At 62.7% G+C, this 56279-nt stretch carries 55 protein-coding genes and 2 pseudogenes (1 of these 57 running past the window's edge); 21 read left to right on the top strand and 36 right to left on the bottom strand.

Annotated features, from left to right (window positions below; genetic code table 11):
• The 10 genes from PQR42_RS03450 to PQR42_RS03405 all read right to left on the bottom strand — a co-directional run.
• A protein-coding gene (locus PQR42_RS03450; RefSeq protein WP_408493566.1) for an alpha-amylase family glycosyl hydrolase crosses the window boundary here: on the bottom strand, window positions 1-863 show its 5' portion. Its footprint begins 616 nt before the window's first position; only the first 863 of its 1479 coding nucleotides appear in the window; it begins with the start codon at window positions 861-863; its stop codon lies off the left edge, out of view.
• Between the two features lie 10 nt (window positions 864-873).
• Window positions 874-3612: an MGH1-like glycoside hydrolase domain-containing protein gene (locus PQR42_RS03445; RefSeq protein WP_408382479.1), complete on the bottom strand. Its 2739-nt coding sequence runs from the start codon at window positions 3610-3612 to the stop codon at window positions 874-876.
• Between the two features lie 94 nt (window positions 3613-3706).
• Window positions 3707-4819: an AI-2E family transporter YdiK gene (gene ydiK / locus PQR42_RS03440; protein WP_408204849.1), complete on the bottom strand. Its 1113-nt coding sequence runs from the start codon at window positions 4817-4819 to the stop codon at window positions 3707-3709.
• Window positions 4820-5129: 310 nt separating this feature from the next.
• A complete protein-coding gene (locus PQR42_RS03435; protein ID WP_408382477.1) occupies window positions 5130-5492 on the bottom strand; it encodes a DUF4387 domain-containing protein in 363 nt (120 codons plus the stop codon).
• Between the two features lie 4 nt (window positions 5493-5496).
• On the bottom strand, window positions 5497-6855 hold the full coding sequence (locus PQR42_RS03430; protein WP_408382475.1) for an acyclic terpene utilization AtuA family protein: 1359 nt from the start codon (window positions 6853-6855) through the stop codon (window positions 5497-5499).
• Between the two features lie 39 nt (window positions 6856-6894).
• A complete protein-coding gene (locus PQR42_RS03425; RefSeq protein WP_408382473.1) occupies window positions 6895-7710 on the bottom strand; it encodes an N-acyl homoserine lactonase family protein in 816 nt (271 codons plus the stop codon).
• Window positions 7711-9096 carry an MFS transporter gene (locus PQR42_RS03420; RefSeq protein ID WP_408382471.1) on the bottom strand — a complete coding sequence of 462 codons (1386 nt, stop codon included), beginning with the start codon at window positions 9094-9096 and terminating at the stop codon, window positions 7711-7713.
• Between the two features lie 68 nt (window positions 9097-9164).
• Complete coding sequence (locus tag PQR42_RS03415; RefSeq protein ID WP_408382469.1) at window positions 9165-10166, bottom strand: LysR family transcriptional regulator; 1002 nt, start codon at window positions 10164-10166, stop codon at window positions 9165-9167.
• Complete coding sequence (locus PQR42_RS03410) at window positions 10159-10983, bottom strand: HpcH/HpaI aldolase/citrate lyase family protein (protein ID WP_408382468.1); 825 nt, start codon at window positions 10981-10983, stop codon at window positions 10159-10161. The genes PQR42_RS03415 and PQR42_RS03410 overlap by 8 nt, the downstream gene beginning before the upstream one ends.
• Before the next feature lie 30 nt (window positions 10984-11013).
• Window positions 11014-12204, bottom strand: coding sequence for a CaiB/BaiF CoA transferase family protein (locus tag PQR42_RS03405; RefSeq protein WP_408382467.1), 1191 nt, complete (start codon window positions 12202-12204; stop codon window positions 11014-11016).
• Window positions 12205-12536: 332 nt separating this feature from the next.
• On the opposite strand from PQR42_RS03405, the gene PQR42_RS03400 reads away from it, so the two are divergent.
• Complete coding sequence (locus PQR42_RS03400; protein WP_408382465.1) at window positions 12537-13310, top strand: carboxymuconolactone decarboxylase family protein; 774 nt, start codon at window positions 12537-12539, stop codon at window positions 13308-13310.
• 72 nt (window positions 13311-13382) lie between these two features.
• Complete coding sequence (locus PQR42_RS03395) at window positions 13383-14669, top strand: MFS transporter (protein ID WP_408382463.1); 1287 nt, start codon at window positions 13383-13385, stop codon at window positions 14667-14669.
• 90 nt (window positions 14670-14759) lie between these two features.
• On the opposite strand, the gene PQR42_RS03390 is transcribed toward PQR42_RS03395, so the two are convergent.
• The 15 genes from PQR42_RS03390 to PQR42_RS03320 form a co-directional block, all read right to left on the bottom strand.
• The gene (locus PQR42_RS03390) at window positions 14760-15428 is read right to left on the bottom strand and encodes a GntR family transcriptional regulator (protein WP_408204846.1); all 669 of its coding nucleotides are present in this window, start codon (window positions 15426-15428) and stop codon (window positions 14760-14762) included.
• Window positions 15429-15537: 109 nt separating this feature from the next.
• Window positions 15538-16260, bottom strand: coding sequence for a 2,3-bisphosphoglycerate-dependent phosphoglycerate mutase (locus tag PQR42_RS03385; RefSeq protein WP_408382461.1), 723 nt, complete (start codon window positions 16258-16260; stop codon window positions 15538-15540).
• A gap of 221 nt (window positions 16261-16481) precedes the next feature.
• Entirely contained in the window at window positions 16482-17270 is a 789-nt protein-coding gene (locus PQR42_RS03380; RefSeq protein ID WP_408382459.1) for a carboxymuconolactone decarboxylase family protein, read from the bottom strand.
• A 96-nt stretch (window positions 17271-17366) separates the two neighbouring features.
• Complete coding sequence (locus PQR42_RS03375; protein WP_132378303.1) at window positions 17367-17759, bottom strand: cupin domain-containing protein; 393 nt, start codon at window positions 17757-17759, stop codon at window positions 17367-17369.
• Window positions 17756-18670, bottom strand: a complete 915-nt coding sequence (locus tag PQR42_RS03370; protein WP_408382458.1) for an NAD(P)-dependent oxidoreductase — start codon at window positions 18668-18670, stop codon at window positions 17756-17758. The genes PQR42_RS03375 and PQR42_RS03370 overlap by 4 nt, the downstream gene beginning before the upstream one ends.
• A gap of 24 nt (window positions 18671-18694) precedes the next feature.
• On the bottom strand, window positions 18695-20044 hold the full coding sequence (locus PQR42_RS03365) for an MFS transporter (RefSeq protein ID WP_408175247.1): 1350 nt from the start codon (window positions 20042-20044) through the stop codon (window positions 18695-18697).
• A 91-nt stretch (window positions 20045-20135) separates the two neighbouring features.
• Window positions 20136-20531 (bottom strand): carboxymuconolactone decarboxylase family protein, encoded by a 396-nt coding sequence (locus PQR42_RS03360; RefSeq protein ID WP_408383009.1) that lies wholly within the window; start codon window positions 20529-20531, stop codon window positions 20136-20138.
• 156 nt (window positions 20532-20687) lie between these two features.
• Window positions 20688-22118, bottom strand: a complete 1431-nt coding sequence (locus PQR42_RS03355) for an aldehyde dehydrogenase family protein (RefSeq protein WP_408382456.1) — start codon at window positions 22116-22118, stop codon at window positions 20688-20690.
• 34 nt (window positions 22119-22152) lie between these two features.
• Window positions 22153-23052 (bottom strand): NAD(P)-dependent oxidoreductase, encoded by a 900-nt coding sequence (locus PQR42_RS03350; protein WP_408382454.1) that lies wholly within the window; start codon window positions 23050-23052, stop codon window positions 22153-22155.
• 12 nt (window positions 23053-23064) lie between these two features.
• Window positions 23065-23391: an NIPSNAP family protein gene (locus tag PQR42_RS03345; protein WP_132378314.1), complete on the bottom strand. Its 327-nt coding sequence runs from the start codon at window positions 23389-23391 to the stop codon at window positions 23065-23067.
• Window positions 23392-23460: 69 nt separating this feature from the next.
• Window positions 23461-24372, bottom strand: coding sequence for an NAD(P)-dependent oxidoreductase (locus PQR42_RS03340; RefSeq protein ID WP_408382452.1), 912 nt, complete (start codon window positions 24370-24372; stop codon window positions 23461-23463).
• A 64-nt stretch (window positions 24373-24436) separates the two neighbouring features.
• Complete coding sequence (locus PQR42_RS03335; protein WP_408382450.1) at window positions 24437-25852, bottom strand: MmgE/PrpD family protein; 1416 nt, start codon at window positions 25850-25852, stop codon at window positions 24437-24439.
• Between the two features lie 55 nt (window positions 25853-25907).
• Window positions 25908-27323, bottom strand: a complete 1416-nt coding sequence (locus PQR42_RS03330; RefSeq protein WP_408382449.1) for an MFS transporter — start codon at window positions 27321-27323, stop codon at window positions 25908-25910.
• 221 nt (window positions 27324-27544) lie between these two features.
• Complete coding sequence (locus tag PQR42_RS03325; protein WP_408382447.1) at window positions 27545-28324, bottom strand: SDR family NAD(P)-dependent oxidoreductase; 780 nt, start codon at window positions 28322-28324, stop codon at window positions 27545-27547.
• Window positions 28325-28559: 235 nt separating this feature from the next.
• Complete coding sequence (locus tag PQR42_RS03320) at window positions 28560-29678, bottom strand: LacI family DNA-binding transcriptional regulator (RefSeq protein ID WP_408382445.1); 1119 nt, start codon at window positions 29676-29678, stop codon at window positions 28560-28562.
• Between the two features lie 183 nt (window positions 29679-29861).
• Between PQR42_RS03320 and PQR42_RS03315 the strand changes: the two genes are divergently transcribed.
• The 3 genes from PQR42_RS03315 to PQR42_RS03305 all read left to right on the top strand — a co-directional run bounded on the left by PQR42_RS03315 (window position 29862) and on the right by PQR42_RS03305 (window position 32313).
• The gene (locus PQR42_RS03315) at window positions 29862-30662 is read left to right on the top strand and encodes an N-acyl homoserine lactonase family protein (protein WP_408204833.1); all 801 of its coding nucleotides are present in this window, start codon (window positions 29862-29864) and stop codon (window positions 30660-30662) included.
• 435 nt (window positions 30663-31097) lie between these two features.
• On the top strand, window positions 31098-31547 hold the full coding sequence (locus PQR42_RS03310; protein WP_408204832.1) for a DUF2501 domain-containing protein: 450 nt from the start codon (window positions 31098-31100) through the stop codon (window positions 31545-31547).
• A gap of 511 nt (window positions 31548-32058) precedes the next feature.
• A complete protein-coding gene (locus PQR42_RS03305; RefSeq protein ID WP_408382443.1) occupies window positions 32059-32313 on the top strand; it encodes a hypothetical protein in 255 nt (84 codons plus the stop codon).
• A 197-nt stretch (window positions 32314-32510) separates the two neighbouring features.
• Here PQR42_RS03305 and PQR42_RS03300 read toward each other — a convergent pair whose 3' ends face one another.
• Window positions 32511-33776, bottom strand: a complete 1266-nt coding sequence (locus PQR42_RS03300) for an MFS transporter (RefSeq protein ID WP_408382441.1) — start codon at window positions 33774-33776, stop codon at window positions 32511-32513.
• A gap of 98 nt (window positions 33777-33874) precedes the next feature.
• On the opposite strand from PQR42_RS03300, the gene PQR42_RS03295 reads away from it, so the two are divergent.
• The gene (locus PQR42_RS03295; RefSeq protein ID WP_408382439.1) at window positions 33875-34825 is read left to right on the top strand and encodes a LysR family transcriptional regulator; all 951 of its coding nucleotides are present in this window, start codon (window positions 33875-33877) and stop codon (window positions 34823-34825) included.
• Window positions 34826-34910: 85 nt separating this feature from the next.
• Here the strand turns inward: PQR42_RS03295 and PQR42_RS03290 are convergent, their stop codons facing one another.
• Complete coding sequence (locus PQR42_RS03290) at window positions 34911-35066, bottom strand: hypothetical protein (RefSeq protein ID WP_408382437.1); 156 nt, start codon at window positions 35064-35066, stop codon at window positions 34911-34913.
• Between the two features lie 92 nt (window positions 35067-35158).
• Here PQR42_RS03290 and PQR42_RS03285 point away from each other — a divergent pair, with 92 nt between their 5' ends.
• The gene (locus tag PQR42_RS03285; protein WP_408493565.1) at window positions 35159-35338 is read left to right on the top strand and encodes a hypothetical protein; all 180 of its coding nucleotides are present in this window, start codon (window positions 35159-35161) and stop codon (window positions 35336-35338) included.
• A 32-nt stretch (window positions 35339-35370) separates the two neighbouring features.
• On the opposite strand, the gene PQR42_RS03280 is transcribed toward PQR42_RS03285, so the two are convergent.
• Window positions 35371-36021 carry a glutathione S-transferase family protein gene (locus PQR42_RS03280; RefSeq protein ID WP_408382433.1) on the bottom strand — a complete coding sequence of 217 codons (651 nt, stop codon included), beginning with the start codon at window positions 36019-36021 and terminating at the stop codon, window positions 35371-35373.
• 82 nt (window positions 36022-36103) lie between these two features.
• Between PQR42_RS03280 and PQR42_RS03275 the strand changes: the two genes are divergently transcribed.
• The gene (locus tag PQR42_RS03275) at window positions 36104-37015 is read left to right on the top strand and encodes a LysR substrate-binding domain-containing protein (protein WP_408382431.1); all 912 of its coding nucleotides are present in this window, start codon (window positions 36104-36106) and stop codon (window positions 37013-37015) included.
• A 124-nt stretch (window positions 37016-37139) separates the two neighbouring features.
• Here PQR42_RS03275 and PQR42_RS03270 read toward each other — a convergent pair whose 3' ends face one another.
• The 3 genes from PQR42_RS03270 to PQR42_RS03260 all read right to left on the bottom strand — a co-directional run bounded on the left by PQR42_RS03270 (window position 37140) and on the right by PQR42_RS03260 (window position 38717).
• Complete coding sequence (locus PQR42_RS03270; protein WP_408204825.1) at window positions 37140-37277, bottom strand: hypothetical protein; 138 nt, start codon at window positions 37275-37277, stop codon at window positions 37140-37142.
• Between the two features lie 81 nt (window positions 37278-37358).
• Window positions 37359-37775, bottom strand: coding sequence for a MarR family winged helix-turn-helix transcriptional regulator (locus PQR42_RS03265; RefSeq protein WP_408382429.1), 417 nt, complete (start codon window positions 37773-37775; stop codon window positions 37359-37361).
• Between the two features lie 69 nt (window positions 37776-37844).
• Window positions 37845-38717, bottom strand: coding sequence for a LysR family transcriptional regulator (locus PQR42_RS03260; RefSeq protein ID WP_408382427.1), 873 nt, complete (start codon window positions 38715-38717; stop codon window positions 37845-37847).
• Between the two features lie 96 nt (window positions 38718-38813).
• Between PQR42_RS03260 and PQR42_RS03255 the strand changes: the two genes are divergently transcribed.
• Entirely contained in the window at window positions 38814-39824 is a 1011-nt protein-coding gene (locus PQR42_RS03255; protein WP_408382425.1) for a zinc-dependent alcohol dehydrogenase family protein, read from the top strand.
• 128 nt (window positions 39825-39952) lie between these two features.
• A complete protein-coding gene (locus PQR42_RS03250; RefSeq protein ID WP_408383007.1) occupies window positions 39953-41191 on the top strand; it encodes a glycosyltransferase in 1239 nt (412 codons plus the stop codon).
• 8 nt (window positions 41192-41199) lie between these two features.
• Here the strand turns inward: PQR42_RS03250 and PQR42_RS03245 are convergent, their stop codons facing one another.
• Window positions 41200-41979: a creatininase gene (locus tag PQR42_RS03245; protein WP_408382423.1), complete on the bottom strand. Its 780-nt coding sequence runs from the start codon at window positions 41977-41979 to the stop codon at window positions 41200-41202.
• On the bottom strand, window positions 41976-43421 hold the full coding sequence (locus PQR42_RS03240; protein WP_408382421.1) for a purine-cytosine permease family protein: 1446 nt from the start codon (window positions 43419-43421) through the stop codon (window positions 41976-41978). Before PQR42_RS03240 ends, PQR42_RS03245 begins: the two co-directional genes overlap by 4 nt.
• 245 nt (window positions 43422-43666) lie before the next feature.
• On the opposite strand from PQR42_RS03240, the gene PQR42_RS03235 reads away from it, so the two are divergent.
• The 5 genes and pseudogenes from PQR42_RS03235 to PQR42_RS03215 all read left to right on the top strand — a co-directional run bounded on the left by PQR42_RS03235 (window position 43667) and on the right by PQR42_RS03215 (window position 47422).
• The gene (locus PQR42_RS03235; RefSeq protein ID WP_408382420.1) at window positions 43667-44341 is read left to right on the top strand and encodes an FMN-dependent NADH-azoreductase; all 675 of its coding nucleotides are present in this window, start codon (window positions 43667-43669) and stop codon (window positions 44339-44341) included.
• A complete protein-coding gene (locus PQR42_RS03230; RefSeq protein ID WP_408382418.1) occupies window positions 44338-45696 on the top strand; it encodes an amidase family protein in 1359 nt (452 codons plus the stop codon). The genes PQR42_RS03235 and PQR42_RS03230 overlap by 4 nt, the downstream gene beginning before the upstream one ends.
• A 22-nt stretch (window positions 45697-45718) precedes the next feature.
• A complete protein-coding gene (locus tag PQR42_RS03225; RefSeq protein WP_408382416.1) occupies window positions 45719-46333 on the top strand; it encodes a DUF1989 domain-containing protein in 615 nt (204 codons plus the stop codon).
• Between the two features lie 171 nt (window positions 46334-46504).
• Window positions 46505-46687 (top strand): annotated as a pseudogene (locus PQR42_RS03220) (LysR family transcriptional regulator); the annotation flags it as partial.
• A 6-nt stretch (window positions 46688-46693) separates the two neighbouring features.
• Window positions 46694-47422 carry a LysR substrate-binding domain-containing protein gene (locus PQR42_RS03215; RefSeq protein ID WP_408383004.1) on the top strand — a complete coding sequence of 243 codons (729 nt, stop codon included), beginning with the start codon at window positions 46694-46696 and terminating at the stop codon, window positions 47420-47422.
• A gap of 31 nt (window positions 47423-47453) precedes the next feature.
• Here PQR42_RS03215 and PQR42_RS03210 read toward each other — a convergent pair whose 3' ends face one another.
• Window positions 47454-48377, bottom strand: coding sequence for a LysR family transcriptional regulator (locus tag PQR42_RS03210; RefSeq protein WP_408204814.1), 924 nt, complete (start codon window positions 48375-48377; stop codon window positions 47454-47456).
• 108 nt (window positions 48378-48485) lie between these two features.
• Here PQR42_RS03210 and PQR42_RS03205 point away from each other — a divergent pair, with 108 nt between their 5' ends.
• From PQR42_RS03205 to PQR42_RS03180, 6 genes are all read left to right on the top strand, one after another.
• Entirely contained in the window at window positions 48486-49580 is a 1095-nt protein-coding gene (locus PQR42_RS03205) for a tartrate dehydrogenase (protein ID WP_408382414.1), read from the top strand.
• Between the two features lie 152 nt (window positions 49581-49732).
• A complete protein-coding gene (locus PQR42_RS03200; protein ID WP_408382412.1) occupies window positions 49733-51073 on the top strand; it encodes a glycerate kinase type-2 family protein in 1341 nt (446 codons plus the stop codon).
• A gap of 2 nt (window positions 51074-51075) precedes the next feature.
• Entirely contained in the window at window positions 51076-52494 is a 1419-nt protein-coding gene (gene pyk / locus PQR42_RS03195; RefSeq protein WP_408382410.1) for a pyruvate kinase, read from the top strand.
• Between the two features lie 146 nt (window positions 52495-52640).
• The gene (locus PQR42_RS03190; protein ID WP_408382408.1) at window positions 52641-53951 is read left to right on the top strand and encodes an MFS transporter; all 1311 of its coding nucleotides are present in this window, start codon (window positions 52641-52643) and stop codon (window positions 53949-53951) included.
• Between the two features lie 185 nt (window positions 53952-54136).
• Window positions 54137-54679 (top strand): DUF488 domain-containing protein, encoded by a 543-nt coding sequence (locus PQR42_RS03185; RefSeq protein ID WP_408382406.1) that lies wholly within the window; start codon window positions 54137-54139, stop codon window positions 54677-54679.
• A gap of 46 nt (window positions 54680-54725) precedes the next feature.
• A complete protein-coding gene (locus PQR42_RS03180) occupies window positions 54726-55340 on the top strand; it encodes a uracil-DNA glycosylase family protein (protein WP_408382404.1) in 615 nt (204 codons plus the stop codon).
• A 36-nt stretch (window positions 55341-55376) separates the two neighbouring features.
• Here the strand turns inward: PQR42_RS03180 and PQR42_RS03175 are convergent, their stop codons facing one another.
• Both PQR42_RS03175 and PQR42_RS03170 read right to left on the bottom strand, forming a co-directional pair.
• On the bottom strand, window positions 55377-56066 hold the full coding sequence (locus tag PQR42_RS03175; RefSeq protein ID WP_408382402.1) for a substrate-binding domain-containing protein: 690 nt from the start codon (window positions 56064-56066) through the stop codon (window positions 55377-55379).
• 14 nt (window positions 56067-56080) lie between these two features.
• A pseudogene (locus PQR42_RS03170) lies at window positions 56081-56279 on the bottom strand (4-carboxy-4-hydroxy-2-oxoadipate aldolase/oxaloacetate decarboxylase); the annotation flags it as partial.

Genomic DNA, 56279 nt, shown 5'->3' with positions numbered 1-56279 from the left:
TCGCGCAAGCAATCGTACAGCCGCTTGTCGTAGGCGTAATCGAACCCCTGCTGCTGCATCGCCCATTCCAGATCCCAATAGACCTCGGCCATGAACAGGAAGTACGGATGCTTGCGCCGCACAGATTCGATTGCCTTCGGCCAGAAGGGTTCGGCCCGGATGCCCCAGGTCCGTTCGAACACGTCGGGCAACACCAGCATGGCCATATCACAACGCACCCCGTCGCATTGCCCGGCGATGCTCTCTAGCTCGCCGATCATCGCCTGCTGCAAGTTCGGGCTTCCATAGTTGAGCTGCAGTGTGTCGGGCCAGCCGTCGAAGTACGGATCCCGGCCGTAGGCGAGCAGCAGCGGCCCGGTCTTTGTTTGCATCCGGCAGTGGTTGCGCGGTGAGCGAGCCAGGTCAGTCTCGCTGCCATGGACAAAGTAGTCCGAATGCGCGTCGATCCATGGGTGATCCGGAGCCACGTGGTTCGGAACGAAGTCGAGCATCAGCTTCAGTCCGCGTTGTTGCAGCCGCTGTCGCAATCGGGCGAGCGCCGCGGCGCCGCCCAGATCGCGATGGACGGTGTAGTCCTGGATGGCGAAGCCGGAGCCTGCGATGTGTTCGTCCGTGAGGTCCGATAGCGTTTCGGCGAACTCGCGACGCCATTCGGGGTTCGTGCACGAGATCGCCCGCGCCGCTGGGCCGGTCTGCCAGACGCTCAGCAACCAGATCCAGTCAAAGCCCAACTCGGCAAGGCGATCCACCTCGACATCCGGAATATCGTCCAGCGTCGCGCTCCTCCCCAGCACGCGAGACAGCTCGGTCAACCAGACGCGGGTGTTGATCTGGTACAGCACCGGGTAGCATGGGTCGGACATATTCCCACCTTCACTTCTCGCCGATCTCTTCTCCGCCGACCTGTTCCCTTACGATCCTGGCCATCACGCGCCCGCGTTCGGTTTCCAGTATGGTCGAAGCGTCGACACGCTCAAACATGTCGAGGAGAGGAGCGATGAGGCCCGTCCAGCCCGTCTGGTGGCTGGCCCCCAGGCCCGCACCACTGTCACCGTGGAAGTATTCGTAAAAGAGGATCAGGTCGCGCCAATGTGGATCGTCCTGGAACCTGGCCGTCCCGCCGTAGACCGGCCGCCGCCCATCGGTATCGCGCAGAAACGTACCTGTTAGCCGGCGGACAAGCTCCTGTGCCACCTCGAACAGCGTCATGTGGGGCCCCGAACCGGTCGGGCATTGAACCTTGAAGTCATCGCCGAAAAAAGTGTAGAAATTCACCAGCGCGCGGACGATTAGCAGATTGACCGGCATCCAGACCGGACCGCGCCAGTTGGAGTTGCCGCCGAACATGCCGGTATTCGATTCGGCCGGCAGGTACTGCACCTTGTACTCCTGCCCGCCGACATTCATCACAAACGGATGGTCCAGATGATAGCGAGAGAGCGAACGGATGCCGTGCGGCCCCAGGAACTCGTTCTCGTCAAGGAGGTAACCGAGCACACGCTCGAGTTTCCGCTTGTTGAGGATCGACAAAAGCCTCCGTTCCCGATGGCCGATGAAACCCGCGTCAGTCGGAGCCACATGGGCAACCAGCTCGGGGTAGCGTTTTCGAAACTGCGTGATCATTTCCGTCAGCTTCGGATAGCGGGTCACTGAATCTGCCTCGAACACCGTCGACGCGCATAGCGGCAACAATCCCACCAGCGACCTTATCTTCAGACGCGTCGTCTGGCCGTCGGGGAGCCGCAGAAGATCATAGAAAAAGCCGTCCTGCTCGTCCCACATCTCGTCCTGATGTTCGCCGCGACGGTCCATCGCATAGGCAATCCACATGAAATGCTGGACGAATTTGAAAGCGATCTCTTCGTAGATCGGGTCGTACTCGGTGAGAATAAGGGCTATCTCCAGCATGCTCTGGCAATAGAACGCCATCCACGCTGTCCCGTCCGCCTGCTCCAGCGAACCACCGGTCGGGAGCTGTGCACTGCGGTCGAATACACCGATATTGTCCAGACCCAGAAAACCGCCGGCGAAGACGTTGCGCCCCGCAGGGTCCTTGCGGTTCACCCACCAGTTGAAATTGAGCATCAACCCCTGAAACGAGCGTTCCAGGAATCGCAGGTCGGCCCGGCCCAGCTGTCTCTCGTATTTGTACAACCAGAGCGTGGCAGCGGCATGCACCGGCGGATTCACGTCGCTGAAGTTCCACTCGTAGGCTGGAATCTGCCCGCTTGGGTGAAAGTACAGGCTGCGCAGCATCAGCAGCAGCTGCTCCTTGGCGAAATCGAAATCCACCAGCGCCAGTGAGACCGTGTGGAAGGCCAGGTCCCAGGAGGCGTACCACGGATACTCCCATTTGTCCGGCATGGAGATCACGTCGGCATTCAACATGTGAAACCACTCCGTGTTGCGCACGTCGCGGCGCGCGGACTCGAGCAATGGATGACTCCGGTGCTCGCGCAGCCAGTACTGCAGATCAAAGTAGTAGTACTGCTTGCTCCATAGCATTCCCGCCAACGCCTGGCGGTGCACCCGGCGCTGATCGTCGGTCAACGATTTGGGAGTAATCCGCGTGTAGAACTCGTCAGCATCCGCGATGCGGTTATCGAATATGTTCTCGAAATCGCCGAAGGCGTTATTCACGTTCGTTGTGCTCAGGCGTAGCCGGATCGTCTTGCTGCCGCCGCCCGGCACCTCGAAGACATAGTTGGCCGCGGCCTTGGTTCCCGTCCTGGCGGGATTCACCGCGTCGCCCTGTCCCGAGATGACGTAGGCGTGGAACGCATCCTTGACGTAGGGAGATGCGTTAGGTTGGCCCCACAGACGCTGAGCGTTACTCTCATTTTCGGTGAAGAGCGTCTCCGGGGCGCCTTCGCATTGAAGCCAGTACTCGCCCAGTTCATGGTGCGTGGCCTGAATCGCGCCAGCACCCGCATCGCGCAGCGAGGGCTTGCGATCGTCCTCACCCCACGACCATGTGTCGCGGAACCACAGTGTGGGCAAGACCCGCAGCCGTGCCGGCTCCGGTCCGCGGTTGTGTACGGAAATGCGCACGAGGATGTCTTCCGGAGCCGCCTTGGCGTATTCCACGAACACATCGAAATACCGGTCCTCATCGAAGATGCCGGTGTCGAGGAGTTCATACTCCAACTCCTCCCGTGATCGCCTTGCGTTGGTCTCGACAAGGTCGCGGTAGGGATATTCCCGCTGCGGGTACTTGTAGAGGTACTTCATGTAGGAGTGCGTGGGCGTGCTGTCGAGGTAGAAGTAATATTCCTTCACGTCCTCGCCATGGTTGCCCTCGCTGTTGGTGAGGCCGAAGAGGCGTTCCTTCAGGATCGGGTCGCGCCCGTTCCACAACGCCAGCGCAAAGCATAGCTGCTGCTTGTCGTCGCACAATCCACCCAGCCCGTCCTCGCCCCACCTGTAGGCGCGTGAGCGTGCGTGGTCATGGGTAAAGTAGTTCCAGGCGTCGCCGTTTTCGCTGTAGTCCTCTCGCACCGTCCCCCACTGCCGCTCGCTGAGGTAAGGCCCCCACTTCTTCCACGGGATTTGCGCCTCACGGGCGTCGTTCAAGCGTTTTTGTTCCGCTACGTCGACGATTGCGAGGGCCATGCTTTTCCTCCGTTAGGGTGAATGAACTCAGCGTCAACGCAACGCGGATGGGATCGTCACGCGCGGGAACCGGCGCTTCACGTCCGGGGCGCAACTACGGGGCGCAATCCGGCCGGTCGCCGGTAGTCGTGAGGGTCGGCTCGATGGGCGCCGACGGCGCCTCCTCGTCGATCCACGCCTGCAGCAGCGTGAAGGTCACCGCGAGTATCACCGGGCCGATGAACAGGCCGACGATCCCGAACGCGATCACCCCGCCGAGCACGCCGGTCAGAATCAGCAGAATCGACAGGTCCACGCCTCGCTTGATCAGCAGCGGCCGCAACACATTGTCGAGCAACCCGACGAACACCGACCAGACCCCAAGCGCGATTCCCGCGACGAGTTGGTCGTAATAGATCAGCCAAACCACGGCACCGATCAGCGGAAGGCCCGGACCGATTTGCGCGAGACAGAGAATCAGGATCAGCGCTGTCAGAATCCCCGCGCCGGGGATTCCGGCGACGTACAGGCCCAGCCCGGCGAGCGCCGCCTGCGCGGCAGCCGTTACGACGATCCCGAGCGCGACCGCGCGGATTGATAATCCGGCGAGCCGCACTGCCGCCGCGCCGCGTTCGGCGGCGACACGCGCCGCGAAACGCACCACGCTGGCGGACGCGGCCTCGCCCCGTGAATAGAGAATCCCGGCAATGATCACGGTGAGGACCAGGTGGATCACCAGCACACCGACCGTGCCCGCTTGCGAGAGCAGCCATCTTGCGGCGATCATCACATAAGGCTGCACTCGCGCAAGGATGCCGCCGGGACCCGCGTCGGACAGGCGCTGCCACTCGCCTGCGAGTCGTTCGCCGGCAAGTGGGACCTCATGCAGCCAGCGAGGCGGGGGAGGCAGCGTGTAGTTCGGCAGCGCCCTGGTCTGTTCGACAATATCACCGCCGTGCTCGGCGATCGTTGACACCGCCGCGTACAGCGGCAGCACGATCACGACTAGCAAGCCGACCAGCATCACGGTGACGGCGATCCAGCGGCGGCCGCCGACGCGCTTCTGGATGCCGAGCATGACAGGCCACGTGGCGACGACAATCATCGTCGCCCAGATCAGCGCCGGCAGAAATGGACGGACGATATAAAGACTGCCGAAGATCAGTAGCGACAGGATCACGATGATCAGCAGGATGCGGGCAATATCCACTTGCGATCGCGAATTCAAGTCATTCCCCCGACACGCCACCAGGCCGCAGCCGAGCGGGCATGCGGCCGCATCGCATATGCCGCCGACAGCCATGAGCCATGGACTGTGGCGATGCTTGCAGAGGGCTTGTGCAGCGGGCACAGACCCGATGTCTCACCTTCTCACCCTAGCACCGGCGAAGCGCTGCCGCCATTGGACCTTGGTCCAAAGGACTGGTGTGCGGTGCATGCTAAATGACCCTGCAGCGGATCTGGCCACTCGCCAGCGCGTCGAGGCAGCGTATCTCGCTGGGTGACACTTTTCTCGCACGCCGCGTGCGCGAAGCGTGTCAGTCCACCTGCTCTGCCGGTGGAATACGTACGCCGATCAGCGGTTCGTGCTGTTGAGCGCCATACACGTCCCGATCGCCGGGCGCGCCGGATGTGGGTCCGGCGCGCGGAATGGTGATCTTGATCGCGTTGGCGGCGTCGAATGAAACGATGCTGACATCGCCCGCATCCACCTGATAGAGCGCGCTCACCAGTTCAGGCGTCAGCACGTCGCTGTCGCGCACGCGGCGATATACGGCGGCATCTGGAAAGATCATGTCGAAGGTCAGGTACAGCGGGCCCGCGTTCTTGCTGCGCATCACTTCGGCGAGGTCGTAAACGGTGTCGCCGCGGGAAGGATCGAATACGTCGGTCAGATTCATCGCATCACCCGATCTGGGTCGTGGTTACGGGAAAGAGCTTGGCCGGGTCGGCAACCTGCATCACGTGATAAATCGTAAATTCGTACACGGGTCCGCCAACCAGATCCGAAGGTGAAAACGGAAACGCTAGGTTGCCGGCGGTCGCCTTGCGCCCCTTGAAATAGCCATGCAGGAACGAACTGCGCGCGAGCGAAAGCGCCATGTTCGCGAGTTCCTGCGTGGGTGCAATTGCCTCGATCACCATACCGATCTCGTGAGCGAGACGCGGCTCGCGCTGATCGACGCGTACGCCGTTGCGGCCGTAGTAGATGAAGTTGAGCTCGTAGTCGCCCGGCTTCATGTCGTGCGCGGTCAGACGCGCAACGTCGTCGCGCACCCGCGCTTCGACCTGATCGAGCGCCGCGAGCAGGCGTGGATCGGTCATGCCGGCGATGGTGATCGTCCGGTAGCCGCGCAACTTCACGCCTTCGAGCTTGAGGCTCGGCGGCATCTCGACCAGCTTGCTGCCGCTCACGCGCACGCGGCGGTCGTCGAGCTTTTCGATGTGCGTATGTTCGAGATCGACCAAACCTTCCGGCTCGTAAAAATGGTGCGGATCGGGCTGTTCGTACATCATGTGCGCGGCGACGGAAACAGGCGTCACGCCCCGCTCCGGGTTCATCGGCTCCAGTTCGAAGTGATCGCGGCGCAGCGTGCCGAGCAGGCAGTCGTTCGCGGCGAGCGGCACGGCGCATTGCGCGCCGCATTCGAGCAGCTTCGCCATATGAAACGCGAGGCCCATGTCGAAACCGCGCCAGGCGGCAAGACTCGCGTAAATCGCGGTATCGCACGCGCGACCGGCGATGATCACGTCGGCGCCCGCCTCGAACGCGTTGACGAACGGATCGGTGCCCATCTGCGCGACGATGCGTGTGGCGTCGTCCACGGCCTGTTCGGTCAGTTCGGGCAGCACGCCCATCGATTTCACGCGGCCTTCGCGAATCGCCTGCTTGATGACGTTCTTGTCGATCTCCGCCGGAATCGTCGCCAGCTTGTAGCGCAAGCCGTCGCGTCGCGTGACTTCGTCGAGTACGTCGAGAAACTCTTCCATATGCGGCTTGCCGCCCGCCGTGCCCGCCGTGCCGATCACGTAGGGCACGCCGGCGTCGCGCGCCGCTTTCAGCGACAACCCCAGATCGCGGCGCAACTGCTCGCGCTTGATGAGCGACTTGCCGCTCCCGAGATAGTACGGTCCCGGATCGGACGAGCCGTTATCGGCGCCGATCAGGTGCGGCTTGCGCGCGATGCCATTACGCAGCGATGCTTCGGGAAAGCCGTAGCCGAGATTGCCGGCCACGGCCATGATGCGCAGTTCGTCTTCCATAGTAGTTCTCTTGATGAGCGTGTGCGTGTTCAGGCGGCTTTATCGGGCGCTATCGTTCGGCGCCACGTCGAGTCGCGCGACAATCCCTTCCAGTTCGCGCGACGGCGCCGGATAGCGTTCGAGCACCTGCGGGTCGTGGCCAGGAATCACGTGCTGCTTCGAATCGGCGAGCAGATAAACGGTGTCGTACGCTTCGAGCATCCGGCAAACATCGCAGGCGTTCGAAAATGGCCGGCGATTTTCGATGTTGTCGTAGAAATGCGAAGCATCGGACGCGACCACGACCCAGCCGCGAGCGGTCTTCACGCGCACGATCTGCAAACCCGGCGTATGGCCGCCCACCGGTTGCAGCTGGATGCCCGGCGCGAGATCGACTGGGCCGTCGTGCATCACCACACGTTGCGCGAAATTCATCTTCACCATCGCGGCGACATCGTCGGGCTCGTAGTGGTGCGCAAAATGCCGGTATTTCATGTGACGCCCGGTGGCGAAGTGCATCTCCGTTTCCTGAAGATGGAAACGCGCCGACGGCAGCAGCGTGAAATTGCCGACATGGTCGTAGTGCAAATGCGTGATTGCCACATCGCTGACAGCATCGGGATCGACGCCGACGAGTCTGAGCGAATCGATCGGACAGCGCAGCACGCCGCGCCCGCGCTTCGCGGCAACCTCGGCGTTGAAGCCGGTGTCGATCAGCACGGCGCGCTCGCTGTTTCTCGCGACCCACACGTAGTAGTCGAGCGGCATCGCGCTCTGGTGATCGTCGTCGCCGCCAATGAAGTTGTCGCAGCGCCAGCCGTCCCGCCGGGCGTACTTGATCGCGAATAGTTCGTACGTATCCGATGCGTTGCTCATTTACATGCCTCCGATGTTGATGGGTTTTTCCACGCCGATGACGGCTTCCGGCGCGGTATTCGCCTGCACCTCCTCGAGCGTGCGCTTCCTTGTTTCGATGCCGAACGCAGCGAGAATTACCACCAGCAGCGCGAACAGCGCGGCAATGAACGTCACGACGCCGAGCAGCCCGGCCAGCGCATAGACGCTCGCCACCACGTACGGCACGCCGACATTCACCGCACGTCCCGCCGCATTCGCGAGCCCGACGCCGCGCAGTCTCAGCCGTGTCGGGAAAAGCTCGGTGACGTAGCACGCAACACCCAGCGCGGACGTCACGTAGATGCATGTCGTCACGCCGAAGCCGACCAGCGCGATCGTCGCCGCGTGAGTGACATACGGGTACGCCATGCCGATCGCGGCGCCCAATGCCGAAAAGATCACGAGTCCCCACTTGCGGCCGATCCTGTCCGCGATCGCCATGCTGATCAACGAACCCGCGGGACCGCCCGCGAACATCGCGGACGTGATCAGCAGCGAGTGTGAAATATCGAAGCCCTGCTTGACGAGGAAGGTCGGCACCCATGCGACGAACGCGTACATCGCCGTGAACGAAATGCAGACCACCGCGATGCCGACCAGCGTGCGTGACATCTGCCGCGCCGCGAACAGATCGCGCAGCCGTCCCGGTTCCTCCTCCTGCGGCGCATTCGGAATCGGCGCATCGCGACGCACGCTTTGCGCCTCGATCCGCTCGACCACTTCGCGAGCCTCCTGATGCCGCCCGACCGCCGCGAGCCAACGCGGCGATTCCGGCATCGACTTGCGCAGATACCAGATCACGAGCGCGCCGATGCCCGGTATCGCGAACATCCAGCGCCAGCCGAAGTGCGGAATGATCAGGAACGCGCATGCGGACGAGACCAGCACCGACGAGTTCGTAATCAGATTCAGCAACGACGAGAAGCGGCCCCGCGCATGCGCCGGTGTGAACTCGTTCAGCGTGCTGTAGCCGACGACGATTTCCGCGCCGAGCCCGATACCCATGATGAAACGCAGCACGATCAGCCACGTCATCGAAGGCGCGAGCGCCGCGGCGATCGACGTCACGCCGAAGATGAGCAGATTGAACTGGTATGAGAAACGCCGCCCGAAGCGATCGCCGATCACACCCGCGCCCCACGCGCCGAGTGTGAGTCCCGCAAAGCTCATTGAAATGAACAGCGCGTTCATATGCATGTCCGACAGACCCTGTTGCACCAGCGCGCCGAGCACGCTGCCCGCGAGGAAATTGTCGAATGCATCGAAGAACATGCCGCCGCCGATCAGGCCCAGCAGACGCCAGTGAAACGGTCCGGTCTCGAGTGCGTCGAGCCGTTGTGCCACGTTTGCTCCATAAGCCGGCATGGTCTGTCTCCTATGTTGTCGGTCGCTGCGAGCGCCTTCGAAACTGCCTTTCCCGCGCTCTCCCGCGTTCAGGCGAACGCCATCTGCGCGGCGTAGAACATTGCTTCGATCAACGGCTCCTCGCGCCGCCGCGCGAGGCTGATGAACGACAGCGGAATCTCGATTGGCACTTCGCGCGAGATCGCCGCTCCGTATTTCTGCGCTTCGTCGATGGCGACGGATTCGCGCGCGAGCGAGAGCCCGACGCCCGCGCGCACCAGTTCGATCATCGACGCTTCGAGATCGACCTCCGCCACCACCTGCGGCTTCGCGCCGACCGAGTCGAATGCGCTCGTGAGCAGCCGGTTATGCATCGACGACGACGGCGTCCAGATCCACGGCAGTTCGGCAAGCCCGGCCCAGCCGAGTCCGTTGATGCGCTCCTGCCAGCCTTTCGGCGCAATGACGCAATAAGTGATAGGCATCAGCGCCACTGCATGCAGTTCGACGCCGTCGCTTTCAGCCGGCGTGCCGAGGTAGAAGCCGACGTCGAGCGCGCCGTTGGCCAGCCGTTCGATCACGTGACCCGTCATCGAATGACGTAGACGGGTGCGCACTTCCGGATAGCGATTCGCCATGTATTGCAGGATCGCGCCCAGACGAATCGTCTGCGGATTGAGAATCGTGCCGATCGACACGGTGCCCGACAGGATGCTGACGAGGTTGTCCGCGGCCACTTCGAAGCTGCCGATCGATTCGAGAATCTGCTCCGCGTACGGCAGCAGCCTGAGGCCGTCAGGCGTGAGCGCCAGGCCGCGCGGCGAGCGCACCAGCAGACGCAGCTTCAACTGGTCCTGCAGACTCTTCAGTTGCAGGCTGACGGCAGGCTGCGTCAGATTGAGCCGCTTCGCCGCCTTGGTCAGACTGCCTTCGCGCGCCACCGTGACGAACGCGCGGATATGCTGCAGATCGTTGATGCTCCGGCTCGACGGCTTACCGGGAAAAAGTTTCGAGAGGTTCATCGGCAGGCCAACAATAGGCCGCAAATGCGGCACGGTCAGCGCGCCTGAGTTCAATGCCTGCTCACGCATGGCCGGCCGCCTCCAGAATGCGGCGCGCTTGCGCGAGCACCGGCGCATCGACGAGCTTGCCGTCGACCGCCACCGCCGCGCCGCTCTGAGCGACTTCGCAGACCCGCGTCGCCCATTGCACTTCGCGCGGCGCCGGACCGAGCCCGGCGGTGACCGGTGCGATCTGCTTCGGATGCACGCACAGCTTGGCCCCGAAACCGAAGGCGCGAGCGCGTTGCACTTCAGCGTCGAGCGCGGTGGCATCGTCGAGATTCGTGCAGACGCCGTCCACGGCCGGCAGCAATCCTGCCAGGCGCGTAAACAGCAGGATCTTCGAGCGATAGTAATGCAATGGCTCACCCATTTCATTCGCGCCAAGGTCGAGCGCCAGATCGACGGTGCCGAGCATCAGGCGGGCAACGTTCGGCGCACGCGCCAGTTCGGCGAGACAGTCGAAGCCCGCCGCGGTTTCCATCAGCAAATGCAGCGCCCAGCGCGGTTCCATCGAAGCGATGCGGGCGATCTCGTCCGCGTGCTCCGCTTTCGGAATCACGATGCCGTCGAGGTCGAGCCCGGCGCATGCGGCCAGATCGGCGTCGTACCACGGTGTACCGTGGCTATTGATGCGGACCAGCAACTGCACCTTCAACGCACGCGCGGTGTCCGCCAATGCCGGCAACGTGCTCGCGAGCGAGATCCGCGCATCGTCCTTGCGCGCAGGCTCGACCGCGTCTTCGAGATCGACGATCACGGCGCCGGCGCCCGCGCGCGCGGCTTTGTCAAAGCGCTCGGAACGCGTTGCGGGTGCGAACAGATAGGTACGAAGGAAGCGGGACATGAGAGCCGTCGGTAATGGTGAAATCGATCGCTAGATCACGCCGGCCGCGCGCAACGCGGCAAGGTCCGAGCCGGTGCAACCGAGCAACTCGCCGAATACGTCGTCGTTATGGCTGCCGAGCGCCGCTCCGAGCCATTCGATGTCGCCGGGCGTTTCCGATAAGCGCGGAATCACATTCGGCACCGCCACGTCGCCTGCCCGCGACGGCATCGTCCGGATATTGCCGCGCGCCTGATATTGCGGATCGTCGAAGATATCGGCGACGCTATATAGCAGGCTCGCCGGCACCGAGCCCTCGTCGCACAAACGCAGCACTTCGTCGTGGTCGCGCGCGCCGACCCATTCCTGCACAGTTGCATTGACTTCATCGATCGCGGCGATGCGCGCCGACGCGCGGCCCCAGCGGTCGTCGCCCGCGAGTTCAGGTTGCTGAAGCACGTGCGCGAAGCGGCGGAAAATCTTGTCGTTGGTGCATGCAATGGCGACCCAGCGCTCGTTGCGTGTGCGGTAATGCGCATGCGGCGCGACGTTCACCGCGTTCGCGCCCATCCGCTCGCGCACCTTGCCGAACATCTGGTATGCAGGGACCATCTCGTCGAGAACACGGAACATCGGCTCGTAGAGCGCAAGATCGACACATTGACCGCGACCGGTGCGCTCGCGTGCCTGCAACGCAATCAGCGCGCCCACCGCCGCATACATGCCCGAGCCGTAGTCGGCGAGCGACGTCGAGCCGGGCGTGACTGGAATCCGGTCCGGCTCGCCGGCCAGATAGGCGAGCCCCGAAAACGCATGCGCGACCCGTGCGAAGCCTGGTTTGCCGCGGCTCGGCCCATCCTGTCCGTAGGCGGAGATCCGCACGAGAATCGTGCGCGGATTGCGCTTGTGCAGCGATTCGAAGTCGAGGCCCCACTTCTCGATCACGCCCGGCCGGAAATTCTCCACGACGATGTCGCAGCTCGCCGCCAGATCGCGAAGCATCTGCTGGCCGCGCTGGTCGGCAAGATTGAGCGTCACGCACTTCTTGTTGCGGCTCTCGGTGAGCCACATCAGCGTGTCGCCGCAATCCGTTCCGGTGCCGAACCGGCGCAGCGCATCGCCGGTTTGAGGCGGCTCAACCTTGATCACTTCCGCGCCGAACTCGGCAAGGATCGTCGTACAGAACGGCCCGGCCACGAAGGTTCCCAGATCGAGCACTCGCAAGCCTTCCAGCGCTTTCATGCGGATTCCCATTGCAGTTGGCGTGAGTGAATGCTCGGCGCGGCGACCGTCAGCGTCCATTGAAATGTGCAAAAGGGCTGTATAAGCAGCGCTTAATAATGCGCCGCGTCATAACTGCGCGAACCGGGGAGACGGCTCGTGGCAAAGGCGTTCGGGGGCTTTGGCCGTTGCTGCCGCGCTGCAAAGCAACAACTCCTTCCAGGGCATGCATCGGTTTGCAGTTCCGCCGGGCCGCTCATAAGATAAGCAGCACCTCCTGCGCCTTTCTCCTTGATTGCCGTCATGGCCAGAGATCTCGCACGGAGCCATTCAAACATTATTTCGGATACCCAATGACTTCGTCTTCGCTCAGGAAGCAGATCGCATCGTTCGTCGCCGATGGCGGCACGTGGCCCGCGTCGCTCGATCCGCTGATCGAAATCCGTCCCGCCTTCGTCGACGCGTATCTGGCGTTTGCGGGCTGCGCCTATCGCAACGGTCCGCTCGAACCGAAAGTGAAGGCGCTGGTGAGTTTCGCTCTCGAAGCATCGGTCACGCATCTGAACGCTAACGGCGCGCGGCGCTTCTGCCGCGAAGCGCTGCGCCTCGGCGCGACTCGCGACGAACTGCTGGAAACGCTGGAACTCATCAGCGTGATCGGCGTTCATGCGTGCGTGATCGGCATGCCGGTGCTGGAAGAGAAAGTCGCCAACGATCCGCGCAATGCAATCGATACGCGTCACGCCGACTCGCGGCGCCAGGCGATCAAGCGCGAGTTCACGGAGAAACGTGGCTACTGGAGCGCGATCTGGGACGGCACGCTCGCGCTCGATCCGGATTTCTTCGAAGCGTTCACGACGTTCTCGTCGGTTCCGTGGGTACACGGCAAGCTTGCGCCGAAGGTGAAGGAATTCATGTACATCGCCGTCGACGTGTCGGTGACGCACCAATACGTGCCCGGCACGCATGTGCACATCGAGAACGCGCTGAAGTATGGCGCGACGCCAGCCGAGATTCTTGAAGTCATGCAGCTGGCGAGCACGATGGGAATGGCGAGCTTCGAACTGGCGCTGCCCATCGTGCTGGAAGAAATCGCGGCGCTGGAGAAACAGGCGGCCGTTTCCTGACCGGCCGTTCCTGACATCACACCGCCGGATCGCCAACTACTACTACGACGTCACAGACGGAGGAGACGCACGATGGACACCGCACTCGACACTGCACGAATCGGCAAGTCACGCTGGCTGCGTGTGGGCCTGATCGTTTTCATCAGTTACCTGGTTGCGTTCGCGGACCGCACCAACATCGGCGTCGCCGCGCCCCAAATGGCGCGCGACCTGCAACTCGGCACCACGATTACCGGCGCGCTGCTGGGGGCGTTTTTCTGGGGCTACCTCGTCACGCAGATTCCCGGCGGCTGGCTCTCGACGCGCATCGGGCCACGCCGCGTGATCGCCGTATCGATGTTCATCACGGGCGTAATGGCGTGCCTGACCGGGATGGTGCACACGCTGCCCGCATTGATCACTGTTCGCGTCATCATGGGTCTCGCCGAAGGGGTGATATGGCCGTCGTTCTCGGTCATCTTCGTGCACTGGTTCCCGGCGCGCGAACGGGCGCGCGGCATCGCATTCGCGCAATATGCGCTGCCGCTATCGTCGGTGGTCATGGCGCCGCTCGCGGGCTGGATGATCGACGTGTTTCACTGGAAGACGATGTTCATCCTGCAAGGTTTGCCGGCCATCGTGATGGCGGTACTCGTGTGGCTGTTCGTCTCGGACGACCCCGCGACAGACCGCTGGCTGTCCACGTCCGAGCGGGATTTCATCACGCAGCAGCGTCTTGCCGGCACCGGGGCCGACGACAGTTTTGGCAGTGTGCTGAAGCAATCCACCGTCTGGTTGCTGGCCGTCGTCGCGCTCTCCTGGATCATGGTGATCTTCAGTTTCGGCCTGTGGATGCCCAGTCTCATCAAGCAGTACTTCGCCCACGGCTATGCCGCAGTCGGCTGGCTCACCGCGTTGCCGTCGCTATTCGGCGCGTTTTCGATGTTCATCAACTCGTGGTTATCCGACCGGCCGTCATCTCTCTCGCGAGGCTGGTTCGTCGCCGTACCGCTGGTGGTCGCGGGCGCGGCGCTGCTGGCGCAGCACTATATCGACGGCGGCCTGGTGTTCACGATGATCATGTTCTGCATCGCCGGCGCGGGGCTGTTCTCGCCAAGCGGCACATGGTGGGCCTGGGTGATCAGCAAAGTGCCGCGTAATCAGGCCGCGCCTTCGATCGCCCTGATCAACATGTTCGCGAGTTTCGGTGGCGTGGTCGGGCCGCTTATCGTTGGCTTCTATGCACGCGGCGGCAATCTGTCCAGCAGCTTCTATATCCTCGGATATTTTCTGTTTGCGGCGGCGATCGTCGTTACGTATCTGATCCGGCGCACGCCTTTGCGCGATGTGACGTCCGCGGAGACGGTCCTGCTACATTGAAGGCTCCGGAGGCGAGATGGCTTGCGTGTTCGCCCGCTGCCGTCAATGAGAGATGACGACCTTGCCGAAGAAGGCACGGTCGCCCACCAACTACTCCGCCTTATCCAGCATCCGTAGCGCCGCCTTCTCGGCATTGGCGACATGCAACCGTGCAATGTTCTGCGCGGCCTCGCCGTCTCTTGCCTTCAAGGCCTTATAAAGACGGTCGATTTCGCGCAGGCTGTTCGGCAGCCGCTCCGGATGCATCAGCGAAGTGGAGCGCAACAGATTGATGCGCGAATAGAGACTATTGAGGATTTCCTGGATTAGCGCGTTGCCGCAGTTCTCCAGCAGCAAATCATAGAGCGCGGTTTTCGCGCGCAGCACGCCTTGCTGGTTTTGCGCCGTTGCCTCGGCGCGTAGTTCCTTCGCGACGTCCCCAAAGCGAGAAATGGCGTCGTCACTGGCAAGGCGGGCGAACTCATGCGCGGCAAAACCTTCGAGTAGCCCTCGCAACGCATACAACTCGACGGCCTCTTCTTTTGATATCACCGCGACGATGGGGCCTTTATGCGGCACGCTGCGCACCAGCTTTTCGGCCTCGAGCTTGCGCAGCGCTTCGCGCACGGACGTCCGGCTTACGCCGAGCGTCTCGCACAACTCGCGCTCGATCAGGCGCGCACCAGGCGCGAAACGCCCGCTTACGATAGCCTGGCGCAGCACGTTTTCCACCTGATGCCGCAGCGTCTCAGGTCTGATGACGTCCATGTCTGTTGACATTATTGTATTCCCGTCCGACAAGATCCAGCCTCCATGATACGTGAGCGGGCATCGTTGCAGGCAGCTTTTGACTGGTACTGCGCACAAAAATGGCGAGCCAGCGCGCGTTTCAGCGGCGGGCCGGCAGAGCTGCTAGCGGCACGCGGGAAGTGACGCAAAGCGTTGCGTCGAAACTCATGACCAACGGTTCCGCATGCGCGACTTCAACCGAGGCGATTGCGTCGTCGCCGATGCCGTCGAGTTGCTTGAAAAGCGCCCGCAACGAGTTGCCATGCCCCACCATCAGTACCGACTGTCCACGCGTCAGTGCAGGAGCAACGCAGTCGTCCCACAGCGGCAGCACACGCCGCAATGTGTCGCGCAAGCTTTCGGTGCGCGGCAGCGCATCGGCACCAGGCATCGCATCGTCATGTAACGCACGCACCAATGCCGCATGCAGGTCCGCATCGAGCGCCGGTGGCGCAAGGTCGAAGCCGCGCCGCCATTGCCGCACACGGTCCGCACCGTAGGCGAGCGCGGCCACGTCTTTTTCCATGCCCGTCAGCGCGCCATAGTGGCGATCGTTCAGCCGCCACGAGCGCACGGTTTCAGGCTGTGACTGGTCGAGGGCGCGCAGCACGTGCGCGAGGGTATCGGTGGCGCGCGACAACGCCGACGTCACCGCCAGATCGAAACGGAAACCCGCTTCACGCAAACGCTCACCGACGCGCTGGGCATCGGCCTCCCCTTGATCCGACAGACCGACATCGCTCCAGCCGGTGAAGCGATTGGCCCGATTCCAGACCGACTGACCGTGACGCAGGACGACGAGCGTGGCCGATTGAGAGGTCATATCGACGGACACGCTAGTTGTAGCCAAGAATCGCGACAGCGAGCACGTGCGCATGCTCGCTTTCGTTCGAGGCGAGTACCGAAAGCGGCGCCGACTGCATCGCGCGCCATGCCGAATGTGGCGCACCGGCCCTCGCGTTGCGCTGCACAGACCAGGCGTTTGACGCAGCCCACTCGCGCGCCGCCGGTTGGACAGAAAACACGGACGTGCGTCTCGCTGGATTATGCATGCGGGTTCCCCACAACCGCGCCGCTGCGCGCGAGAGCGGCTTCCAGCAGCGGCGCGCCCAATTCCGCGCCGTGAATCCCCGTCACGCTGACGATTTCCAGCAACTCCATCAGTTCCTCGGCGCTCGCGCCGTAGCGCAGCGCGTTGCGCATGTGCAGCTTCAGGCCCGGCACGTAGAGATGCGTAGCGGACGCGTCGAACGCGCAGTACATGAACTCCTTGAGTTTCGGGCTCAGCACGCCGGTGCGCCACGGCACCGACGAAAACTCGACATACGCTTCGAAAAGATCCGGATCGAGTTCGAGGAGACCTTCCCACGTTGGATGCCAGTAGCCGCGGTTCGTCTCGAACTCGGCTTTCAGTTTTTGCCGGCGCTCATCGAGTTCAGGCGCGCCGTGACGCAACCCTTCTTCTTCGAGTACTTCGAGCAGTACCGGCACGCCGACATTGCTGGTGTGAATGCCGATCGTGCTGATCAACTCCAGCACTTCGATCAACTCGTCGCGGGTCGCACCGAACGACAACGCCCGTTCGATATGGCGCGCGACGCCCGGCGCATACAGTTGCGTCGCGCATGCGTCGGCAGCGAGCGCGATGAACGCGCGCGTCTTGTCGTCGAGATGATTCCTGCGCCGCGGCACGCCCGCGAACTTCAGGTAGGCGTCGACGAAACGCGGATCGAGGCGCACGAGGCTGTCCCATTCGGGACTCGCCTTGCCGTGCAGGTCGACGAGTTCGTCGCGAAGGCGCGACAGATCCGGCTGCGGCATAGTCTGGGTCATGACGTGAATTCCATCGATGGAAATACGGTGGCTGTTCTTTGCGCATGCAGGGCCAACCTGCGCACCGCATGTGCGTTCGGTCCGCTCGTGCTCGCGCTAGCGGGCCGCGGCAGCCGGATAATCTTGCGCTGCCACCTCTTCCTGCCACGTGCCCTTGCCGATCGACGTCGCGATGTGGACCATGTAGCTGTTTTCACTCGCACCGTGCCAGTGCCGCTCGTTCGGTCCGATGAACACGATGTCGCCCTGGCGGATCGGCTGCGGTTCTTCGCCGTCCAGACAGATCCAGCCCTGACCGGCCGTCACCTGCAAGACCTGGCCGAACTCGTGCGTGTGCCAGTAAGTGCGGCCGCCCGGTTCGAACAGCACGGTATTGATGGTGACGCCATTGGTTGCCGGCATGACCGGGTCGGCCCAGACGGTGCCGGTGAACGTGTCGCTGCGGCGCTCGGATATCGCGCCGGCCGCTCTGCCGTGAAAGACCTTCATGCGTTTTTCTCCTTGTGTGCTCCGTCGAACAGCCGCACGCCGCCCGACACGTCGCCGATCGCATCGACGACACGGTTGCTGATCACATCGCCGTAACCCAGCGCAGTGCCGAGACCAAAGCTCGCGAGCGGGCCGGCCGAATTCAGCGACGTCACGCCGAGTTCGCGCGCGCGGTCCACGTACAGCACCACGTCCTTGGTCATCAGCTTGCCGGTCAGGCCGCCTTCCAGATAGTCGCCATCGACGATCTTCGGGAAACGGTTGAGCGTGGCGAAATTGACACCGCTGCTGCTGTTCAGCACATCGAGCAGCAGATGCAGGTCGAGCCCCGCCTTCTTGCCCGCCACCATCACTTCGGCGCTGGCGGCGAGGCTCACCGCGTTCAGAAAGTTGTTCAGCAGCTTGGTGGTGTGGCCCGCGCCGCTCACGCCCATGTGCGCGACCTTCGAGCTGATTGGCGCGAAGGCCCATTGCAGCGCGGCCACGGCGTCGGCATCGCCGCCCACCATCAACGTGAGCGAGCCCTTCTCCGCCGCCGCCGCGCCGCCCGAAATGCCGGCGTCGACGTAATGCACGCCGCGCTCGGCAAAGCGTTTGGCGAGGCGAATCGTCGAGCTGGCGGCGGCCGTACTCAGATCGACGACGATCTGCCCCGCGCGACAATGCGCGAGCACGCCGTCCTCGCCTTCCACGACCGCCTCGACGACCTTGCTGTCCGGCAACGACATCATCACGACGTCCGCATACGCGATCACTTCGCCCACGGTGCCGGCCGCTTTCGCGCCCGCGGTGTCGATGCGTTCACGCACGGTGTCGTAACCCAACACGGCGATGCCCGAGTCGACGAGACGCCGTGTCATGCGTCCGCCCATGTTGCCGAGACCGATGAAGCCGATCCGTTCCTTGTTCATGAGTTGTGTTCCTCTGCTTCGAAATTAGAAATCCACATCTTTCGTTTCCGGGCCCATCAGCGCGCCGACCATGCCGATCAGGCCACCCACGCATAGCAGCACGACCGAGGTCAGCCGCAGCGGCATGAAGGCGCCGAGCCAGTTCATATAAAACGCGTAGAACGAAGGGATGATCACCGACAGACTGAAGCCGACACCGAAGCCCGTTGCACGCACATCGGTCACGAAACGCTCGTTGATGTACGTGACGATCACGCCCCACGGCGACGTGACGAGCACCGCGAGCACGCACACCAGCAGCATGATGGTCGACAGCGAGAGCCCGTCGACATTCGCCAGCACGTACAGCAGCGCCGCGCCGACCGTCGCGATCAGCGGACCGACGATCACGAAGAAACGGCGCCGCCCGATGCGCTGCGCGATCATCCCCGAACCGATGTAGCTGAAAAACAGCACGAAATACGTGAGCATGAGCGTCGCGGTCATCTGGAAGCCGCTCAGATGCAGCGTCTTCACCAGCAGGCCCGTCGGCAGGAAAATCGTGATGATGTTCTGCGTGAGCCAGAAGCCCGTCATCATCACCAGCACCTGCAACAGATTGCGACCGCTCTTGCCGCGCAGCAGATCGGAGAGCGGCAGCTTTTCGGTGACGGTGGCCTTGTCGGCGGCTTCGCTCTTCCAGATTTCCGATTCGGAGACCTTGCGCACGTAGTACATCGTCAGCAAACCCGCCAGTGCCGCGCCGAGCACGAACGGAATGCGCCAGCCCCATTGCGCGTACGGCGAGTGCATGCCGTTGAGCGGAAACAGCACGAACATCAGCATCGCGACGAGGTTGATGGTCACGTATGCGGCCGGAAATCCGGAGATGATGAAGCCGCCCACGAAACCGCGCTGCTCTTTCTTCGAATACTCGATCGCGAGCGGCATCGCGCCCGTGTAGCCGCCGCCCAGAAAAATCCCGTCGACGAAACGCAGCAGCACCAGCAGCCAATACGACACGATGCCGAGCGTTTCATAGCCGGGCAGCAACGCGATGAGCAGCGTCACCACGCCGAAGCCGGACACGGACCAGATCGACGCCTTGCGACGGCCGACGCGGTCCGCGATCATGCCGAACAGCAACGCGCCGACCGGCCGGCCGAGCAGCGTCGTGATAAAGACCAGCGACGCGAGGATGGTCTCCATGCCGGCCGAAAGATGCGGCGGCTGGAAAAATCCCAGCACCGGCGACAACACCACCACCGGCAGATAGATATCGAACATGTCGATGAACTCGGAGAAGAACGCGCCCTTGATGGCATTGCGCCTCCTCGTTTCGATCGACTGATCGTTCTCCGCCGTTACGACGTCATTCGCAGTCAACGCTTTCATACCTGTCTCCGTTCGTTATTCGCACCGCTTTGCGATGCGGGTTCTCCTTGCGCTGCCCGTGTGCTGTTGGCCATCCGCGCTGAGTGCCGCGTCAGGCGGCGGCCATTTCCGCTTCGTAGGCCTTGATCGCCTCACTCGCGACACGGAACGCCGCGAGCGCGAGCGGTGCGCCGCAGTAGACGGCGGCCTGCATCAGCACCGCACGGATTTCTTCCTTGGTCACGCCATTGCGCAGCGCGCCCTTCACGTGCACCGACAATTCGTGGTGCTGGCTCATCGCCGTTAACATGCCGAGATTGAGCATGCTGCGCGTCTTGAAGGACAACGTCGGGTCGCCCCAGATGTCGCCCCAGCAGCTTTCGGTGACGAACTTCTGCATCGGCCGGTTGAAGTCGTCGGCATTCGACCACGATTTTTCGACGTGTCCGGCGCCCAGCACCTCCTTGCGATTTTCGAAGCCTTTGTTGAAGCGGTCATTGGTGTCCATCGTGTTTCCTCTGTGGTTCAAACTGATTGCTGACAGGGTTGGCTCATGCGTCCGATCCGGGAACGCCATTGCCTGCCTGAATGATTGTCGGACAATGCATGCAGCGAAATTTTTTTGACGTGACCAGCCAATCCTCATGCGCCACGCTGCCATCATTCAATCCGCGCCGTAACCCACCAGCGCCTTTGTCTCCAGATACTCGCGCAGGCCGGCTTCGCCCCATTCGCGACCGTTGCCCGAGCGTTTATAGCCGCCAAACGGTGCGCCGAAATCGGCGGGCGGATAGTTCAGGTGCACGCCGCCCGCGCGCAGTGCGCGGCCGACCCTGCGCGCCCGCGCGACGTCCGCCGATTGCACGTAAGCGGCGAGACCGTAGTCGGTGCCGTTCGCAATCTCGATTGCCTGCTCTTCGGTGTCGTACGGAATCATCGACAGCACCGGCCCGAAAATTTCCTCGCGAGCGATGGTCATGTCGGGGGTGACGTCGGCGAAGACGGTCGGGCGCGCGTAATAGCCCTTGTCGATGCCGTCCGGCCGGCCCGTGCCGCCGGCGACGAGGCGCGCGCCTTCGTCGATGCCGGTCTGGATCAGCGACTGCACGCGCTTGAACTGGTTCGCGTTGACGAGCGGCCCGAGTTGCGTCGACGGGTCGTCGGTCGGTCCGAGCCGATACGCCTGCGCGGCGCGCTTCGCGATCTGCGCGGCGTCGTTCATGAGATGACGCGGCACCAGCATGCGTGTCGGAATCGAGCACGACTGCCCGGAGTTCGTGAAGCAGGCGGCGACGCCGCGCGTGACCGCCTGATCCAGATCGACGTCGTCGAGCAGAATGTTGGCCGACTTGCCGCCGAGTTCCTGCGCGACGCGTTTAACGGTTTCCGCCGCCGACTGCGCGACCAGCACGCCGGCGCGAGTCGAGCCGGTGAACGACACCATGTCGATATCCGCATGACTCGCGATAGCCGAGCCGACACCCGGACCATCGCCGTTGACGAGATTGAACACGCCCGCCGGCACGCCGGCTTCATGCAAGACGTCCGCGAACAGTAGCGCACTGAGCGGCGAATATTCGCTCGGCTTGAGCACCATTGTGCAGCCCGCCGCGAGCGCGGGCGCAATCTTGACGACGATCTGATTGACCGGCCAGTTCCACGGCGTGATCAGGCCGCACACGCCGATCGGTTCGAGCACCACGCGCGTGCTGCCGCGCTGCTCTTCGAATTCGAAACGTTCGAGCACGTCGATCAGCGCATTCAGATGCGCGGGACCGCGCATCGCCTGACCGTTGCGGGCGAACGTGATGGGCGCGCCCATTTCGCGGCGCATGGCCTCGGCGAATTCGTCGTAGCGACGCTCGTAGATCGCGACGATGCGCTTGAGCAGCGCGACACGTTCGGGCACGCTCGTCGCCGACCAGGCCGGAAACGCGCGGCGCGCGGCCGCAACTGCGCGATCGACATCTTCGGCGTTGCCCATCGCGAGTTTGTCGAACGCGATTTCCGTCGACGGATCGACGACCCCAAACCAGACCGCGGACGTAGGTTCGACCCAACGTCCGTCGATATAAAACTGGGCTGCATGTGACATGACAGGCTCCGGAATCAATGAATCAGAGGCACGCTCAGGATGCCGCGCCGGGCAGGAGGCGGTACATCTCGGTGTGGTCGGTGGCGGGCGTGGCGTGCTGCGCCGCTTCGTCCCATACCTGAGTACACGTCGCGCCGAACGTCATGGGATGACCGACCGCCTGCGCGAGCGCGCGGGCGATCTTCAGGTCCTTGTTCATCAACTGCAGCGCGAAGCCGGAAGCGAAAGTGCCGCTCAGCATGAACTGCTTGACCTTGTTTTCGGACGTATTGCTGCGACCCGTCGACGCGTTCAGCACGTCCGTCATCACCGCCGGCTCGATGCCGAAGCGGCTCGCGATCTGCAACGCCTCGACCGTGGCCGCGAGGCCTGCCGCCGACACGTAGTTGTTGAGCGCCTTGGCCGCGTGACCCGCGCCCGCCGCGCCGATATGCAGCACGCTCTTGCCCATCGCGTCGAGCACCGGCTTGCAGCGCGTCAGCACCTCGGTCTTGCCGCCGACGAGAATCGCCAGCGTGCCGTCCTTCGCGCGTTTGACGCCGCCCGACACCGGTGCATCCAGGTACGCGAGCCCCCGTGCTTCTAGCGTCTTGCCGAGTTCACGCGAACGCTCCGGTTCCGACGAACTCATGTCGATCACCACCGCGCCCTTCGCGAGTCGTGCGGCCCAGCCCTGATCGTCGCCTTCGTTGCCATCACCGAGCAGCACCTTCTCGACGATCGCCGAATTCGGCAGCATCGTGATCAAAGCGTCGAGCAACGCGGCATGGTCCGCGTTCAGCCGCTGCGCGCCCGTTTGACCGGCCAGCGCATCGGCACGGGCCGCGTCGGCGTCGTCGATGAACACTTCGAAACCGGCGTTGCGCAGGCACTGCACCATCGGTGCGCCCATCATGCCGAGACCGATGAATCCGATCCGTTTGGGTTGTGTCATGAAATATCGCTCCTAGCGCAGCGCCGAAAATGCCGTTGGCGTGAGGAAATGATTTTCGATGCGCTCGACGATCGGCTTGTCGGCTTCCGTCGCCGCGCGTTTCGCGATCCATTCGGGATCGGCCTGGAACGCGTTCCACTTCTGCTCGCGCTCGGCCAGACTTTCCCACTTCACCATATACGTCAGCGCGTGATTGCTTGGACCGATCAGCGTCGTCCAGAAGCCGATCTGCTGGATGCCGTACTTTTCGAAAAAGCCGAGCGTGGTCGACGTGAAGCGGTCGAGCAGCGCCGGCAGACGCGTCGGCGCACAGTGGTAGATACGCATTTCAACGATCATTCAGGTCTCCGTTACCGATGTGAGATGGCCGCAGCCAATGAGTGTTTCTGGATACGCTTTGCAGCGGATTCAGTGCGCGGGACCTTCGCCCGACGACCAGCGTTCGACGTATTTGACGAGTTCGGTCATGTCGCGCTTCGAGCCGTCCTGCATCGCGGCGTAATTCCAGACCTGACGCGCGACACTGCCAACCCACATCGGCACGCCGAGCGCCTGGCATTCGTCGACCGCGAGTCCGATGTCCTTGCAGACACTGCCGACCGGAAAGCCGAAATCGAAAGTTCCCGGCAGAACGTGCTTCGGGAATTTGTCCATCGTCGCGCCGTTCTTGCCGCTACCCGAATTGATCACCGACATCATCACCTCCGGGTCCAGCCCGCCGCGCACGCCGGCGACAAATGCTTCCGAGGTGATGGCAAAGGCGGTCGACGAGAGCATGTTGTTCAGCAGCTTGAGCAATTGCCCCTGGCCCGGCTGATCGCCGACCACAAAAACCTTGCCGAGCACTTCGAACAGGCTGCGCACCTGATCCAGCGCAGCCGGCTTGCCGGCCGTCATGATGGCGAGCGTGCCCTTCTGCGCGCCGGCGGCGCCGCCGCTCACGGGCGCATCCACGGTGTCGATGCCCTTCGTGAGCAGACCGTCCGCCACTTCTTTTTCCGTGCGCGAACCAACCGTCGACAGGTCGACGAGAACCTTGATAGCGCTACCCTCGATCAACCCGCCGTCGCCCAGCGCGACCTGCCTGAAAATCGCCGGCGTAGGCAGACTCGTGAACACGATGCGTGCGTTGTCGGCGACGTCCCGCACGGATTTCGCCGCGTGCGCACCGATTGCGGTGAGTTCAGCGACCGCCTCCTCGTCGCGATCGAACACGACGAGCGTATGGCCCGCCTCGATGAGACGGCGCGCCATGGGCCGTCCCATCACGCCCACGCCGACAAAACCGATAGTGCTGTTTCCTTGACCACTGCTCGACATGACTGTCCTCATTCGTTAGGAATCTGTTTCGATGCGCTGTTCGATGCACCGTTTCGTATGCGGCTCAAGTCGCGCGCGCGAGCCGCATGAGCGCGGCGGCGTCCGTTGCGCTGTCAAAGCGCCACAGCGCGTCGATGAGCGGTTGCGGTGCGACGCCCGAGCCACCATAGTCCGCCAGTTCGCGCAACTTTGCCGCGAGTTCGACATCGGCAAGCGGCGCCGCAAGACTGCCGCGCGCCGCGTGAATGCGTCGCGACAATGTCTCGCCCGAGCGCAACACGACGACAACCTGCGCGGACTCGACCGGCCACGACGCATCGTCAATGAAACGCAGACGCGTATCGAATGCGCGCAGCGATGGGTTCGTCACGGCGCTATCGCTGAATTCCGCCAGGCTCGCTTTGCCCGTCGCCAGCGTGACCGCCACCGCATGCTGCGCGCTGACCTGCGACTCACGACCGGTGCGCACGTTGGGCCGGTCGGTGCGTTCACGCAGCAACGGGTGTCCGGTCAGTTCGACGCGCTCGACGTCGTTCAGCGTCCAACGCGCGTCGCGGCGCAGATCGAGACATGCGTCGATCACGGGATTCAGCACCACGCCGCACGGATAAGGCTTATAGGTGTTCGACAGCAGCGCCCATTCGTGGCCGAGATCGCGCGTCAACGCATCGACATCCGGCTTCGACGCGGTGACGCGCAGGAATCCGCGCTCGCCTTCGAGCGGCGAATCGGGACCGGAGAAATCGTCGGCCGCGAGCAGTGCGGACAGCAAACCGTTGCGCGCGGCATTGCCGACGCTGATGCTCTTCGACATCGTGCCGAGCGTTTCCACCAGACCGCCGGCCTGCGCCGACGCGTTGCCCAACGCCCATACGATCTGCTGTGCGCTCAAACCCAGCACCTTCGCAATCGCCGCTGCCGCGCCGAATACGCCGCAGGTCGACGTGATATGCCAGCCGCGCTGGTAGTGCTCAGGCGAAACCGCATTGCCGATCCGGCATTCCACTTCGACGCCGATTACGAATGCAAGCAGCAAGGCCTCACCTGTCATTGCACTTGCATGAGGGTCGCTGTCCGCGAGCGACTCGGCGAACGCGAATAGCGCGGCGGCAACGGGCGCGGTGGGATGAATGATCGTCGGGATATGCGTGTCGTCGAAGTCGAACACGTTCGCGCTCATCGCATTGAGCGCCGCCGCGTTCAGCATGTCGACGCGCTCACTGCGACCAATCACGCTCGAACTCTGCCCTGCGCTGAAACGCCGATAGTTGCGCACGGCCTTGTCGAGCGTTGGATCGGTGCAGCCGGCGAGCGCGACCGCTACGTAGTTGACGAGCGCGCGCTTCGTCTCGTGACGCACGACGGCCGGCACGTCGTGCCACGTCGTGTCGCCGATCCATTGCGCGAGCCGCCGCGTCGCGTGTCCCGGCTCGCTGTTCGTGCCCATCTGGCTGAAGCTTCTGTCTGCCTGCGCTGCCATGTGCTGGATTACCCTTTACCGGATTACGCTTTCGATTCGGTGCATGCGGCCGCGACTACGGCTTGGTCGCCGAAACCGTGCGTGCGTTGACCGCGTTATCTGACGCTTCCACCGTATCGCTCACTTCCGCGGCGATCGACTCGAGCGAACGTTTGCGGGTCTCGGTGCCGAGCACGCCGACGATCAACGCCTGGACCAGCAACGTGCCGACGATCAACGTCAATACACCTGCGATGCCGAAGCCCGTGAATGCCCACGCGACGGCGTACGGCACTGCGATGCTGACCGCTCGCCCCACCGTGTTCGACACGCCCGATCCGCGCAGACGCAGTTCGGTCGGGAACAACTCCGGCACATAGGTTGCCACGCTAAACGACGACAGTACGTAGATACAGCAGGTGATCGCAAACCCAAGCGCGGCGATCGCCACTTCTGTTTGTGCAAACGGATAGGCCGTGCCGAACGCGGCGCAGATCAGCGAGAACAGTACGATGCCCCACTTGCGGCCGACGCGCTCGGCCAGCACGAAAGCAATCAGCGAGCCGATCGGACCGCCGGCAAACATGATCGCCGTCAGTCCGAGCGAGTTCGACACGCTGTGCCCCTGCTTCACCAGGAAAGTCGGAATCCAGCTGACGAACGCGTAGTTGACAATGAAGAGTCCAACCAGCACGGTGATACCCGTCACCGTGCGCGCCAGCAAACGGCGCGTGAAGAGGTCGCCGAGACGGCCGCTATCCGGCGCATCGGCGCGGTACGGCTGCTGCGCGGCGGCCGAGATAGCCGTTTCTGGATCGATGCCGCACGCCGTTTCGATGTTCGATACGATCTCGTTTGCTTCAGCGAAGCGATTGCGCGAGGCCAGCCAGCGAGGCGACTCCGGCATCGACTTACGCAGAAACCACACGAACAGCGCACCGCAACCGGCGATGGCGAACATCCAGCGCCAGCCGTATTGCGGCACGATCAGCCAACCGAGGAACGTCGACAGGAATAGCGACGTGTTGATGATCAGATTGAGGATGGTGCCGAATCGCCCGCGCCACGCCGCCGGAATGAACTCGCTCAGCGTGCCGTAGCCGACCACGATTTCGGCGCCCATGCCGATGCCCATCACCAGCCGGAAGAAAATCAGCCAGTACATGGACGGCGCGAATGCCGCCGCGATCGACGCGAAGCCGTAAATCCCGAGATTGAACTGGTAGCAGAAGCGCCGCCCGAAACGGTCGCCGAGAAGACCCGACAGCCACGCGCCCGACATCATGCCGATAAACGTGACGGACACGAACATCGCATTGAGTTTCAGCGTGGATTCGCCGCTGTGGATCATGGCGGCAAGCACGGTCCCCGCGATGTAGATATCGAAGGAATCGAAGTACATGCCTGCGGCAATCAGCCCGAGCAACCGCCAGTGATAGCCGGACAGCGGCAAGCTGTCCAGTCTGTATCCGATACTCGCTTGGTTCTGCATGGATGCTGTCTCCGTCGACTTCGTTGTTCTAGTTTTGCTGGTTTCCGGCGCTGTCGCCGCTGTTCAATGTGAGCGCTAACAACAAGGGCAATTATATTCCTGTCATACAATCAGTCAAGGATGAATTGCAGCCTCAGGGTGTCGGGTTCGTGTTGCAGCGCATGAATACTGGGGGCGGCGTCGGCCTCGCGGCAAGCCCGTCAGTGACCGCCGGACGAGCGTCAAACCGCCAGCCAGCCACCTTCGACCGGCAGCATCGCACCGGTCATCTGCGCTGCTGCGTCGCCGCATAGAAACACCACCAGGTCGGCGACATGTGATGCCTGGACAAAATGGCCGGTCGGCTGCTTGCCCGTCAGAAAGCGTTCGATCGCAGCTTCGCGATCCAGACCCTCGCTCTCCATCAACGCCTGAATGCGATTTTCGCTCGTCGGCGTGTGCACCGCGCCCGGGCAGATGGCATTGCAGGTAATGCCCTGCCCCATCGTTTCCGCGGCGACCGCGCGCGTCAGCCCAAGCAGCGCGGATTTGGTCGTCACGTAGTCGACGCGATTCACCGTGCCGCGCATGCCATACACCGACGTCATATTGAAGATTCGACCCCAGCCACGCTCGCGCATGCCTGGCAGCGCGAGGCGGATGGCATGAAAGGCCGCGCTCAGATTGACCGATAGCGCCTGCTCCCATTTGTCGACTGGGAATGCTTCGATCGGCGCGAAGTGGCGCACCACGGCATTGTTAATGAGCACATCGATCGGCCCGACGCGCTCGATCGTTTCGAACATCATCCGTTCGACGGCTCGTGCATCGCCAAGGTCCGCCTGCAGATAATCGACACGGTAACCATGCGCCTGCTCGAATTCCGCGCACATCGGCTCGACCTGCTCGAGCGTTTCGATCCCATGCAGCACGACCCGGCAGCCAGCGGCCGCGAGCGCGTTGGCCATCGCAAGACCCAGCCCATGCGACGAGCCCGTTACGAGTGCGATTCTCCCCTTCATTTTGCATTTTCCCTGTCAGCAAGCACGTCCGTTGCGAGGCCGCGGCGAAGCGCTCGCGGCCGCATAAATGATAGCGCTAACTTAACTGAAAAGACCAAAGCGCGCAATACGGGACGCTGGGCATGGCCAAGTGCGTCCAGGTCACTGGGAAATCGCGTAGGGAAATCCGGTTGGCGGACGCAAAAAAGGGCGCATCGCGCGCCCCGTCTTGTTTCCTGGCCTTGAAGCTGCTGCTTCAGGTGCTTTCCCGCTGGATGATTTCGAATCCAAGATCGAGCTTCGTCGGCACGGCGGGTTCGTTGCTGCGCATTCTTTGCAGCAGCGCCTCAGCGCTACGCCGGCCGATCTCGAGACGCGGCAAGTTCAGACACGTCAGCCGCGGCACCGTGTGCCGCAAAATGTCGAGATCGTCGAAACCGGCGATGGCAATGCGCTCGGGCACCTTCCAGTTGCGCCGCTGCGCCTCGAAAAGCGCGCCGACGGCAAGTACGTCGCCGGCGAAGAAAATCGCGTCTACTTCGGGCGCACGCTGCATCATGTCGACCATCGCATGCGCACCAGAGGTCAAACCGCCCTCCACTTCGCGCACGAGGCCTGGGTTGCGCTCGCGGCCAAGGGCGGTGAGCGCGGCGTGATAGCCCTTCAGACGTTCGCGGGCGCGCATGTTGTTTTTGGTGGTCAGGCAGACGAACCCGATCGACTTATACCCACGTCCGGCCAGGTACAGGGTCATCTCCTTTGCCGCGTTGAAGTTCGAATAGCTGACCGCCATGTCGATCGGCGTACGCGCCAGGTCGCCCGTTTCAACGATGGGTATGCCGGCGGCGCGGATCATCTGGGCGGCACGCGGCGTATGAACGGTGTTGTGCAACACGAGGCCGCACACGCGTTGCGCAAGAAATGCGTCGATCAGTGCCTCTTCGTCTTCGAGCGAATAGCCGCTGTCGGCCAGCAGAAGCTGCACGCCTGCTGTGCGAAGGACGTCCGCGCAACCTTTGATGCTATGGGAATACAGAGAGTTCTGGATGCTCGGGACGATCTGGCCGACCACGTTCGAGCGCGCCGAAGCGAGGTTCGACGCGATGTGATTCGGAACGTAGCCGACCCGGCGCACCGTATCGAGCACCAGCTTGCGGGTTTCCTCCGACAACAGTGCGGGTTCCTTGAGCGCGCGCGACACGGTCATCAAGGACACATTGGCGGCTCTCGCGACGTCGATCATGCGAACGGCGTGGCCGCCTGGACGAGTCTTGCCCACGCTTGCGCCGGTTTTCGACGCCGTCTTCCCTCCGGTTGCCGGCTTGTCGGCCGTCCCGATCTTCCCGTCGTCGACGGCCGCCACACGCTTTTTCACTCGCCCATCCAGCTCTTCAGTTCGATGGCGAATTGTAGCGTATGCCAGGCGGCGTTCCGCACGCTGTCGCGGTGTCCAGCGACACCGGATATCGCCCAACTCGTGCCCGTAACAACGCAACACGAGTCGCCATCAGCTTGTTATGATAGCGCTCTCATACGTTGAGGACAGGAGACTGCAGCCATGACAGCCACACCGGAAAACTACAAGATTTTCGCGATCAAGTACGCGCATCACGACCGGCCCGCGCGCGACAATTTCATCGGCGGCGACCCGCACGATGTGAACATGCCGCTCGACTATTTCGTGTGGGCGGTGGTCGGCGAAGGCCGCACCTTTCTCGTCGACACCGGCTTCGACGCCGAAGTGGGCGCGCAGCGCGGACGCATCATCACGCATTCCGTCGAAGAGGGGCTTGGCGCAATCGGCATCCGGCCGGAGACGGTCGAAGACGTGATCGTCACGCACATGCACTACGATCACGCCGGCAACCGCTCGCTCTTTCCGAAGGCGCGCTATCACGTGCAGGATCGCGAAATGGCGTATTGCACGGGCCGCTGCATGTGCCACGGCGCACTGAATCATCCGTTCAATCCCGAAGATGTGAAGTCGATGGTCGGCCGCGTTTTCGACGGTCGCGTGGCGTTTCACGACGGGGCATCGAACATTGCGCCGGGCTTGAGCGTGCATCGGGTCGGCGGCCATACCGACGGTCTGCAGGTCGTGCGTGTGCACACGGAGCGCGGCTGGGTCGTGCTCGCGTCCGACGCGTCGCATCTTTACGCGAACATGGAACAGAGCCGCCCATTCCCGGCTGTGTACAACGTCGGGGACATGATCGAAGGCTACCGCCGCGTGCACGAACTGGCGGATTCCGCGCAGCACGTCGTGCCTGGCCACGACCCGGCGGTATTGACGCGTTATCCGGCGGAGAACAGGGAGACCGAAGGCTGGATCGTTCGGCTCGACGCGACTCCACGGTAAAGGACGTGATTTTTGCATCGCACATCAAACGCGCGCCGGGCGTGCGGCCAATTTGCGTTTGGAGATTGTCCATGCTGTGACTGTTGCGACTTCCCCGCGAACTCGCGCAATGAGCCCGACAGGTCTCGGCCAAAGCGCCGAGGAGACGCGGATCGTCGCTGCGCTTCTATAACGGGCGCGGTGGCCTACTGCTGAATGCTGCGGGTGAATAATGTCAAACGTGTTGTGAAGAGCGCCAGCCTCGTAGAGTCACTGGGGCAACCGTTTCTGTTTAGACGAAGCCGCTCGCAATGAGCGGCTTTTTTACAATGCCGAATTTCGGAGAAACGGCCCTAGGGTGGCTGGCAGTAGAGCTTCTCACCGGACCTGGCACGCTGGTACGTCCGCGACGCACTATAGTGAAGACTACCTTCACTCCGTGGAAAGGGGCCTTCCATGATCGCGCGCAGACGTCGCACCGGAGCCAATTGGCTCTTGATCACTGCAATGCTGTATTTTTCAACCGCCCACGCCCAACTCGGCGGGCTTCTCAATCAAGGTGGAAACGGCGGGGCCGCTGGTGGACTTGGCAGCCTCGGCAGTTTAGGCAGCGGGTTGTCGCTGCAGTCGCTAACATCCAGCAGCACTGGCAATGTCGCTGGCGTGCTCGAATTTTGTGTCAAGAACAACTACCTTGGCGGCAACGCATCATCGGTCAAAGACGGACTCATGAGTAAGCTGCCGGGCGGTTCATCGTCGAGCGATAGCGGGTACACCGACGGTGCCAAGGGCATCCTGAATAGCGGTGACGGGAAGAAGGTTGACCTGAGCGGCGGAGGTTTGAAGGAGCAGATCACGAAACAGGTCTGCGACAAGATTCTCGCTCAAGGAAAATCTCTGCTGTAGGTAGGTGTTGGCCCACGCCAGGCTCATGCAATCCGTATCGCCAACGCTCGCTTCCGCTGTCGTCATAGTTAAGCGCCTTATGTGGAAAGGTAACAATCGCCACAGCTGCAAACGACGACATTACAATTGCCTTTCTATCATCCGTGATCGGAGGCCAGCAATGGTTCTAATTCACCGTGGCGCGGCAATTCAGGCATCGACCGTAAGGCATGGCAATACATTCGTAGCTCGCGCCTGCATTCTGAAAGAAGACGGCGAATCGGTCTCATTGGGTGACCTCGGTCAGTTCGCAAGCCGGAACTGCGCATATGAGTTCGCCGTGCGCTGCGCAAGCGCTTTTGTAGATGGCGTGCCAATGCCCCGGTCCCCCTTCAGCCGATCATCGGAACTGGAGGAGGCAGCAATAGCGGCATCCGGAAAACGCGTGCGACACGGGTGACGATTGCCGCCGAGCAAATTTGCACGTCACTGCGAAAGGCGGAAACAGAAGCAACCAAACCGAGGAAACGCGATGTACAGACCAGTGTTAAGCCGTTTTCAGTACACCCGTAAGCATGGCAAGCAACGCACATATGACGTCACCGTCAACCTTGTGCAAAAAGCTTCCGGTGTTTGCGCGTATGCGGCATGGGTGCATTTCGAAGCCGAATTTAAAGGTTCGGGGTTAATGCTCCCCCTCATTGCCAACACACGTGATGCCGCCGTAAGAGAGGCACAGATGCGTATCCGGAAGGACATTGACGACCTGATCGGTATCGTGGAGTAAAGGCGTTTCAGAGCCGCCGCCCTTACGCTACTCGCCACCATCGGGCGGCGGTAACACTTGCTGATTCAACGGCGACCGGCGTCACGTCGAGCCACCCATGCGCTGTCGATCATGCCTCGCCCTCGGCACGAGCCCCGGCTGCAACGATAAGCACGATCTGAAGCGGGAGGCGACCATTCCATCTACATAACAGCGAATCAAACGTCGGTACCCCGAAGCACCCCAATCAGCCTGAGAACAAAAGCGACACCGGTGAACACAAAACCCACCACGCAGACGCCGGTCCAGCCCGCCAACGACCACGCCACACCCGAACACATCGCACCCAACGCGCCGCCGACAAAAAACACGCCGACAAACAGCCCGTTGAGCCGTCCGCGCGCGGCGGGATTCATCAGGTTGATCGCGCGCCGGCCTAACGTCTGGTCGGTGACCACGCCGGCATCGAGCGCGGCCGCGCCCGCCACCAGCAGCGCAACCGCCAGCACCGGATGGTTGCCAATCGGGAAGCCGCCCCAGCCAGCACCGGCTACGCCGATGACCACCAGAGCGACGAGCATGATCAGATGGCCCGCAATCAGCGCCGTGCGGCCTGCCCCACGGTCGCCCGCACGGCCCGCGAGCGGCGTCACGATCGCGCCCGCCGCGCCCGCGAGTGCGAACAGCGCAATGCCATTCATATCGAAGCTGAACGGCGGCCGCGCAAGCCGCAAGCCGATCGCGGTCCAGAACGCGCTGAACGCCCCCATCACCAACGCAGCGGATGCCGCGTTTCGTCGCAACACCGGCTCGGTTCGCAGCAAGGTCCACAACGAACGCAGCAGCGCCGGGTAGCGCGTAGCGACGACGGGCAGGCGCGCGGGCAGCTTCATGTAGAGAACGACTGCGAGCAGCGCGTCGATCAACGCGGCAAGGCCGTAGAAGGCACGCCAGCCGACCGCCCCGGCGATCACGCTCGCAGCCGGGCGCGACAACAGAATGCCGAACATCAGACCGCTCATCACGTTGCCGACGGCCCTCCCGCGGTGGCTTTCCGATGCCATCGACGCCGCCATCGGCACCAGCATCTGAATCACGCTGGATGCCGCGCCGGCCAGGAATACGGCGAGGAGAAACACGCTTCGCGATTCAGTGATCATCGCGATGGCGAGAAAACCAGCGCAGCACGAGAGCGTCCGAACGATCAGACGGCGGTTCTCCAGCAGATCGCACAACGGCACCAGTAGCACGAGCCCGGCCGCGTAGCCGAGTTGCGGAAGCATGGCGACGAGGCCCGCTAGTTCAGGGGCAAGGTGCAGACTGCGGCCGATCGCGCCGGTCAACGGCTGCGCCGCAAACAGATTCATCACGATCACGCCCACCGCGGTTGCAAAGAACAGGGTGAGCAACGGAGTGAGTTGTTGCGGGGTGTCGGCCTCCTGCGTCGCGACAACGCCAGCGGGATTTTCGGCGGACGAGTTCATGGAATGGAGCTCTCGGGACGGACATGGAAAAGCCATCCTAATGAGCTGCCCAATATGCGACAATTGAAATATGTTGATAATGATTATGCGAGTTCACTTTGAATACGCGCGATCTGGAAGCGTTCGTTGCTGTCGTCGAAAGCGGGTCGATGGTGCGTGCCGCGGAAAAACTTCACCTCACGCAGCCTGGCCTGACACGGCGGGTGCAAAACCTCGAAAGCACGTTGGATGCGGAACTGCTCGATCGTCAGAGCAAGCCGCTCAAACCGACCGCGGCAGGCAACGAGGTCTATGCGCTCGCGCGCACTGTGCTGCGCGCAGTGGACGATCTGTTGTCGGTTGCGTCGCCTGAAAGCGAACCTGCGGGCGAGTTGAGAATCGGCATGCCGCCGTTTCTTGCCGAGGTCGCGCTGGAAAAACCAGTCGATCTGCTGCGCAGTGGTTTTCCGCGACTGACGCTGCGCGTCACGGCGGGTTGGTCGCCAGGTCTCGTGCAGAGTGTTGAACGCGCGTCGCTCGATGCGTCGATCGTGCTGATGCCGTCCAGCTTTTCGCCACCGCCCACATTGCACGCTACGCCGCTCGCATACCTGCCGACTGTGATCGTGGCGGCGCGCTCTCTTGGTCTGCCCGATGAGCCAATGACGCTGGCGGCGCTGGCGCAGCGCGAGTGGATCCTGAATCAGGATGGCTGTGGAATGCGCTCGGCACTCAGACAGGCGCTGGAGGCCGCGGGGCTGCCCTTCAATGTCGCCGTCGAAGCGTTTGGTTCCGACCTGCAACTGTCGCTGGTTGCGCGCGGCATTGGCATTGGACTCGTCACGCCGGATCTGCTGGAACGCTCGGTGCATCGCGCGGCGCTCAGGATCGTCGAGACGACAGACTTTCGCGGGAGCATCGATGTATGGTTCATTCATGGATCGCTTCCCGGCCGGCTCATGCGGCCCGTCGATCTGCTGCGCCGTTCTCTGACCGAGGTGCTGGCCGAAAGCGGATTGGCGATGTATGGAGAGCGTGCCGACCCTGCATCGATTAGAGCCCGGACATAGGTGAGCGCGTCGCCTTTGGCGATGCTTCTGTGCAGAGGGACTGCTCTCGCAGCACGCGAGTGACAGCGCCCTCCGCCTGGCAGCGTCACGCGCTGGCCGGTTTCGCCTGCGCTCGCGATTGCAGCCAGGTGATCAACGTTGCGAACAGAACCGGCAGGATCGCGATCGCCGTAAGCTGACCGGCAGCGCCCCATTTCATGACCGCCGCGCCGAGTGCGCCGGCGCGCGTGGTTCGGCGCACACCAACTCCACTTCCGAAACAAGGCAGCCGATCGGATCTACGGCGACTATGTGTTGACGTTGACTGCGGCGGCGGAAGGCCTTGGTGTGGCAATGCCGAGCAAACCCACGGGCGCGCCGCGAGGGCTGCACGAACAGTTGGTGGAAATCGACGTTCGGTCTGCCGCTTCCCCGCTCGCCTACTACGTTCTCGCCGATGCTGCGGCTACGGACACCGCGGTGAGCGCCTGTCTCGCCGCTCTGCACGAGATGGCTGCGCAAACCGATGGATGACGCGCGGCGAATCTGAGAATCGCACCGTTGCCTCAGCCATCGATCGACACGCCCTCGCGCTCAAACGTGCGCCGCACTGCCGGCCGCGCGACCACCCGCTCGCTGACGGCTGTCCACGCGGGATAATGGCGGCGCATGTCGAGGCCGATGCGGTTCCCCCAGCGGTAAAGCACCAGCATGAATGGTTCGACCATGGTGTAGCCGCACGGTACGGCCCACAGCCGGCCGTCGGCGAAATGACGTTCGACGTCGCCGAAGCTATCGAGTATCGTGCGCCTCCCGCTTGCGCGGATACCGTCAAAGTGTGCGGTTTCAGCGCTGAAGCGCCCCGGTCGCCAGATCCCGCCAAAGCCCACACCGTGAACCCAGTCTGCAAGCCATGCGAGCCATTCGTGGCAGCGCGCCTCGTCGAGCGCATTCGTGGTCGGCAATAGGCCGCCTTCGGGATGCCGGCGGCCGAGGTACGTCAGGATCGCGGGCAACTCGGTGAGCACGCCGGCCTCACCGGGAATGCCGAGCGCAGGCACACGGGCTTTGGGGTTGATCGCCGTGTAGGAGGCGCTAAGCGTGGCACCTTCAGAGACCGGGACGCGTTCGAGCTGGAAATCGACGCCCAGTTCGTTGAGCACGATATGCACGGCCATCGAACAGGCGCCTGGGGAGTAGTAAAGTCGATAGGTCATGACGGCAGTTTATTAACCGTGCGCATCGACGACAAACGATTATTTGTGAGGATCAGGCATTAGTGATATTAATGCCAACACCATGATGCCTGATCGCATTCCTCCTCTACAAACACTGCGCGCCTTCGAGGCAGCCGTGCGCTTGCGCAGCTTCACGCGTGCAGCCGATGAGCTTGCGCTCACTCAAGGTGCCGTCAGCCAGCATGTCAGGGCGCTGGAGACCCATCTCGGCGAAAAGCTGTTCATACGGGAACACATGACTGTCACGCCCTCGCCGAGGGCCCATGCGTTAGCCTTGCAGATCCGGCAGGGATTAGCCGTGCTCACGCGTGCGTTCGGTGCGAAAACGGCTTCAAGACCGCGTGCAAGCACGGACCCCGCTCGGTCGACGCGGCTGGCAGTCAGCGTGCTGCCCTCGTTCGCGAAGCGCTGGCTGAATCCCCGATTGCCACGCTTCATCGCAGCACGCCCTGAAATCGAAGTGGAGGTTCGTCCGTCAGTAGCACTCGCAAGGCTCGATGGTCGCGATCGAATCGATCTCGCTCTGCGGTACGGCCCGGGACAATGGCCCGGCTTGCAAAGCGAGAAACTGATGGACGAAGAACTGTTTCCGGTGGCGAGTGCGGATTACTTCGGCGGTAAGCTGCCGCGCCGGCCCACTGCGCTGACGGCCTGCACGTTGCTCAGGCACGCATCGCAACCTTGGGAACCGTGGTTTCAGGCGGCACGGCTGGAAATGACGGAGCCTTCCGCAGGTCCGCTTTTCGAAAACGCGGATCAACTGCTCGACGCCGCTGCCGAAGGAGAAGGCATCGCTCTGGCTCGTCGCTCACTGATCGAAGCCGACTTGGCTTCGGGAAAGCTGGTGCGTCTATGGAAAGTGAGCATCGTCGACGTTCATGCTTACTTCGTAGTTTGGCGTCCTGACAGCACCAAGCTCGACACGATCGACGTGTTTCGGCGGTGGCTGCGCAGTGAGGTTGACCTTCATTGACTTGCCGCCGGTAACACGCCAGCCGGCTTCGGCATGCCGTCGAGATGCCGTGGCTTAGCCTCAATGTTGCGCGCGAAACGGCACACAACAATCAACAAGCGGCTCCCGACCTTGCCACGCCAGCTCAGTCCGGCCGCATCAGATCGAACGCGCCCAGCACCAACACTCCGCTCAATGCCATCAGCGCGACCGAGTGCTGCCCCATATAAAGAATCGCAGCGGCGAGCCAGCTTGCGAGGGAAAAAACAGCAATGCGTTTCATGGAGATGGATCCTCAATTGCCTAACAACGCACCAAAACAAATACTCACTTAATTAGCTATGCAACTATCAAAGTAAAAAAATCATTCAAGTGCCGAACGGACGCGCCGGATTTTCGACACGGCATCCTTGAATTCCGTGTGGCCCAACAGCGTTTTCAATCTTGCCGTGACCTTGCCGCTCGCATCATTCAATTCGCGCCTGATCTCTACCGCCTTGCTCGTTGGGAAGATCGCAATCTCCCGGCCGTCGCCTTCCGCGCGATTGCGCACGACGTAGCCCTTGGCTTCGAGGAAGTCCAGCGCGCGCGTTGCAGTGGGCCGCGCGATGGACAAATGATCGGCCAGCTCGCGCTGCAGCAGTCCCGGACGATCGATAATCGCTCTCAGCATGAAGCCCTGTGGCGGCGAGAGATCGAACGACTCAAAGGCTTCCGTCCACTCACGCTCGAGCCGACGCGCAAGTGCTGACGTATTGAAGTAGAGGCATTGATCGAACATGGCACAAGCTTAGACCAAAGTAGTTAGCTATGCAACCTGTTTTACATCGACTTCCGCAACGTCGACGCCTTACTCCCGAAAGAGCGCCACGCGCGCGTAGCCGGCGATTTCATCGACCACCTTCGTCAGGTTCAGCAGATGAGGCGAGCGTTGCATGCTGATCTCCAGATTCAGTCCGGCTGTGTCTGAATCCAGTTTGGCCACGCCCGCAGGTCGGCTTCGGGCGAACGTACGTGCCGGCATCAGGCTCAATCCGAATCCCTCACGGACCAGGGCAAGTTGAAGCCTCGCATCGTCCACTTCCGCTGCGACATTCAGCCGGATGCCACGCTGGGACAGTAACGCGCCGAGTCGCGCGCGAGCGTCGCAAGGTTCCGGGTTGAGTATCCAGGGCAATTCGTCCAGCAAATCACCCAGTTCCCTGCCGGTGTTGGCAACCTCATCGGACGCGACCACGACTAGCGACTCGCTACCGAGAATCTCGCCGTCACCCGCCGTGCCTGGTGGCAGCAGTACTAGCACGGCATCCAGCACACCTCGCCGCATCTGCTCGATCAGAACATCGCTCGAACCTGTTTTCAGGCGCAGCGAAACCAGCGGGAAACACAGCCGCGCTTGCCTCACGATGCGCGCCACGCTCCGATCGGCCAGGCCGGTCGCCACACCCAGCCTCAGCAGGCCGGCCGGCACATCCCGGCCGCCGATTCTCTTCACGTCGTCGTACGCGGCCAGGATCTGCTTGATCTGACCAAGCACCTCGACGCCGGCAGGCGTCAGGCCAGACGGCTTCACACGGCGGTCGAGCAATTCAACACCCAGTTCCTGTTCGAGCCGTTGAATCTGCCTCGTGACGGCCGGTTGAGTCAGCGGAATGCGCTCCGCAACGCGTTGAATCGATCCCTCCTCGGCGAAGAGAACCAGGGTCCGCATCTCCTGCAACATAATGCCTCCGCAACATAATCATTCTGATCATTATGAATTTGATTTCGTCGACCACCCATCTTATCGTTTGATCACCGTTCAGATGAGATGAGACCCATGAAGGCAATTGCGCTGTGCAACCAACCCGGTATCGACAACCTGACCGTCGTAGATCGACCGATGCCGCAACCGCGACGGCAGGAAGTCGTCATTCGCGTCAGCGCGACATCGCTCAACTATCGCGATGTCGAGATCGTCCGCGGGACCTATCACACGACCTTTCCGTTGCCGCTGATCCCGCTGTCGGATGGCGTGGGCGAAGTCGTGGCAATCGGCGACGGCGTCACGCGCGTCAAAGTGGGTGACCGGGTCTGCAGTACATTCTGGCAACGCTGGATCGGCGGCAGCTTCGACATGGCTGAGCCGTCGTACCAGCTCGGCGGCCCAGTCGATGGCTTGCTCGCGGAATACGCGCTGCTTGACGAGCAGGCTACGGTGCCGGCGCCGGCACATCTGAGCGATGTCGAGGCGGCCACATTGCCCTGCGCGGCGGTGACCGCGTGGCATGCACTCGTTACCGAAGGTGCGTTGAAACCCGGCGAAACGGTGCTGGTGCTCGGCACGGGAGGCGTGTCAGTGTTTGCGCTTCAGTTCGCCCGATGCGCGGGCGCGCGCGTACTCGTCACGTCCAGCAGCGATGAAAAAATCCAGCGTGCCAAGGCATTGGGTGCCCACGCAGGCGTCAACTACCGCGATCATCCGGACTGGGCTGAAGAAATACTTAAACTGACCGACGGGCGCGGCGTCGATCATGTGCTGGAAGTCGGCGGTCCGGAAAGCTTCGCGCAATCGCTTCGAGCCGTCCGGCGAGGCGGCCAGATCAATGTCATCGGCTATCTCGGCGGCACCGAAGGTGTGATCAACCCGCTCGACATTTTCCGTCGGCAGGTGCGCGTACGCGGCATTCCGGTCGGCTCGCGCGCATCGTTCGAGGCGATGAATCGCGCTATCGCTGTCAACCAGTTGCGGCCTGTGATCCATCGCACTTACGAATGGACCGACGTCGGGCACGCCTTGCGCGATCTCGAGAGCGGTGCGCATTTCGGCAAGCTCGTGTTGCACCATTAGGACGGTTGTCGCCGTGTAGGCATCGCACGACCGGGCAACAAACCTACGAGAAAGCGTGCCAACGTTTCAATCAGAGTGTGTAATCTGCGCATAGCCGAGTTCAATGAATGCAGGTTTCTTCAACCTCTATGAAATTTCTAGTCGTAGCGTACGGAACGGAAGGCGACACACGCCCCTTGGCGGCCCTCTGTCGCGCATTGATCGACGCGGGACATGAATCAAAGTTGCTGGCGGATCGCAACACGCTCGGTTTTGCAGAACAATTGCATGTTCCTGCTACTCCGTTGTCCGGTGACATCGTGCAAAGTCTTCAGGCTGAATTCGCCAATCTTGGCGCCCATGCAGGCGCCAACGCGTTCAGGAAGACTGCACTGGCGCTCAGTCGCATCGCCAATGCAAATACGGCTGCATGGCTGAAGGAGATCGTCGAGCATGGCACGGGATGCGATGCATTGATTGTCTCCGGTCTTGCGGCGTTCGCAGGATTGTCCGCAGCGGAATACCTTGGGGTAAAGGCTATGGGCGCAGGACTGATGCCTATCACGCCCACCCGGCAATTCGCGTCGCCGTTTTTTCGGCCTGGTCTCGTACCGGCGTTTCTCAATTCAATGAGTCATCATGCAGTAAATCAGCTTCTCTGGAGAAATTTCAGGCAATCGTTGAACACAGCAAGACAGGACATTTGCGGACTGCCACCACGCAAACGTCTGTGGACGGACCACACGATGCTCTACGGAGTGTCACCCTCTTTGGTTGGCCGCCCCCATGACTGGCCACGCAACGCGCAAGTATGTGGTCATTGGCACTGGCCTTCCAGCGACTGGACGCCGCCACGCCAACTCGTTGATTTCATCGAGCAAGGAGACGCCCCCATTTATGTGGGATTCGGCAGCATGGCAGGTTTTGATGCGCGCAAATTACTTGACGCGATAATCAGCGGAGTAGACGGTCGCAGAGCCATTTACAACCCCGGGTGGAGCAGGTTCGCCCCCAGTACTCTGCCGTCGAATTTCTATCCGGTTGGCGACACACCGCATGAATGGCTATTCCCGCGTTGCCAGATCGTGATCCATCACGCAGGAGCCGGCACCAGTCACGCGGCGTGCATGGCGGGCGTACCCTCGATTGCCGTGCCGTTTGCGGGCGATCAGTTCTTTTGGGCTGACCGCCTGCGTCGGGCGGGCGTGACTGCTACGCCGATCAATGCGATCGACCCGACCGCGCACGCTGTTTCGCAGGCAATCGCGTTCGCGCAGAGTCCGGACGTACGAGCCAAAGCGCGCGAACTGGGAGCGAAAATGTCGTCCGAAAATGGACTCGACAGAGCCGTCAAACTGATCGAAGACGAGGTGACAATGCAAAGCTAGCGCGTGGTTCACTCACGCGAGCCCGCCAGGCCGAATTCATGACGCACGGCCGCTGCGATCCCGTCGACCACATCCGTGACCAGCAGACGCCCCTTCTCGCTACTCGAATCCTTCGCTGACGACAGCACACCGCTCGACGGCACCCACTCCGTGCGGGCCGGGTACATATCGTAGGTTGGGAATTCAGCGGGCCCATGCACCGGGATGCTGTCGAGCGAGACCAGTTGCGGATGATAGTGGAGCATCATCGACGTCTCGATCACGGCGGCATGTTCCAGCGCGATGCCAGGAAACCCGTCTGGGAAGATCGTATCGAGCGTTTCCTTGCGGCAGAACTCCCAGTGTTCGACACGCATGACTTCCATGCCACTGCCGTCGCCGATGTCCCGCATCGCGAGCTCGATCCCTTCGGTGACAAACCACTGGTTTTCAAAATGCCCGACGACGATCACAAGACGCCTGACGCCGTGACGATGAAACTCCCGCACCGCATCGCGGATCATTGCGCACAACGTCGCGCCGTCGACGCTCGTGGTGCCGCAGAAATGCTGGCCGCCGCCACTCCTCGGCTGTGACTTGTAGCCGTATGAAATTGCCGGCGCCACAATGCCGCCCGTTTCACGGGCCACGTCCTCGCTAATCGCGCTTGCGAGCAACGCATCCGTTCCAAGCGGAAGATGTGGCCCATGCTGCTCCGTCGCACCGCACGGCAGAAATACGACCGCTCCGGCTTTGACGCGCTGTTCGTACTCGACCCAGCTGATGTCGCTCATCCGCACGCTATTCATGTCGAACTCCCGCTATCGGCGAGCGATACCTGCTCCGAGCGGTCGGCGGGCCGCGCGAGATGAAAGAGGTAGTAGCTCCCGCCACCCACGCCGAGCCCGGCAAGCCATGACAGATCGATCCCTCCCAGCGCCATCGCGAGAGGTCCCTGCAGCGCTTCGACACTGCCGACCTGAAAGAGCCAGGCCGCAAAGACACCCGACGCCAGCGCCGCGACGCCGGACCACTTGACGTCTCCACACTCACTCACCGAGTGATGACAGTAAAGCGCAGCGACATTGATTCTGCCGCGCCGGACCAGAAAGAAATCGACGAGCACAATGCCGGCCCACGGCGCGATCCACACGACAAAGAAGACCATCAGATCCTCGAAGGTGTTCGCAAACGCGCCCGAACGCAGGAACAGATAAAGGATCACGAGACCGACAACGCCGGATACGACGGAGACGACCCAGCGCGGAACACGCAGGTCGAGCGACAGCGTGGCGAGCGCCGCCGAGTAGATGACGACGATATTGGTCGCGATCGGACCGTGGACGAGCACGAGCAGAACGGGCAACGCCATTGCACCGAAAACGGCGATGATGAGCTGGGCGGGATCGGCGCCGCTTCCCGCCGACGCGATCGACGCCCCCAGAAACGCCAGCCAGACGGTTGGAACGAACATGCCGAGCGAAGTCGCGCGAAACACCTGCCGGCTGCTCAGCGCCGGCTTCGTGAAGCGCGTGTAATCCGATGCATAGACGAGCCACGAAATACCCCAGCCGATGCCGATCGCAGTCATCAGCTTGCTCATTGCAGAATACTTGCCGATACCGTGAGCGGTTGAAACGTGCCAGTGGATATCGATGTGCGTAAACGCAACCACGGTCATCACGACCATGATGGCCAGCACGAACGGCATCGTGTAGCGCTCGAAATACCGGATTGCGTGAAAGCCCCATGTCGCGATGCCGACCTGGATCAGCATGACCGCGATTGCAATGACGTATTTGAGTTCGATGCCACCGCTGATCCCCATGCGATCGAGCGCGGCAACGGCAAGGTCCAGCACAATCCACGTATTGATCGCCACCCATCCCATCGGCATCAGCACCTGCATGAACGTGGGCAGCCACGCGCCGCGCCGGCCGAACGCCAGCCGCGACAGCACCATCTGCGGAACACCCGAGCGATGTCCGATCACGCACATGGCGCCGAACAGCGCACAACCCAGCACATTGCCGATGACGATAACCGTTAGCGTCTCGACAAGACTCAGGCCTAGCTGGATGCCGATTGCCCCCAGCACCCAATTGATCGGCGCGACGTTCGCACCCGCCCAGATCCAGAACTGATCCAACTGTCCGGATGTCCTGCTTTCGCCCGGCACGGGCTCTATACCGTGCACGTCGAATGCGGTGCCGGTGTCCGCATTCGCTTGTACTATCTGATCGTTCGACACGACTGTCTCCTTCTGAGATCGCGACTCTGATTCGCTGAGTGCCGATTAAAGCGGAGACAAATAGACGGCGAAATCGATCAATTCTCAACCGTGGTTGAGAAAAATGCGACATTCACCTCGCGTCGGAGACGGTTGAATTTTTCTCAACGTGCAGCAAAAATTCGTCAATCGCGCCAACTCAAGCTTCATGGCTAAATGAGTGTTCCTGTTCTTTCGGTTTCAGCAAGCAAAGGAATACACACGCGATGACTACCCTCCTTCACATCAACGCCAGCGCGCGCAATGGCCGGTCGCTCAGCCGCAAGCTCTCAGGCGCCTTCATCGACGTCTGGCTCCAGCTCGAGCCCGCTGCGGAGATCATCACCCGTGACGTCGGGGCCAATCCGCCGCCCATCATCACCGAAGACTGGATCGCCGCCGTCTTCACCGCTGAGGAAAACGCCACGTCGGAGCAACGCGAGGCATTGCGCCTGTCCGACGAACTGATCGATGAGATCGACCGCGCGGATCTGATCGTGATCGGCACGCCGATGTATAACTACGGGATGCCCGCGGCCCTCAAGTCGTGGTTCGACAAGGTCATCCGTATCGGCAAGACGTTCACTTTCGATCTCGCACGCGGCGACTTTCCGCTGGAGCCTGTCATGAGCGGCAAGAAGCTCGTCATTCTGAGCTCGCACGGCGAGTTCGGATTCGGGCCCGGCGGTGTCCGCGAGAAGATGAATCATCTGGAGACCCACATCCTGACCTGCGCGCACTATCTGGGCGTGGAAGAAAGCCACGCGATCAGCATCAGCTATCAGGAATTCGGCGATGCGCGGCATGAAGCATCCGTGGCCGACGCGTTCGCAGCAGTGCCGGTGCTGGCCCGCCAACTGGCGGCCGCTCGCCAGCGCCCGTTGCAAACCGAACATTCATGAACCTCCCTTTGACGATGGCCGGCACTGCGTTGAAGCTGCACGATGGCAGCATCGAAGCGGTCGAGCTGGTCAGCAGTGCAATCGAGAAATCGCGCGCGGCGCGTGGCGTCTTCATCTCGTTCATCGAGCGTGCACGCGATGACGCCGTGGAATCGGCCCACCGGCGCGCACTGGGCGCGCCGCTTGGCCGGCTCGACGGCATTCCATTCGCGGTGAAAGACATGATCGACGTGGCAGGCAGCAGGACGACCGCCGGTTCGATCACGCGGATCGACGCACCGGCGGCATCCCGGGACGCCGCCGTGATTGCCGTCATGCGGGCAGCAGGCATGATTCCGCTCGGCAAGACGAATCTGAGCGAATTCGCTTTCTCCGGCCTTGGGCTCAATCCGCACTTCGGTACGCCGACCGCGGACTTCCATGCGGCAGATCCGCGTGCACCCGGTGGTTCATCCTCCGGGTCCGCGATCGCGGTGCAACGCGGCCTCGTGACAGCGGCAATCGGAACCGATACCGCCGGCTCGATCCGCGTGCCGGCGGCGTTCAATGGACTGACCGGCTTTCGCGCATCGATCGGCCGTTACGACATGGACGGTGTGCATCCGCTCGCCGTCACACTCGATATGCTCGGCCCGCTCGCCCGTACCGTCGAAGATTGCGTGCTCCTTGACGGCGCGATGCGCGGTTGCGCGAATCCGGAGGTGCGCGAGGCGCCACTGAAGCAGGTGCGGTTTATCGTCGATTCGACTGTGCTCGAAGATCCGACACTCCAGTCGGACGTCGCGCGAAATTTGCGCCACGTCGTGGCGCGCTTGCGTCAACGCGGCGCCCGCGTGGAGGAGCGCCCCGTCGAAGCGTTCACGCGCGTACGTAAGTTGATTGCGACACAGGGTTGGCTCGGCGCCATCGAGGCGTGGTCGCTGCTTCAGGAAGTCGTCGAAGGCGAGCGCGGCGCGCGGATCGATCGTCGTGTCCGCAACAGACTATTGGCCGCAAGGGAGATCGATCGGAACGCGGAAGCCCGCATCCGCGCGCTACGCGCCGAACTCATGCTGAGCATGCGGCGCGAACTCGGCGATGCGGTGCTCGTCACGCCGACAGTCAAGCATGTCGCGCCTTCGCTTGCCGCGCTCGAGGCCGACGACGGCCTGTTTGCCTCGACCAATCTGGAGACGCTTTCGCTGACGATGCCGGGTAGTCTCCTCGATATGCCAGGTGTTGCCATGCCGTCGGGCGTCGATGGAGAGGGCCTGCCTACGTCGGTGCTTTTTTCTGCTCCGCAAGGACACGACGATCGATTGTTGCGCACCTGTCTGGCGGTCGAATCCGCGCTGCTGGCGCCGCCAGCCCAATGAAACTTTTTGTGGAGAACAGCTAATGAACATGACATCGAATGATCCTGACAGCGCGCGCATCCGTATTCCCGCGCGTAGCGGCGTGGCGGTCAAGCTCGTCAAAGGCATGACGATCAAGGTGATCAATACGCACGGACATCAGGTGGTCGACACCTGGGCGTTCAATCAGGACGACATCGGCGAATCGATGTCGATGGAGCACAGCCGTGCGTCGATACTCAAGCTCGCGCCTAAGGTCGGCGACGCACTGCTCACGAACCGTCGGCGAGCCATCCTGACGCTGGTCGAAGACACGACGCCAGGCGTACACGACACGCTGATCGCGGCCTGCGACAAGCATCGCTACGAGCAATTGGGTGTGGTCGGCCATCATGACAGTTGCACCGACAACCTCGCCGCCGCGCTCGCAAGTCTCGGTCTGAAGGCCCAGGAAACACCCTGTCCGCTGAACCTGTTCATGAACGTGCCTGTACGCGGAAACGGTCAGCTCGAATTCGCGCCGCCAGTCAGTCAGGCCGGCCAGTACGTCGCGCTGCGCGCGGAAATGGATCTGATCATCGTGATGTCGGCCTGCCCGCAGGACCTCACGGCAGTCAACGGCATGAGGCCGACGGACGCGCATTATTCGATCAGTTGAATGCGTGTTTTGACACGCAACCGGCTCTGCGGTGGATCCGCGTTCGCCGCGCTATCGACGAAAACGCTGGCGACGAAAAACGGTCGCGTCGCCGTCGGCGGGCCTGCGCGGCTGTATTCGGTAAAATGCATTCACTGCAACCGGCCGGCTTCCGGATGAAGAGTTTTCGCCATGCGTAAGTTACCCCCGCTGAACTCAATCCGCGCATTCGAGGCCGCAGCCCGCCATCAGAGCTTTACCGCGGCCGCCGCTGAGCTGTCCGTGACCCTCACGGCGGTGAGCCATCAGATTCGACAACTCGAGGCTCGCATCGGCCACAAGCTCTTCGAAAGAACGGGCCGTGCGGTCACGCTCACGCCAGTGGGCAAGACGATCTACCCGCTCGTGAGAGACGGCTTCGACCAGATCGCCGAGGCGTTCGAGGTCGTCAACGCACGCGTCAACGAAGACTCGATTCAGATCTCGGCCACCCGAGCATTTGCGGAGCGCTGGCTGATGCCCAGGCTGTCGCGATTCAATGCCATCCACCCTGACGTCACGGTGCATATTCACGGCTCGGAGAAAACCGTCGATCTGAGCGCCGATGATATCGATCTCGCTATCCGGTATGGCCCCGTCGATACGGATCAAGAGGATTCCGTGATTCTGGCGGACCGTTATATCGCGGTTGCCGATCGCGGCATTTGTCCTGCAGATCGTGTCCCAACCATTGAAGACTTCCGCGAACGCCCGTTGCTCGCCTACAAGTGGGAAAACCGCGCGCTGAATGCCCCGGACTGGTCTGCGTGGCTCGCGCTCGTCAAACACAATCAAACGATCGACTTCCGTATTTCCTGGTATAGCGAGGAAATGCTCGCGCTCTACGCCGCGGAGTGTGGCCTTGGGCCGTTGATGTGCAGCAACGTGCTGATAGACGAAGAACTACGCACCGGACGCCTGCGCCGGATCGAGGGCCCTTGTCTGCCGGGTTTCTCGTATCGTCTCGTGGAGATGTCCTCGACACGTCGTAAAAAAAGTCTGGATCTTTTCACGCAATGGCTTCGTGAAGAGGCCCGGTCGTTTCGCGACAAGTCCGCCGTGACGGACTAAACGATCGAATCCCGAGCCCGCCCCAGCAGGACTACACCGCGCCCGCCTCGCTCCTTAGATCCTGCGCGACAAAATCGACGAACGCGCGAATCCGATTGGACATCTGGTGTCGCTGCGAATAGACCGCAAAAATATCGGCGTTCGGCGTGTCATGCTCGGGCAATACCTGAACCAGTGAGCCATCGGCGAGGTACTGCTTGATGTCCCACTCGGCCCGCATCAATATGCCGTGCCCTTCCAGCGCCCATTTCACCGCGATCTCGCCGTCGTTCGTGGTCAGCGATCCGTTGATACGCACGGCCTCCGTCTTACGCGACGCGCCTCTGCCCGAAGTCAGACGCCACACGCCGTAGGCTTCGTCACCCTGGCGGATGCCGATGCAGTTGTGCCGCGTCAGGTCGTGCGCGGTCACCGGCATCCCATGTGACGCGAGGTACGAAGGCGCGGCGCACAACAAGCGCCGATTCGTCGCCAGCCGGCGCGCGACCACTCGCGTATCGGGCGGCTCGCCGAAGCGGATGCAGACGTCGAACGTATCGTCCGTCAGCGGCGGCGGCGTGACCGAGAGCTGAAGCTGAACCGATACCTGTGGATACTTCGCGACAAAGCGCGAGATCGCAGGCGCGACATGGCTGCGGCCAAAGCCGAGCGTCGCGTTCACGCGCAGCAATCCCTTCGGGCTTTGCTTCGCGGCGCCCAGCAGTTCGGCCAGTTCGTCGATCTCGTCGAGGATCCGGCGCGCGTGTTCGAGGTACAACTCGCCCTCCGGCGTGAGCATCATCCGCCGCGTGGTCCGGTTGACGAGCGGAACGCCGGCGCGGCTCTCCATCTGCGTCAAATGCTTGCTGACGGCCGCTGCCGTCAAACCCAGTTCCCGCGCGGCGGCGCTCAGGCTGCCGGACGCGGCGAGCGTCGAAAAGAAACTTAGATCAGACGGTTCGACGGTGTCGCGCATGACTCTCACTTGTGAATCAAAGTTAAAGATGCTTTGAGTTTAGCACCGGTTTTTGCGTCCGGAGCTAGGTAAAGTTCGCTCACACCCCTACACATGAAGGACGGAGACATGAAGACCTATCGCATCGCAACCATCCCCGGCGACGGCATCGGCAAGGAAGTCGTACCGGCCGGCGCGCAAGTTCTCGAAGCACTCGCAAAGACGACCAAGTCGTTCGCATTCGAATTCGAAAACTTCGACTGGGGCGGCGACTACTACCGCGAACACGGCGTCATGATGCCCGCCGACGGGCTCGACGCCATCCGCGACAAGGACGCGATCCTGTTCGGCTCGGCCGGCGATCCGGACATTCCCGATCACATCACGCTGTGGGGTCTGCGTCTGAAGATCTGCCAGGGCTTCGACCAGTACGCGAACGTCCGTCCGACCCGCATCCTGCCGGGCATCGACGGGCCGCTGAAGCGCTGCAAGCCGGAGGACCTGAACTGGGTCATCGTCCGCGAAAACTCGGAAGGCGAATATTCCGGCGTGGGCGGCCGCGTCCACCAGGGCCATCCGATCGAAGCCGCGACGGACGTGTCGATCCTGACGCGCGCCGGTGTCGAGCGGATCATGCGATTCGCGTTCCGCCTCGCGCAATCCCGTCCGCGCAAACTGCTGACCGTGATCACGAAGAGCAACGCACAGCGTCATGCGATGGTGATGTGGGACGAGATCGCACTCGAAGTCTCGAAGGAGTTCCCGGACGTCACGTGGGACAAGGAACTGGTGGATGCATCGACCGCGCGCATGATCAATCGCCCCGCGAGTCTCGACACGATCGTCGCCACCAACCTGCACGCCGATATTCTCAGCGACCTCGCCGCCGCCCTCGCCGGCAGCCTGGGCATCGCGCCGACGGGCAACATCGATCCGGAACACCGCTTTCCGTCGATGTTCGAACCGATCCACGGTTCGGCATTCGACATCATGGGCAAGGGTCTCGCCAATCCGGTCGGCACCTTCTGGTCGGTCGTCATGCTGCTCGAACACCTGGGCGAATTCGACGCGGCAAAACGCGTGATGCAAGCCGTCGAAGCGGTGACCGCCGACCCCTCGCTTCACACTCGCGACCTCGGCGGCACGGCAACCACGGCGCAAGTGACGGCTGCTGTTTGCGCGTTCATCGAGCAAGCCGCCGCGCCCGCGGCGAACGCGGCTTAAGCCTCATCAGCGGCTCCGCTGGAGCCTGGTCCGCACGGCCCGCCATGTGGCGGCCGTGGCCCGGCTCGTCCCGCGCACGGCAAATACAAGGTACCCGACACCATGTTCACTTCCTTCAAGCAAGGGCGGTCCCCTTCTGTGCGAGCACGGCAATGAAAACCGCCGCCCAACTCAAGCTGCCGGCCAGCCGTGATGCCACCAGCGAACTCGACGTCGACCGCCTGTTGCAGGACATGTTCGGCGCCGCGATCGCGACGGCACAACCCGCGCTGCGTGTTCCCGATTTCCTTCCCGAGGCGCCGCGCGGTCGCACGATCGTCGTGGGCGCGGGCAAGGCGTCGGCGGCGATGGCAAGAGCGCTCGAGGATCACTGGACCGGCCGCCTCGAAGGTCTGGTCGTCACACGCTACGGCTACGCGGTGCCGTGCGAGCACATCGAAATCGTCGAGGCCGCGCATCCCGTGCCCGACGAGAACGGCCTCGCGGCGGCGCAACGCATGCTGGAACTCGTCTCGGGTCTGACTGCCGACGATCTCGTCATCTGCCTGATCTCAGGCGGCGGCTCTGCCCTGCTCCCGCTTCCCGCCGAAGGCCTGTCGCTGCAGGACAAACAGGAAATCAGCCAGGCACTGCTCGCGAGCGGTGCGACGATTTCCGAAATGAATTGCGTGCGCCGGCATCTCTCGGCGATCAAGGGCGGCCGGCTCGCGGCGGCCTGCCATCCGGCGCGCGTGCTCAACCTGATCATCTCGGACGTGCCCGCCGACGCCGCCAGCGACATCGCCTCCGGCCCGACCGTACCCGACGCGACGACGTGCGCGGATGCGCTCGCGGTCTTACGTCGCTATGAGATCTGCGCGTCGCCCGCGGCCATCGCATTGCTCGAAAACGGCAGTACGGAAACGCTGAAGCCTGACGCTCCACATCTGCCGAGCATCGAGACACATCTGATCGCGACGCCCCAACTCGCGCTCGAAGCGGCGGCGAGCCAGTCGCGCGCGGCCGGCATCGACGTCCACATTCTCAGCGACGCCATCGAAGGCGAAGCCCGCGACGTCGGCGCGGTCATGGCCGGCATCGCCAGACAGGTGAGCCGCCGCGGCCAGCCCTTCCAGGCGCCTTGCGTTCTCCTCTCCGGCGGCGAAACGACCGTCACGATTCGCGGCGACGGCCGCGGTGGCCGCAATGTCGAATTCCTGCTGTCGCTCGGCGTCGCGCTGAATGGCGAGCCCGGTGTGTTCGCCATCGCGGGCGACACCGACGGCGTGGACGGCCAGGAAGAAATCGCCGGCGCGTTGCTGCGGCCGGACACCTTGAAGCGGGCGCGCGAGCGCGGCATCCGCCCCTCCGAGCGACTCGAGAACAACGACGCGCACGGCTTTTTCCAGGCACTGGGCGACTCGGTCATCACCGGGCCGACGCTGACCAACGTCAACGATTTCCGTGCCATTTTCATTGCCGCTCAGCACGGCGATCTTTCAGGGAGTCGATAAAGATGCGCCGCAACCGTAATGCCAAAATCGTCGCGACGCTGGGGCCGGCGAGCACCAGCCGCGACACCATCGAAGCGCTGTTCAATGCGGGGGCCGATGTGTTCCGGCTGAACTTCAGCCACGGCACGCACGACGATCACCAACGGCGTCTCGCCATCATCCGCTCGATCGAAAAGGACGCGGGCCGGCCGGTCGGCGTACTGCTCGACCTGCAAGGTCCGAAGCTGCGGATCGGCACGTTCGCGAACGGCCCGATCACGCTGGAGAAAGGCGCCGCGTTTCGACTCGATCTCGACGCTCGAACGCCCGGTGGCGACGCGCGCGTCTCGCTGCCGCATCCGGAGATCTTCGCGGCGCTCAAGCCACTGACGAACTTGCTGCTCGACGATGGCCGAGTCCAGTTGCGAGTCGAACGCTGCGGTGCCGATTTCGCCGAAACGACGGTCGTCGTGGGCGGTCCGCTTTCCGAGCGCAAGGGTGTCAACGTTCCCGACGTCGTCTTGCCGCTCTCCGCGATGACGGAAAAGGACCGGCGCGACCTCGAGTTCGGCATGACGCTGGGCATCGACTGGCTTGCGCTCTCGTTCGTGCAGCGTGTCGAGGACATCACCGAGGTTCGCGAGATCGTCGGCGCTCGCGTCGGCATCGTGGCGAAACTCGAGAAGCCGGCGGCGATCCAGAGCCTCGACGCGATTGTCGAGGAAGCCGACGCCGTGATGGTCGCGCGTGGCGATCTCGGCGTGGAGATGCCGGCCGAACAGGTGCCGGCGATCCAGAAGCGCATCGTTCGTGCATGCCGCAAGGCGGGCAAGCCCGTCATCGTGGCGACGCAGATGCTCGAATCGATGGTCGCCGCGCCGGTGCCGACGCGCGCCGAAGCGTCGGATGTCGCCACCGCCATCTACGACGGCGCCGACGCCGTGATGCTGTCGGCGGAATCGGCAAGCGGCAAATATCCCGTGGAAGCCGTGCGAATGATGGACTCGATCATCTCGCAGACCGAACGCGACCCGTACTACCGCGAAGTCATCGCGGCATCGCACGCGGCACCCCGCGCGAATACGTCGGACGCGATCGGCTACGCGATGCGGCACGTCACCGGGCTGCTCGATGCGGTCGCAACAGTTGCCTACACGAGCTCCGGCTATTCCGCGCTACGCATGGCGCGCGAACGGCCCTGCGCGCCGATCGTCGGCATGACGCCGCAACAAGACACGGCGCGCCGCCTCGCGCTGGTGTGGGGCGTGCATCCCGTGTTGTGCAAGGAGGTCGTCGACGCACTCGAAGTGAGCGAGCTTGCCTGCGAGACCGTGCGCACCGAAGGGTTCGGCGAATCCGGACAAACCGTCGTCATCTCGGCCGGCATGCCGTTCGGCACGCCCGGCACCACGAACCTGCTGCGCATTGCGCAGATTCCGTGAGGCGTCGCATGTGACTTTGGCCCAACACGTTTGAAGGTGTAGACGCGCCGGACAAGACAAGAGCCGCACTCGCCGGCCGCGGCGCGCACCGCACTCCCACTCCGTTTCTGAATAGAGCACAGATCAACACCTCCAAGGAGGAGACAATGATTTCCGAACTCGAAAGCCGGGTTTCCCGCAAGCTCATGCTGCGGATCATCCCGTTTGTGATGCTGCTGTATTTCGTGAGCTTTCTCGACCGCGTGAACGTGGGTTTCGCCGCGCTCTCGATGAACAAGGCCATCGGCCTTTCGCCGACCGCGTTCGGTCTCGGCGGCGGATTGTTCTTTATCGGCTACTTTCTGTTCGAAGTGCCGTCGAACCTGATTCTTCACAAGGTCGGCGCGCGCCGCTGGATTGCCCGCGTGATGGTGTCGTGGGGGATCGTCTCGTTGGCGTCGGCGTTCGTGGTCGGGCCGAACAGCTTCTACGCGCTGCGCTTTATTCTGGGTGTGGCTGAAGCGGGCTTCTTTCCCGGCATCATCCTGTATCTGAGCCTGTGGTTCCCGTTGCGGCAACGCGCGGTCGCGGCGGCATGGTTCATGGCGGCCGCGCCGATCTCCACCGCCATCGGCTCGCCGCTTTCCGGCGCGATCATGAAGTTGCCTCCGATCGCCGGACTTGCCGACTGGCAGATGCTCTACATCCTCGAAGCGGTGCCGGCGATCATTCTCGGCTTCTTCGTGCTGAAGTACCTGACGGACACGCCGGCGAAAGCGCAATGGCTTCAACCGGAAGAGCGCGAATGGCTGATCGCGAAGATGAAGATGGAAGCGGACGCGAAGCAGTCGCATGCGGGCCACACGGCCGGCGCGCTGAGCGCCCTGCGCGATCCGCGTGTGCTCGCGCTCGCACTCATCTACTTCGGCACCTCGGCGGGGCTGTACACACTCGGCTTGTGGGCGCCGCTGATCATTCGGCAGTATGGCTTCGGGTCGTTCGAAACCGGTTTGCTGGCGGGCGTGCCCAGCGTCCTCGCGGTGGTCGCCATGATTCTGTGGGCGAAACACTCGGACCGTACCGAAGAGCGCACGTGGCACGTCGTCATTCCCTGTGTCGTGGCTTGCCTCGGCTTCATTTTCGCCGGTGGCGCGACGTCAGCGTTGATGATCATTCTGGCGCTCGTGATCGTGAACATCGGCATCAGCGCGGCCAAGGCGCCGTTGTGGGCGATGCCCAGCATGTTCCTGTCAGGCGCCGGCGCGGCCGCGGGCATCGCGATGATCAACTCAGTCGGCAATCTGGGCGGCTTTGTGGGTCCGTTCGCGATCGGCTGGCTCAAGAACGTGACGGGTGGATATTCAGCGGGACTGTACGTAGTGGGGGCGACGCTGGCTGTGTCCGCCGTCGTCACGCTGATGCTGAGCCGGCAATCGAAACAGACGCCGGTCGCGGTCGGGGAGCGGCACGGGCATTGACCTCGTCCCACGACACTTTCTTGCCGCCGCCATGGAACATGGCCTCATCAACGTAGGGCGAACCCGATTGCGTCAGCGTGGCGCAACCGGCTTTCTGGGCGCGTTGTTTTCGGCGGATAATCGACCTTTGGAAGCCCAGGCTGTACGCATCACAAAATGGACGCAACGGTTTCGCAGAGGCATCGATGAGCCGCCCCTTTTTCACGATTGGTCATTCCAACCGTCCACTGCCCGAATTCGTGAATCTGCTGAGGGAGGCGGAGATCGCGACGCTGATCGATGTGCGCAGCATTCCACGCTCGCGAACCAATCCGCAGTTCAATCGAGACACGCTACCGGATGCGCTCGCGCCGGAGCACATCGATTACGTGCATCTTGCCGAACTGGGTGGGCGCCGCAGCAGGCGCAAAGACGAAGCGTCGTCGCTCAATGCGTACTGGACTCACCCAGCGTTCCGCAATTATGCGGACTATGCGATGAGCGACACGTTCCGCGATGGTCTGACGCAGCTTCTCGCGCTCGGCCATCGGCGCCGCTCCGCGATCATGTGCGCGGAGGCGGTCTGGTGGCGCTGCCACAGGCGTATCATTACGGACTACCTGCTGCTGCACGGCGAAACCGTACTGCACATCATGGACCCGCGTCACACAACCGTTGCGACGATGACACCGGGCGCGCAACCTCAACCCGACGGCACGTTGATCTATCCGGCTCAAACCACGACCTGAGCCGGCACACGACTCAACTGCCCGTCAGCCGTATTGCCCCGACTGCATGACTGTCTCTACGAAACCCACACCGCTTGATATTCTGCTTCGCGAGATTCGCGCCTGCACACTCTGCTCGACCGTGCTGCCGCACGCCCCGCGGCCGGTGCTGGCGGCATCCGAACAGGCGCGCATTCTGATCATCGGCCAGGCGCCGGGCGCGCGGGTACATGCGTCTGGCGTTCCATGGAGCGACGCGAGCGGCGCGCGGTTGCGCGCGTGGCTCGACGTCGACGACACCACGTTCTACGACGTGTCGAAATTCGCCGTCGTGCCAATCGGCTTCTGTTTTCCAGGGCGAGGCCCGAGCGGCGATTTGCCGCCGCGGCCCGAGTGTGCCGAACGCTGGCACCGCGAGTTGCTCGGGCACATGTCTTCGGTCCGGCTCACGCTGCTGGTCGGACAATACGCGCAGCGATTCGGACTGGGCAAGGCATTCGGACCGACCTTGACGGACACGCTCGTCCGGTGGCGCGAATTCGGCCCACAGGTCATGCCGCTGCCGCATCCGTCGCCGCGCAACATTGCCTGGTTCAAACGCAACCCGTGGTTCGACGGGAGCGTGTTGCCGACGTTGCGCGAGCGTGTCGCGGCGGCATTGGCGGCTCCTCTCGCAGGCTGATATCCGACGGCCGTCGGATAGAGTTGGTCATCCCTGTCATGCGGGCTCCATGCCGTGACGAAGCTTGGCGGAGCGCGCCTCAGGGGACGCCAGAAATGACAGCACTGCCCTGGCGGCATCTCTCTGTCTGGATGCGGTGCAGATGGCCGCCGCAAAGACAGTGACAATCTGCACTTCGCGAGGCAACGAGCCGATGACATCGATTCCCGGCAAGTGCATCAGCTCGCTCAATTGCTGGAATCCCAGTTCGACTTCCCCGCGCGCGACGAGCGTACCCACCGGCACGCCGGGCGGCGCCTGCACGACGCGCGGCGCGATGGTTTCCGTAATGCCCCAGCGTTCGAACAGGCGGGTCAAGTGTGAACCGCTGGGTCCTGTCGAATACCCGATACTGCGCGCCGCCAGAATCGTTTCGCGCAGCGCGGCTTCAGTGCCGACATCAGGCCGCGTCGCGCCGCTTGCCACTGCGATCGCCACACCCGAACGTGCCACATCGACCCGACTGGCCGGATCGATCCGGCCGGCTGCTGCAAGCTGGTCGATCGCGTCGGCCGCAAGCACGACGATATCGAACGACTCGCCTTCCTGGACGCGCCGGGCAGCGGCCACGCCGCCGATCGACTCGACGGCTACCCGCCGCCCCGATACCCGTTCATATTCCTCGACCAACTCGGCGAGTAACAGGCGCGTCGCCATCGACGAGATGCCGGTGAGCTGCTCACTCATGGTTTCTCTGCCTCTCAATCGACGTAACGCAGTCCGGCCTGTTTCAGCGGCTCGCGCATGCTGTACATGTCAAGGCCGAGCACCCCCGAAGCCAGCTTCGCACGCTTCTCGCCTTCGTTGGCTTCGCGCGCCGCCGCCTTGTCGAGCACCTTCCGCGCCGACGCCGCGGGGACCACCACCACACCGTCTTCATCCGCGACGACGACATCGCCC

This window comes from Paraburkholderia sediminicola, from assembly GCF_046027355.1.
In the GTDB taxonomy this organism is placed as follows: Bacteria; Pseudomonadota; Gammaproteobacteria; order Burkholderiales; family Burkholderiaceae; genus Paraburkholderia; species Paraburkholderia sediminicola_B.
The sequence above is the reverse complement of the archived record's forward strand: the minus strand, read 5'-3'. Positions and strand labels throughout refer to the sequence as shown.

What these genes read in the sequence shown, in the direction of transcription:
- PQR42_RS03275 (WP_408382431.1), top strand. Translation starts at nt 36,104, where the DNA reads ATGATGCCTGATCGCATTCCTCCTCTACAAACACTGCGCGCCTTCGAG.
- PQR42_RS03300 (WP_408382441.1), bottom strand. Translation starts at nt 33,776, where the DNA reads ATGAACTCGTCCGCCGAAAATCCCGCTGGCGTTGTCGCGACGCAGGAG.
- PQR42_RS03425 (WP_408382473.1), bottom strand. Translation starts at nt 7,710, where the DNA reads ATGAGCAACGCATCGGATACGTACGAACTATTCGCGATCAAGTACGCC.
- PQR42_RS03395 (WP_408382463.1), top strand. Translation starts at nt 13,383, where the DNA reads ATGGACACCGCACTCGACACTGCACGAATCGGCAAGTCACGCTGGCTG.
- PQR42_RS03315 (WP_408204833.1), top strand. Translation starts at nt 29,862, where the DNA reads ATGACAGCCACACCGGAAAACTACAAGATTTTCGCGATCAAGTACGCG.
- PQR42_RS03400 (WP_408382465.1), top strand. Translation starts at nt 12,537, where the DNA reads ATGACTTCGTCTTCGCTCAGGAAGCAGATCGCATCGTTCGTCGCCGAT.
- PQR42_RS03335 (WP_408382450.1), bottom strand. Translation starts at nt 25,852, where the DNA reads ATGGCAGCGCAGGCAGACAGAAGCTTCAGCCAGATGGGCACGAACAGC.
- PQR42_RS03325 (WP_408382447.1), bottom strand. Translation starts at nt 28,324, where the DNA reads ATGAAGGGGAGAATCGCACTCGTAACGGGCTCGTCGCATGGGCTGGGT.
- PQR42_RS03245 (WP_408382423.1), bottom strand. Translation starts at nt 41,979, where the DNA reads ATGAATAGCGTGCGGATGAGCGACATCAGCTGGGTCGAGTACGAACAG.
- PQR42_RS03270 (WP_408204825.1), bottom strand. Translation starts at nt 37,277, where the DNA reads ATGAAACGCATTGCTGTTTTTTCCCTCGCAAGCTGGCTCGCCGCTGCG.
- PQR42_RS03365 (WP_408175247.1), bottom strand. Translation starts at nt 20,044, where the DNA reads ATGAAAGCGTTGACTGCGAATGACGTCGTAACGGCGGAGAACGATCAG.
- PQR42_RS03230 (WP_408382418.1), top strand. Translation starts at nt 44,338, where the DNA reads ATGAACCTCCCTTTGACGATGGCCGGCACTGCGTTGAAGCTGCACGAT.
- PQR42_RS03210 (WP_408204814.1), bottom strand. Translation starts at nt 48,377, where the DNA reads ATGCGCGACACCGTCGAACCGTCTGATCTAAGTTTCTTTTCGACGCTC.
- PQR42_RS03200 (WP_408382412.1), top strand. Translation starts at nt 49,733, where the DNA reads ATGAAAACCGCCGCCCAACTCAAGCTGCCGGCCAGCCGTGATGCCACC.
- PQR42_RS03310 (WP_408204832.1), top strand. Translation starts at nt 31,098, where the DNA reads ATGATCGCGCGCAGACGTCGCACCGGAGCCAATTGGCTCTTGATCACT.
- PQR42_RS03445 (WP_408382479.1), bottom strand. Translation starts at nt 3,612, where the DNA reads ATGGCCCTCGCAATCGTCGACGTAGCGGAACAAAAACGCTTGAACGAC.
- PQR42_RS03180 (WP_408382404.1), top strand. Translation starts at nt 54,726, where the DNA reads ATGACTGTCTCTACGAAACCCACACCGCTTGATATTCTGCTTCGCGAG.
- PQR42_RS03410 (WP_408382468.1), bottom strand. Translation starts at nt 10,983, where the DNA reads ATGTCCCGCTTCCTTCGTACCTATCTGTTCGCACCCGCAACGCGTTCC.
- PQR42_RS03265 (WP_408382429.1), bottom strand. Translation starts at nt 37,775, where the DNA reads ATGTTCGATCAATGCCTCTACTTCAATACGTCAGCACTTGCGCGTCGG.
- PQR42_RS03205 (WP_408382414.1), top strand. Translation starts at nt 48,486, where the DNA reads ATGAAGACCTATCGCATCGCAACCATCCCCGGCGACGGCATCGGCAAG.
- PQR42_RS03225 (WP_408382416.1), top strand. Translation starts at nt 45,719, where the DNA reads ATGAACATGACATCGAATGATCCTGACAGCGCGCGCATCCGTATTCCC.
- PQR42_RS03390 (WP_408204846.1), bottom strand. Translation starts at nt 15,428, where the DNA reads ATGTCAACAGACATGGACGTCATCAGACCTGAGACGCTGCGGCATCAG.
- PQR42_RS03235 (WP_408382420.1), top strand. Translation starts at nt 43,667, where the DNA reads ATGACTACCCTCCTTCACATCAACGCCAGCGCGCGCAATGGCCGGTCG.
- pyk (WP_408382410.1), top strand. Translation starts at nt 51,076, where the DNA reads ATGCGCCGCAACCGTAATGCCAAAATCGTCGCGACGCTGGGGCCGGCG.
- PQR42_RS03345 (WP_132378314.1), bottom strand. Translation starts at nt 23,391, where the DNA reads ATGATCGTTGAAATGCGTATCTACCACTGTGCGCCGACGCGTCTGCCG.
- PQR42_RS03250 (WP_408383007.1), top strand. Translation starts at nt 39,953, where the DNA reads ATGAAATTTCTAGTCGTAGCGTACGGAACGGAAGGCGACACACGCCCC.
- PQR42_RS03340 (WP_408382452.1), bottom strand. Translation starts at nt 24,372, where the DNA reads ATGTCGAGCAGTGGTCAAGGAAACAGCACTATCGGTTTTGTCGGCGTG.
- PQR42_RS03255 (WP_408382425.1), top strand. Translation starts at nt 38,814, where the DNA reads ATGAAGGCAATTGCGCTGTGCAACCAACCCGGTATCGACAACCTGACC.
- PQR42_RS03375 (WP_132378303.1), bottom strand. Translation starts at nt 17,759, where the DNA reads ATGAAGGTCTTTCACGGCAGAGCGGCCGGCGCGATATCCGAGCGCCGC.
- PQR42_RS03285 (WP_408493565.1), top strand. Translation starts at nt 35,159, where the DNA reads ATGCCGAGCAAACCCACGGGCGCGCCGCGAGGGCTGCACGAACAGTTG.
- PQR42_RS03260 (WP_408382427.1), bottom strand. Translation starts at nt 38,717, where the DNA reads ATGTTGCAGGAGATGCGGACCCTGGTTCTCTTCGCCGAGGAGGGATCG.
- PQR42_RS03280 (WP_408382433.1), bottom strand. Translation starts at nt 36,021, where the DNA reads ATGACCTATCGACTTTACTACTCCCCAGGCGCCTGTTCGATGGCCGTG.
- PQR42_RS03355 (WP_408382456.1), bottom strand. Translation starts at nt 22,118, where the DNA reads ATGTCACATGCAGCCCAGTTTTATATCGACGGACGTTGGGTCGAACCT.
- PQR42_RS03360 (WP_408383009.1), bottom strand. Translation starts at nt 20,531, where the DNA reads ATGGACACCAATGACCGCTTCAACAAAGGCTTCGAAAATCGCAAGGAG.
- PQR42_RS03305 (WP_408382443.1), top strand. Translation starts at nt 32,059, where the DNA reads ATGTACAGACCAGTGTTAAGCCGTTTTCAGTACACCCGTAAGCATGGC.
- PQR42_RS03190 (WP_408382408.1), top strand. Translation starts at nt 52,641, where the DNA reads ATGATTTCCGAACTCGAAAGCCGGGTTTCCCGCAAGCTCATGCTGCGG.
- PQR42_RS03370 (WP_408382458.1), bottom strand. Translation starts at nt 18,670, where the DNA reads ATGAACAAGGAACGGATCGGCTTCATCGGTCTCGGCAACATGGGCGGA.
- PQR42_RS03435 (WP_408382477.1), bottom strand. Translation starts at nt 5,492, where the DNA reads ATGAATCTGACCGACGTATTCGATCCTTCCCGCGGCGACACCGTTTAC.
- PQR42_RS03330 (WP_408382449.1), bottom strand. Translation starts at nt 27,323, where the DNA reads ATGCAGAACCAAGCGAGTATCGGATACAGACTGGACAGCTTGCCGCTG.
- PQR42_RS03350 (WP_408382454.1), bottom strand. Translation starts at nt 23,052, where the DNA reads ATGACACAACCCAAACGGATCGGATTCATCGGTCTCGGCATGATGGGC.
- PQR42_RS03430 (WP_408382475.1), bottom strand. Translation starts at nt 6,855, where the DNA reads ATGGAAGACGAACTGCGCATCATGGCCGTGGCCGGCAATCTCGGCTAC.
- PQR42_RS03420 (WP_408382471.1), bottom strand. Translation starts at nt 9,096, where the DNA reads ATGCCGGCTTATGGAGCAAACGTGGCACAACGGCTCGACGCACTCGAG.
- PQR42_RS03175 (WP_408382402.1), bottom strand. Translation starts at nt 56,066, where the DNA reads ATGAGTGAGCAGCTCACCGGCATCTCGTCGATGGCGACGCGCCTGTTA.
- PQR42_RS03380 (WP_408382459.1), bottom strand. Translation starts at nt 17,270, where the DNA reads ATGACCCAGACTATGCCGCAGCCGGATCTGTCGCGCCTTCGCGACGAA.
- PQR42_RS03405 (WP_408382467.1), bottom strand. Translation starts at nt 12,204, where the DNA reads ATGAAAGCGCTGGAAGGCTTGCGAGTGCTCGATCTGGGAACCTTCGTG.
- PQR42_RS03185 (WP_408382406.1), top strand. Translation starts at nt 54,137, where the DNA reads ATGAGCCGCCCCTTTTTCACGATTGGTCATTCCAACCGTCCACTGCCC.
- PQR42_RS03415 (WP_408382469.1), bottom strand. Translation starts at nt 10,166, where the DNA reads ATGCGTGAGCAGGCATTGAACTCAGGCGCGCTGACCGTGCCGCATTTG.
- PQR42_RS03385 (WP_408382461.1), bottom strand. Translation starts at nt 16,260, where the DNA reads ATGACCTCTCAATCGGCCACGCTCGTCGTCCTGCGTCACGGTCAGTCG.